Source organism: Arthrobacter sp. 210 2 (genome assembly GCF_059093025.1).
Genome location: NZ_JBNHIE010000006.1, coordinates 1 through 57,671 on the forward strand (window position 1 = coordinate 1; position 57,671 = coordinate 57,671).

At 67.0% G+C, this 57,671-nt stretch carries 46 protein-coding genes, 1 tRNA gene and 1 pseudogene (1 of these 48 running past the window's edge); 25 read left to right on the top strand and 23 right to left on the bottom strand.

Translation table 11 applies throughout. The annotated features are described in order from the left end of the window. Positions 1-127: 127 nt before the first annotated feature. The 3 genes from rsmA to AC5RWA_RS12610 are packed head-to-tail and all read left to right on the top strand — an operon-like array spanning position 128 to position 3,836. The gene (gene rsmA / locus AC5RWA_RS12600) at positions 128-1,000 is read left to right on the top strand and encodes a 16S rRNA (adenine(1518)-N(6)/adenine(1519)-N(6))-dimethyltransferase RsmA (protein ID WP_275729413.1); all 873 of its coding nucleotides are present in this window, start codon (positions 128-130) and stop codon (positions 998-1,000) included. Beyond that, positions 997-1,959, top strand: a complete 963-nt coding sequence (locus tag AC5RWA_RS12605; RefSeq protein WP_494057887.1) for a 4-(cytidine 5'-diphospho)-2-C-methyl-D-erythritol kinase — start codon at positions 997-999, stop codon at positions 1,957-1,959. Before rsmA ends, AC5RWA_RS12605 begins: the two co-directional genes overlap by 4 nt. Positions 1,960-2,009: 50 nt before the next feature. Continuing rightward, on the top strand, positions 2,010-3,836 hold the full coding sequence (locus AC5RWA_RS12610) for an ABC-F family ATP-binding cassette domain-containing protein (protein ID WP_275729409.1): 1,827 nt from the start codon (positions 2,010-2,012) through the stop codon (positions 3,834-3,836). Between the two features lie 603 nt (positions 3,837-4,439). On the opposite strand, the gene AC5RWA_RS12615 is transcribed toward AC5RWA_RS12610, so the two are convergent. Then, positions 4,440-5,066, bottom strand: a complete 627-nt coding sequence (locus AC5RWA_RS12615; protein ID WP_494057888.1) for a TetR/AcrR family transcriptional regulator — start codon at positions 5,064-5,066, stop codon at positions 4,440-4,442. A gap of 134 nt (positions 5,067-5,200) precedes the next feature. Between AC5RWA_RS12615 and AC5RWA_RS12620 the strand changes: the two genes are divergently transcribed. The 9 genes and pseudogenes from AC5RWA_RS12620 to sufU all read left to right on the top strand — a co-directional run bounded on the left by AC5RWA_RS12620 (position 5,201) and on the right by sufU (position 17,185). Continuing rightward, positions 5,201-5,272 (top strand) — tRNA-Gln (locus tag AC5RWA_RS12620). A gap of 101 nt (positions 5,273-5,373) precedes the next feature. Further along, positions 5,374-6,849, top strand: a complete 1,476-nt coding sequence (gene glmU / locus AC5RWA_RS12625; protein ID WP_115524344.1) for a bifunctional UDP-N-acetylglucosamine diphosphorylase/glucosamine-1-phosphate N-acetyltransferase GlmU — start codon at positions 5,374-5,376, stop codon at positions 6,847-6,849. 2 nt (positions 6,850-6,851) lie between these two features. Next, positions 6,852-7,832 carry a ribose-phosphate diphosphokinase gene (locus AC5RWA_RS12630; protein WP_079595652.1) on the top strand — a complete coding sequence of 327 codons (981 nt, stop codon included), beginning with the start codon at positions 6,852-6,854 and terminating at the stop codon, positions 7,830-7,832. Positions 7,833-8,076: 244 nt separating this feature from the next. Further along, a complete protein-coding gene (locus AC5RWA_RS12635; RefSeq protein WP_079595651.1) occupies positions 8,077-8,685 on the top strand; it encodes a 50S ribosomal protein L25/general stress protein Ctc in 609 nt (202 codons plus the stop codon). A 112-nt stretch (positions 8,686-8,797) separates the two neighbouring features. Beyond that, entirely contained in the window at positions 8,798-9,388 is a 591-nt protein-coding gene (gene pth, locus AC5RWA_RS12640) for an aminoacyl-tRNA hydrolase (protein ID WP_115524342.1), read from the top strand. A gap of 122 nt (positions 9,389-9,510) precedes the next feature. Further along, positions 9,511-12,243 carry a helix-turn-helix transcriptional regulator gene (locus AC5RWA_RS12645; protein ID WP_494057889.1) on the top strand — a complete coding sequence of 911 codons (2,733 nt, stop codon included), beginning with the start codon at positions 9,511-9,513 and terminating at the stop codon, positions 12,241-12,243. Next, positions 12,236-14,890: pseudogene (locus AC5RWA_RS12650) on the top strand (helix-turn-helix transcriptional regulator); the annotation flags it as partial. The gene AC5RWA_RS12645 and the pseudogene AC5RWA_RS12650, both read left to right, overlap by 8 nt. A 495-nt stretch (positions 14,891-15,385) precedes the next feature. Then, positions 15,386-16,714 (top strand): SufS family cysteine desulfurase, encoded by a 1,329-nt coding sequence (locus AC5RWA_RS12655; protein WP_494057890.1) that lies wholly within the window; start codon positions 15,386-15,388, stop codon positions 16,712-16,714. Between the two features lie 21 nt (positions 16,715-16,735). Continuing rightward, the gene (gene sufU / locus AC5RWA_RS12660; protein ID WP_115524338.1) at positions 16,736-17,185 is read left to right on the top strand and encodes a Fe-S cluster assembly sulfur transfer protein SufU; all 450 of its coding nucleotides are present in this window, start codon (positions 16,736-16,738) and stop codon (positions 17,183-17,185) included. 73 nt (positions 17,186-17,258) lie between these two features. Here the strand turns inward: sufU and AC5RWA_RS12665 are convergent, their stop codons facing one another. From AC5RWA_RS12665 to AC5RWA_RS12675, 3 genes are read right to left on the bottom strand one after another with little or no spacing between them, the layout of a single operon-like run. Beyond that, positions 17,259-17,480: an SCO4848 family membrane protein gene (locus AC5RWA_RS12665; RefSeq protein WP_079595645.1), complete on the bottom strand. Its 222-nt coding sequence runs from the start codon at positions 17,478-17,480 to the stop codon at positions 17,259-17,261. A 4-nt stretch (positions 17,481-17,484) separates the two neighbouring features. After that, a complete protein-coding gene (locus AC5RWA_RS12670; protein ID WP_079595644.1) occupies positions 17,485-17,982 on the bottom strand; it encodes a DUF2505 domain-containing protein in 498 nt (165 codons plus the stop codon). 44 nt (positions 17,983-18,026) lie between these two features. Then, positions 18,027-19,535, bottom strand: coding sequence for an SDR family oxidoreductase (locus AC5RWA_RS12675; RefSeq protein ID WP_494057891.1), 1,509 nt, complete (start codon positions 19,533-19,535; stop codon positions 18,027-18,029). Positions 19,536-19,762: 227 nt separating this feature from the next. Here AC5RWA_RS12675 and mfd point away from each other — a divergent pair, with 227 nt between their 5' ends. Then, complete coding sequence (mfd, locus tag AC5RWA_RS12680) at positions 19,763-23,440, top strand: transcription-repair coupling factor (RefSeq protein WP_494057892.1); 3,678 nt, start codon at positions 19,763-19,765, stop codon at positions 23,438-23,440. A gap of 3 nt (positions 23,441-23,443) precedes the next feature. Next, positions 23,444-24,259: a metal-dependent hydrolase gene (locus AC5RWA_RS12685; protein ID WP_494057893.1), complete on the top strand. Its 816-nt coding sequence runs from the start codon at positions 23,444-23,446 to the stop codon at positions 24,257-24,259. Between the two features lie 115 nt (positions 24,260-24,374). Here AC5RWA_RS12685 and AC5RWA_RS12690 read toward each other — a convergent pair whose 3' ends face one another. The 6 genes from AC5RWA_RS12690 to nirB all read right to left on the bottom strand — a co-directional run bounded on the left by AC5RWA_RS12690 (position 24,375) and on the right by nirB (position 31,424). Further along, on the bottom strand, positions 24,375-24,638 hold the full coding sequence (locus AC5RWA_RS12690; protein WP_079595640.1) for a hypothetical protein: 264 nt from the start codon (positions 24,636-24,638) through the stop codon (positions 24,375-24,377). Positions 24,639-24,691: 53 nt separating this feature from the next. Beyond that, a complete protein-coding gene (gene deoC, locus AC5RWA_RS12695) occupies positions 24,692-25,408 on the bottom strand; it encodes a deoxyribose-phosphate aldolase (protein WP_275730336.1) in 717 nt (238 codons plus the stop codon). 111 nt (positions 25,409-25,519) lie between these two features. After that, a complete protein-coding gene (locus tag AC5RWA_RS12700) occupies positions 25,520-26,380 on the bottom strand; it encodes an FAD-dependent oxidoreductase (RefSeq protein ID WP_494057894.1) in 861 nt (286 codons plus the stop codon). Positions 26,381-26,593: 213 nt separating this feature from the next. Further along, the gene (locus tag AC5RWA_RS12705; protein ID WP_079595637.1) at positions 26,594-27,742 is read right to left on the bottom strand and encodes a uroporphyrinogen-III synthase; all 1,149 of its coding nucleotides are present in this window, start codon (positions 27,740-27,742) and stop codon (positions 26,594-26,596) included. Positions 27,743-27,756: 14 nt separating this feature from the next. After that, positions 27,757-28,791: a uroporphyrinogen-III C-methyltransferase gene (gene cobA / locus AC5RWA_RS12710; protein WP_494057895.1), complete on the bottom strand. Its 1,035-nt coding sequence runs from the start codon at positions 28,789-28,791 to the stop codon at positions 27,757-27,759. A 2-nt stretch (positions 28,792-28,793) separates the two neighbouring features. Then, positions 28,794-31,424, bottom strand: a complete 2,631-nt coding sequence (gene nirB / locus AC5RWA_RS12715) for a nitrite reductase large subunit NirB (protein ID WP_494057896.1) — start codon at positions 31,422-31,424, stop codon at positions 28,794-28,796. A 270-nt stretch (positions 31,425-31,694) separates the two neighbouring features. On the opposite strand from nirB, the gene nirD reads away from it, so the two are divergent. Beyond that, positions 31,695-32,066: a nitrite reductase small subunit NirD gene (gene nirD / locus AC5RWA_RS12720; RefSeq protein ID WP_115524331.1), complete on the top strand. Its 372-nt coding sequence runs from the start codon at positions 31,695-31,697 to the stop codon at positions 32,064-32,066. 60 nt (positions 32,067-32,126) lie between these two features. Here the strand turns inward: nirD and AC5RWA_RS12725 are convergent, their stop codons facing one another. Next, entirely contained in the window at positions 32,127-33,881 is a 1,755-nt protein-coding gene (locus AC5RWA_RS12725) for a phospho-sugar mutase (RefSeq protein WP_181884752.1), read from the bottom strand. A 100-nt stretch (positions 33,882-33,981) separates the two neighbouring features. Continuing rightward, positions 33,982-34,800, bottom strand: coding sequence for a purine-nucleoside phosphorylase (locus AC5RWA_RS12730; protein ID WP_494057897.1), 819 nt, complete (start codon positions 34,798-34,800; stop codon positions 33,982-33,984). Positions 34,801-34,903: 103 nt separating this feature from the next. Here AC5RWA_RS12730 and AC5RWA_RS12735 point away from each other — a divergent pair, with 103 nt between their 5' ends. The 8 genes from AC5RWA_RS12735 to AC5RWA_RS12770 all read left to right on the top strand — a co-directional run bounded on the left by AC5RWA_RS12735 (position 34,904) and on the right by AC5RWA_RS12770 (position 40,484). Then, positions 34,904-36,319 (top strand): NAD(P)H-quinone dehydrogenase, encoded by a 1,416-nt coding sequence (locus AC5RWA_RS12735; protein ID WP_115524328.1) that lies wholly within the window; start codon positions 34,904-34,906, stop codon positions 36,317-36,319. A gap of 38 nt (positions 36,320-36,357) precedes the next feature. Further along, positions 36,358-37,116 carry a prolipoprotein diacylglyceryl transferase gene (locus AC5RWA_RS12740; protein WP_494057898.1) on the top strand — a complete coding sequence of 253 codons (759 nt, stop codon included), beginning with the start codon at positions 36,358-36,360 and terminating at the stop codon, positions 37,114-37,116. Beyond that, positions 37,113-37,448 carry a hypothetical protein gene (locus AC5RWA_RS12745; RefSeq protein WP_115524326.1) on the top strand — a complete coding sequence of 112 codons (336 nt, stop codon included), beginning with the start codon at positions 37,113-37,115 and terminating at the stop codon, positions 37,446-37,448. Before AC5RWA_RS12740 ends, AC5RWA_RS12745 begins: the two co-directional genes overlap by 4 nt. Before the next feature lie 123 nt (positions 37,449-37,571). Further along, positions 37,572-37,928, top strand: a complete 357-nt coding sequence (locus tag AC5RWA_RS12750) for a hypothetical protein (protein ID WP_494057899.1) — start codon at positions 37,572-37,574, stop codon at positions 37,926-37,928. 1 nt (position 37,929) lies between these two features. Then, entirely contained in the window at positions 37,930-39,534 is a 1,605-nt protein-coding gene (locus tag AC5RWA_RS12755) for a radical SAM protein (RefSeq protein WP_494057900.1), read from the top strand. Between the two features lie 9 nt (positions 39,535-39,543). Beyond that, on the top strand, positions 39,544-39,915 hold the full coding sequence (locus AC5RWA_RS12760) for a hypothetical protein (RefSeq protein ID WP_494057901.1): 372 nt from the start codon (positions 39,544-39,546) through the stop codon (positions 39,913-39,915). A gap of 116 nt (positions 39,916-40,031) precedes the next feature. Further along, a complete protein-coding gene (locus AC5RWA_RS12765; RefSeq protein ID WP_115524322.1) occupies positions 40,032-40,289 on the top strand; it encodes a hypothetical protein in 258 nt (85 codons plus the stop codon). A gap of 15 nt (positions 40,290-40,304) precedes the next feature. Then, positions 40,305-40,484 (top strand): PspC domain-containing protein, encoded by a 180-nt coding sequence (locus AC5RWA_RS12770; RefSeq protein ID WP_115524321.1) that lies wholly within the window; start codon positions 40,305-40,307, stop codon positions 40,482-40,484. A gap of 160 nt (positions 40,485-40,644) precedes the next feature. On the opposite strand, the gene AC5RWA_RS12775 is transcribed toward AC5RWA_RS12770, so the two are convergent. The 3 genes from AC5RWA_RS12775 to AC5RWA_RS12785 are packed head-to-tail and all read right to left on the bottom strand — an operon-like array spanning position 40,645 to position 45,906. Next, a complete protein-coding gene (locus AC5RWA_RS12775) occupies positions 40,645-42,204 on the bottom strand; it encodes an FAD-dependent oxidoreductase (RefSeq protein WP_494057902.1) in 1,560 nt (519 codons plus the stop codon). Continuing rightward, positions 42,201-44,429, bottom strand: a complete 2,229-nt coding sequence (locus AC5RWA_RS12780) for a molybdopterin oxidoreductase family protein (protein ID WP_494057903.1) — start codon at positions 44,427-44,429, stop codon at positions 42,201-42,203. Before AC5RWA_RS12780 ends, AC5RWA_RS12775 begins: the two co-directional genes overlap by 4 nt. Before the next feature lies 1 nt (position 44,430). Further along, on the bottom strand, positions 44,431-45,906 hold the full coding sequence (locus AC5RWA_RS12785) for an MFS transporter (protein ID WP_494057904.1): 1,476 nt from the start codon (positions 45,904-45,906) through the stop codon (positions 44,431-44,433). Between the two features lie 276 nt (positions 45,907-46,182). Between AC5RWA_RS12785 and AC5RWA_RS12790 the strand changes: the two genes are divergently transcribed. After that, a complete protein-coding gene (locus AC5RWA_RS12790) occupies positions 46,183-47,595 on the top strand; it encodes an MFS transporter (protein WP_079595625.1) in 1,413 nt (470 codons plus the stop codon). Positions 47,596-47,731: 136 nt separating this feature from the next. Here AC5RWA_RS12790 and AC5RWA_RS12795 read toward each other — a convergent pair whose 3' ends face one another. The 6 genes from AC5RWA_RS12795 to AC5RWA_RS12820 form a co-directional block, all read right to left on the bottom strand. Then, positions 47,732-48,463, bottom strand: coding sequence for a glutamine amidotransferase (locus AC5RWA_RS12795; protein ID WP_115524318.1), 732 nt, complete (start codon positions 48,461-48,463; stop codon positions 47,732-47,734). A gap of 83 nt (positions 48,464-48,546) precedes the next feature. Further along, the gene (locus AC5RWA_RS12800; RefSeq protein WP_476246980.1) at positions 48,547-48,987 is read right to left on the bottom strand and encodes a YybH family protein; all 441 of its coding nucleotides are present in this window, start codon (positions 48,985-48,987) and stop codon (positions 48,547-48,549) included. Between the two features lie 18 nt (positions 48,988-49,005). After that, on the bottom strand, positions 49,006-50,817 hold the full coding sequence (locus tag AC5RWA_RS12805; RefSeq protein ID WP_494057905.1) for an acetyl/propionyl/methylcrotonyl-CoA carboxylase subunit alpha: 1,812 nt from the start codon (positions 50,815-50,817) through the stop codon (positions 49,006-49,008). A 130-nt stretch (positions 50,818-50,947) separates the two neighbouring features. Next, on the bottom strand, positions 50,948-51,595 hold the full coding sequence (locus AC5RWA_RS12810; RefSeq protein WP_494057906.1) for a Maf family protein: 648 nt from the start codon (positions 51,593-51,595) through the stop codon (positions 50,948-50,950). Positions 51,596-51,623: 28 nt separating this feature from the next. Beyond that, positions 51,624-54,146, bottom strand: coding sequence for an MMPL family transporter (locus AC5RWA_RS12815; protein ID WP_494057907.1), 2,523 nt, complete (start codon positions 54,144-54,146; stop codon positions 51,624-51,626). Between the two features lie 17 nt (positions 54,147-54,163). Continuing rightward, positions 54,164-54,880: a TetR/AcrR family transcriptional regulator gene (locus AC5RWA_RS12820; RefSeq protein WP_494057908.1), complete on the bottom strand. Its 717-nt coding sequence runs from the start codon at positions 54,878-54,880 to the stop codon at positions 54,164-54,166. A 164-nt stretch (positions 54,881-55,044) separates the two neighbouring features. Here AC5RWA_RS12820 and AC5RWA_RS12825 point away from each other — a divergent pair, with 164 nt between their 5' ends. Next, positions 55,045-55,602: a hypothetical protein gene (locus AC5RWA_RS12825; protein ID WP_494057909.1), complete on the top strand. Its 558-nt coding sequence runs from the start codon at positions 55,045-55,047 to the stop codon at positions 55,600-55,602. A gap of 87 nt (positions 55,603-55,689) precedes the next feature. Here AC5RWA_RS12825 and AC5RWA_RS12830 read toward each other — a convergent pair whose 3' ends face one another. Both AC5RWA_RS12830 and AC5RWA_RS12835 read right to left on the bottom strand, forming a co-directional pair. Further along, complete coding sequence (locus tag AC5RWA_RS12830; RefSeq protein ID WP_115524312.1) at positions 55,690-57,126, bottom strand: dicarboxylate/amino acid:cation symporter; 1,437 nt, start codon at positions 57,124-57,126, stop codon at positions 55,690-55,692. 270 nt (positions 57,127-57,396) lie between these two features. Then, positions 57,397-57,671 carry the 3' portion of a DUF885 domain-containing protein gene (locus AC5RWA_RS12835; protein ID WP_494057910.1) on the bottom strand. Its footprint extends 1,411 nt past the window's final position, so 275 of the gene's 1,686 nt are visible here — the last part of the coding sequence; its start codon lies off the right edge, out of view — the gene reads right to left on this strand; its stop codon occupies positions 57,397-57,399.

The window sequence follows — 57,671 nt, forward strand, 5'->3', positions numbered from 1 at the left end:
GTGGGCGCCACGATGGTCACCCTGTTGACGGCACCGGACTTTCCGGGCCCGGCCGCTGCCGTTAAGCAGGCCGACCGCGGGCATAGACCGGACCGGACGGAACCGGCGCGCGGGATAGGATACCTAGGTGACTGAACCCATCCCCGCCGCGCCCGCACCCTTGTTTGGTGCCTCCGACATACGACGGCTGGCGGAGGAAATCGGCATCAGGCCAACCAAGACCCTGGGCCAGAATTTCGTGATCGATGGCAACACGATCCGCAGGATCGTGGCTGCCGCGGGCGTGGGGCCGGAGGAAACAGTACTCGAAGTCGGGCCAGGCCTCGGCTCCCTGACCTTGGGGCTCCTGGACGCGGCAGCCTCCGTGGTCGCCGTCGAAATCGATCCGGTACTGGCTGCGAAGCTTCCGGAGACGGTGAAGGAATGGCGGCCTGCCGCTGCGGGTTCCTTCCACCTGGTCCATGCCGACGCCATGAAGGTCACCGAACTCCCGGTCCAGCCCACTGCGCTGGTGGCCAACCTGCCCTATAACGTGGCCGTGCCCGTGGTGCTGCACCTGCTGCAGCATTTCCCCAGCCTGCAGCACGGCCTGGTCATGGTACAGGACGAGGTGGCGGACCGGCTGGCTGCCGGACCCGGATCGAAAACGTATGGCGTCCCGTCGGTCAAGGCCGCGTGGTACAGCCAGATGCGCAAGGCCGGCGTGATCGGCATGAACGTTTTCTGGCCAGCGCCCAAGATCCACTCCGGCCTGGTTGCCTTCACCCGCCGCGAACCGCCGGCCACTACAGCCAGCCGCGAGCAGGTCTTCGCCGTGGTGGACGCCGCTTTCGCCCAGCGGCGCAAAACCCTGCGCGCCGCCCTTGCCGGCTGGGCCGGGGGAGCGCCGGAGGCCGAACGCTGCCTGGTGGCAGCCGGCGTCGACCCCACGGCCCGGGGCGAGGTCATCGACATCGCCGCGTTCGCCAGGATCGCCGAAGCCAAGGAGGCCGGGGCGTGAAACCCGTGGCAGGGCGGTTCACTGCGAGGACGGTCCGGGTGAAAGCTCCGGGCAAGGTCAACGTGTCCCTTGATGTCGGCCCGCTCCGTCCTGACGGCTACCACTCGGTAGCCAGCGTTTACCTCGCCGTTTCCCTCTATGAGGAAGTGGCCGCCACCAGTACCGAAACGCCCGGAATCACAGTCAGCCTCAGTGCGGACAGCACGCTTGACCTGGACGCCGTGGACATCCCCCTGGACGGCAACAACCTGGCCTACAAAGCGGCCGCCATCATGGCGGACGTCTCTGAACACTCCACCGGGGTTCACCTGGAAATCACCAAACGCGTGCCCGTGGCCGGCGGCATGGGCGGCGGGTCGGCGGACGCGGCAGCCACCCTCCTGGCCTGCGACGCGCTGTGGAACAGCGGCCTGTCGCGGGAGGAACTGGCCCACCTGGCCGCAGAACTCGGCGCGGACGTCCCCTTTTCCCTGCTGGGCGGCACCGCAGTTGGGCTGGGGCTGGGTGACAAGCTGTCCCCGGCGCTGGCGAAGGCGCAGACCCACTGGGTCCTGGTGACGGCGGATTATGGCCTGTCCACCCCGGAGGTGTACCGAACCCTGGACCGGCTGCGCGACGCTGAAGGCGTCAATGCCACCGAGCCCACCGGCGTCGACCCCCAGATCCTGACCGCACTGCGGAGCGGCGATGCCGAAGCCCTGAGCCGCGTCCTGGTGAACGATCTCCAGCGCGCCTCCATAGAACTGGCACCGTCACTCCGCGATACGCTTGGCATTGGCGAATCCCACGGAGCCATCGCGGGCATCGTGTCCGGTTCCGGTCCCACGGTTGCCCTGCTCGCGGATGACTCCCTAACCGCGGACGGCCTGGCAGAAGATCTGCGGCGCTACGGCTTGTCGGCCATCGCCGTGCACGGCCCCGTTCCAGGGGCACGCATCATCTCCGACACCCTGATCTGACAACGTTCAACCCACGTTCATCCCACCCGAGCAGCAGAAAGCAGTACCCTTTGGCACACCTTCTTGGCGGCGAGAACCTCACGGTTTCCTACGCAACCCGCACCGTCCTGGACGGCGTCACCCTGGGACTCGAGGAGGGTGACAGGATCGGCATGGTGGGCCGCAACGGCGACGGCAAATCCACCCTCATGCGGCTGCTCGCGCTGCGCTCCACCCCCGACGCCGGCAGGGTCACCAAACGCGGCGACGTCAACGTCGGCTACCTGGACCAGAGCGACGTGCTCGACGGTGACCTCACGGTGGGTGCCGCCATCGTGGGGGACCAGGCGGACTACGAGTGGGCCCGGAACCCCCGGATCCGCGAAATCATGGGCGGCCTGGTTTCCGACGTGGACTGGCACGCCAACGTCCATGCCCTCTCCGGCGGCCAGAAGCGGCGCGTGGCACTCGCCAAGCTGCTGATCGAGGACCACGACGTCATCATGCTGGACGAGCCCACCAACCACCTCGACGTCGAGGGCGTTGCCTGGCTGGCCCGGCACCTGAAGACACGCTGGCGGGCCAACCAGGGCGCGTTCCTGGTGGTCACCCACGACCGCTGGTTCCTGGATGAAGTCTGCACTAAAACCTGGGAAGTCCACGACGGAATCGTTGACCCCTTCGAAGGCGGTTACGCGGCCTACGTGCTGGCCCGCGCCGAGCGGGACCGGATGGCCTCCGTGGTGGAGAGCAAGCGACAGCAGCTGGTCAAGAAGGAGCTCGCCTGGCTGCGCCGCGGCGCACCGGCACGGACATCAAAGCCGAAGTTCCGGATCGAAGCAGCCAACGCCCTTATCGAGGACGTCCCGGCACCCCGGGATTCCATGGCGCTGAACAAGATGGCCACGGCCCGCCTGGGCAAGGACGTCCTGGACCTGGAGCACGTCTCACTCAACTTCCAGGGCGCCGACGACGGCCGGAAGCTTTTTGACAACATCACCCTCCGCCTCGCCCCGGGTGAGCGCCTGGGATTGGTAGGCGTCAACGGCGCCGGCAAGACCACCCTCCTGAAGCTCCTCAACGGCCAGATCACCCCCGACGCCGGCAAGCTGAAGCGCGGCAAGACCGTGGTCACGGCCGTGCTCACGCAGGAGGTCAAGGAGCTCGACGACGTCTCCGACCTTCGCGTCATCGAAGTCATCGAGCGGGAGAAACGTTCCTTTAACGTCGGCGGCCGGGAATTCACCGCCGGGCAGTTGGTGGAGCAGCTCGGGTTCACCAACCAGAAGCAGTGGACACCGGTGAAGGACCTCTCCGGCGGTGAGCGCCGGCGCCTGCAGCTCCTGCGATTGCTCGTGGGGGAGCCGAACGTGCTGATGCTCGACGAGCCCACCAACGATCTGGACACCGACACCCTTGCCGCTGTGGAAGACGTCCTGGACGGCTGGCCGGGGACGCTGGTGGTGGTCAGCCACGACCGCTACCTCCTGGAGCGCGTCACCGACCACCAGATGGCCCTGCTTGGAGACGGCAAGCTCCGCGGCCTGCCCGGCGGTGTGGACCAGTACCTGGAACTCCGCGAAGCTGCGCTTGCGGGATCCACCGTCACCGGCGGCGGAAACCCCGTCACCAGCGGCGGTTCGGCGGCAGCGCCGGCCCAGTCCGGCCCTTCCGAAGCCGAAAAGCGCGACGCCCGCAAAGCCAAGAACCGGATCGAACGCCAGCTGGGCAAACTGGACCAGGCAGAGAAAAAGCTTCACGACCTGATGCTGAAAAGCACCGAGGCCTCCGACTTCGACGCCCTGGCCGAGCAAAACCGGCAACTCAAAGACCTGGCCGGCGAACGCGACGCCCTCGAACTCGAATGGCTCGAAGCTGTAGAGGTCCTCGGGGAGTAGCCCCTGCGGTTCTCCTCGCTTGGGTTCCGGAACCGGCCCTTCGACGTCGCTTAGCGCGTAGGTCCCTTCCCAACACTCGCAAGCTCGTGTCGGGTCCCTCGGGACGACGCTTACGACGCGTAGAGGCCATTCCGGTCGCTGAGCGACCTCCACGCCCTGACGCGCCGCGATGCGCGACTTTCCGAAGGACCGCCTCCGGAAGCTAGCGTCCCCTCCCAGCGTGCTCACGTCCTGAACGAAGGAACGGGAGGGCCGTGCGGGGACCTCCCGGCCGGACCGCCTCCGGCGACGGCAACGCACCTCACCTCAGGGGAGCAGCGGGCCCTGCTGAACGGAACCTTCGGCAGGCGGGTGGGGGACTGTCGAACCCTAGAGGTCTGCACGCGGCATGCCGGGGACTCTCGAAGGAGAGATAGGCATTAGCGGGGCAGAGGACCTTCGTGTAGTCGCGCATCGCGGCGCATCGTGGCGTGGAGGTCGCCCAGCGACCGGAGCGTCACCTATGCGTCGTGTCTAAGCGACGGCGAAGGGCCACTGCGCCGCGAAGGTGACCAAAGCGGGGACTCGCAAAGGTGACCAAAGGCCCGGAAAGGCGAGGGAGACTTAGCTCTCGGACTTCAGCTCAGGGTCTTTCTTGAGGCCGGTCAGGCCGTTCCAGGCGAGGTTGACCAGGTGGGCGGAGACGGTGTGTTTGTCGGGCTGGCGGCTGTCCTGCCACCACTGGCCTGTCATGGCCACCATGCCCACGAGCATCTGCGCGTACATGGCGCCGTCCTCGCCGCTGAACCCCCGGCGGGAGAACTCGTCGGAGAGGATGTGCTCCACGCGGGCGGTGACGTGGGAGAGCAGGGTGGAAAAAGCGCCTTCGGGTTGGGACGGCGGGGCGTCCCGCATCAGGATCCGGAAACCTTCGGTGCGGTCTTCGATGTAGGTCAGAAGTGCCAGCGCGGCGCGTTCCACCAGGACGCGCGGCTTCGCCTCCTCGGTGAGGGCCGCATTGATGGCGTCCAGCAGGATATGGAACTCGAAGTCCACCACCTGGGTGTACAGCCCTTCCTTGGAACCGAAATGTTCGTAAATGACCGGCTTGGAGACTCCCGCGCAGGCGGCGATTTCCTCGATGGTGGTGCCGTCCAGTCCGCGGACGGCGAAGAGGCCGCGCCCGACGTCGATCAGCTGGCTCCGGCGCTGAAGTCCGGTCATCCGCGTCCGCGGCGGGTTGTTGCTCACATTTCCATCATGCCTTACCCGTCTGCGGCGGGATTCCGGGGCGTCCGGGAGGACCCGGCGGCCCCGTGTCGCGCGGTGCCCCGAACCCGTGGCAAAATAGGGGATTGTGCCCGGGCCTTGCGCCTTGGGCATGGTCCGCTCTGGTGTAACGGCAGCACCCCGGCCTTTGGAGCCGTGGAGTATAGGTTCGAATCCTATGGGCGGAACTGCTGTGCGAGGAGTTCAGTAGGATGACACTCGGTGCCGCGCCGGCAGACTGGCCGGACACCGCAAGCGCCAGCGTAACCCAAGCAAGGAGAGCCCGTACGTGATCCCCGAGAAGGCCCCGTCCGCCGTAATCGTCCTGGCGGCAGGCGCCGGCACCCGGATGAAGTCACGTACCCCCAAGATCCTCCATGAGATCGGTGGCCGGTCGATGGTGGGGCACGCGCTCCTGGCAGCCCGCAGCATCAACCCCCGGCAGCTCGCCATTGTCGTCCGCCACGAACGGGACCTGGTGGCCCGCCATGTCGCTGACCTCGATCCTGCTGCCGTCATTGTGGACCAGGACGATATCCCCGGCACGGGCCGCGCGGTTGAAGCCGCGCTGCAGGCCCTGGATGCGGAACAGTTGCTGACGGGCACCGTCGTGGTGACCTACGGCGACGTGCCCCTGCTCTCCGGCCAATTGCTGGCTGAGCTCGTTGCCACCCACGAGCAGGAAGCCAACGCCGTCACGGTCCTGACGGCTGTCCTGGACGACGCCTCCGGCTACGGCCGCATCCTGCGCGGCGACGACGGCACAATAACCGGCATCCGCGAGCACAAGGACGCCACGGAAGCCGAACGGCTGATCCGCGAGGTCAACTCCGGCATTTACGCATTCGATGCCGGCGTACTCCGCAACGCCCTGGGCAAGGTCACCACGGACAACGCGCAGGGCGAGAAGTACCTCACGGACGTGCTGGGACTGGCGAGGGAGGCAGGCGGGCGCGTTGCCGCCGTCGTCACCGCTGACCGCTGGCAGGTGGAGGGCGCCAATGACCGCGTCCAGCTGGCGGCCCTCGGAGCGGAGCTGAACCGCCGCACCGTGGAAGCCTGGATGCGCGCCGGTGTCACCGTCGTGGACCCGGCCACCACCTGGATCGATTCCTCCGTGACGCTTGACGAGGACGTCCGTCTCCTGCCCAACACCCAGCTTCACGGGGCCACCCGCGTGGCGAGGGACGCCGTCGTCGGCCCCGACACCACGCTGACGGACGTCACCGTAGGCGAAGGCGCGAAGGTGGTCCGCACGCACGGTTCCGGGTCGGTGATCGGCGCCGGCGCCTCCGTCGGACCCTTCACGTACCTGCGGCCCGGCACCGTCCTGGGCGAAAGCGGCAAGATCGGCGCGTTCTACGAAACCAAGAACGTGACCATCGGCCGCGGCTCCAAACTGTCCCACCTCGGCTATGCCGGCGACGCCGAAATCGGCGAGGACACGAACATCGGCTGCGGCAACATCACGGCCAATTACGACGGCCAGAACAAGCACCGCACGGTCATTGGTTCCGGCGTCCGCACCGGTTCCAACACCGTCTTTGTTGCCCCGGTCACCGTGGGGGACGGCGCCTACAGCGGCGCCGGCGCGGTGATCCGCAAGGACGTGCCTGCGGGCGCCCTGGCGCTGAGCATCGCAGCGCAGCGCAACACCGAAGGGTGGGTCCCCGCCAACAGGCCGGGAACGCGCTCCGCCGAACTGGCCCAGGCAGCCACCACAGATTCCTCAAGTACCCCGGCATCTACAGAAGAGGGCAAGTAATAATGAGCGAAATTACGGCGCACGGCGAGAAGAAGCTGGTGCTCGCCACCGGGCGGGCCCATCCGGAGCTGGCCCGGGAGATCGCCAAGGAGCTCGGTACTGACCTGCTGCCGGTGGACGCCTACGACTTCGCCAACGGTGAAATCTACGTCCGCGCCGGCGAGAGCGTCCGCGGCACCGACGCCTTCGTCATCCAGGCGCACCCGGCCCCGCTGAACAACCACCTCATGGAACAGCTGATCATGATCGATTCGCTGAAGCGGGCCTCCGCCAAGAGGATCACCGTGGTCTCCCCGTTCTACCCCTACGCACGCCAGGACAAAAAGGGCCGGGGCCGCGAGCCCATTTCCGCCCGCCTGGTGGCCGACCTCTACAAGACCGCCGGCGCCGACCGCATCATGAGCGTGGACCTGCACACCTCCCAGATCCAGGGCTTCTTCGACGGGCCCGTGGACCACCTCATGGCCATCCCGCTGCTCGCGGACTACATCCGAACCCGGGTGGACGCAGAGAACATTACGGTTGTGTCCCCGGACACCGGCCGCGTCCGCGTGGCCGAGCAGTGGGCTGAGCGCCTGGGCGGCGCCCCCCTGGCCTTCGTGCACAAGAGCCGCGACCTGACTGTCCCCAACCAGGCGGTCTCCAAGACCGTTGTGGGCCAGATCGAGGGACGCACCTGTGTCCTGATCGACGACATGATCGACACCGGGGGAACCATCTCCGGCGCCGTCCAGGTACTGAAGAACGCGGGTGCCAAGGATGTCATCATCGCCGCCACCCACGCCGTCTTCTCCGACCCCGCAGCCCAGCGGCTCGCCGACTCGGGTGCCCGCGAAGTGGTGGTCACCAACACCCTTCCGCTCACCGCGTCCCAGCGGTTCCCGCAGCTGACCGTCCTGTCCATCGCCCCGCTGATTGCCCGCGCCGTCCGTGAAGTGTTCGACGACGGTTCCGTCACCAGCCTGTTTGACGGCAACGCCTAGGCAGTGCCGGCGCCGGGGCCGTTTTCAGTAAACGGGCCCGGCGCTGGTAAGCTTTACAGCGATACCTTGGCGAGGGAGAGCGGCCGGGCAACCGGCTTGCAGGTCTCCGTTATCGACTGGGTCTGATCTGCCCTTCATGTGAAGGGCTGCCTTCTTGAAAGGGCCGCCTTCGGCCGCCCGGCGTTGAAGGTCGCAACAGACCTCCGCCCTTGCTGAACACCGTTTAGTTTTCAAGGAGATTTCCATGTCTGAGCAGAAGCTCGCAGCAGAACTGCGCACCGAATTCGGCAAGGGCTACGCCCGCCGCGCACGGATGGCCAACCTGATCCCCGCCGTTATCTACGGCCACGGCGCAGAGCCCATCCACGTTACCCTCCCGGCCAAGGCCACCACCCTGGCTGTCCGCACCGCCAACGCCCTGCTGTCCCTGGACATCAACGGCGAAGGCCACCTGGCCCTGGTCAAGGACGTACAGCGCGACCCGATCAAGCAGATCATCGAGCACATCGACCTCCTGACCGTCCGCCAGGGCGAGAAGGTCACCGTCGACGTTCCGGTCCACGTCACCGGCGAAACCGCCCCCGGCACCGTCCACAACCTGGAACTGACCGTCGTGTCCCTCGAGGCCGAGGCAACCCACCTGCCCGAGACCGTCGAGGTCAGCATCGAAGGCCGTGCCGCCGGCGAGCACATCCACGCTTCCGACCTGGTTCTGCCGAAGGGTTCCGCACTGCTGACCGACGCCGAGGCGCTCGTGGTCAACATCTCCGAGGCCACCGCCACGGAAGAAGAGACCGAAGCCGCTGAAGGCGCCGAGGCTCCCGCAGCAGCCGGGGAAGCCGCAGCAGAGTAATCAGCCGCTACTTCCTGACAGTGGCCGGATCCCGCAGGGGTCCGGCCACTGTTGCGTCTGCCGCCCTCCGGCCGCGGAAACATCCCTCACAACGCCACCTTAGGATTGACCCATGACTGATACCTGGCTAATCGTCGGCCTCGGCAACCCCGGCGCCCAGTACCAAGGCAACAGGCACAATGTTGGCCAGATGGTGCTCGACGAACTGGCGGGCAGGATCGGCGCCGGGTTCAAGACCCACAAGGCACGTGCCCAGGTTGTGGAGGGGCGGCTCGGTATCGGTGGCCCCCGCGTGGTGCTGGCAAAGCCCATGACCTACATGAATGTTTCCGGCGGTCCCGTCTCGGCGCTGGCCAACTTCTACGGCATCACGCCGGACCACGTGGTTGCCGTGCACGATGAGATCGACATCCCCTTCAACACGGTGAAACTCAAGATCGGCGGCGGGGAAGGCGGCCACAACGGGCTGCGGGACATCTCCAAAGCACTCGCCACCAAGGACTACCTCCGCGTCCGCGTGGGGGTGGGACGTCCACCCGGCAGGATGGACACCGCCGACTACGTCCTGCGTGACTTTGGCAGCGCGGAGCTCAAAGAATTGCCGTTCCTGCTGGACGAAGCGGCCGACGCCGTCGAGTTGCTGCTGCGCGACGGGCTCACGTCAGCCCAGCAAAAATTCCATCCGGCCAAATCCGATCGATAGCAATATAGAAACTTAAAGTCGTTTTGACCTGTCTCCTGGTCCGTGCCACAGGGTACTCTTCTTCGTATGCGGGGGAGCAATGGGGCTACATCCCGCTATCGCGGGATGTAGGGGAAAAGTTCATGTCAATCGAGCCACTCAGCTGGGGACGTGGGTCAACACCTCAGGACGTTGGGCTGCGCACACCAGGCTCCGGTGCACCGGGGCAGCAATGGTCCGCGCCCGCCCGCAGTGCCAACCTGGAAACCGTCCGCACTGCGCTGACCACTGAAAACTCATTGGGCGTCGTCATCACCGGGGGCCGCGGGGTAGGCAAATCCTCCCTCGCCCGTGCCGCCGTGGCCGATCTGGGGCCGGAGGTGTGGTCCCTGCAGCTCCGCAGCGGGCCTACCGGATCCACCACGCCCTACGGCTGCCTCTCCTTCCTGCTGGCCAGGCTTCCGCAGGCCTACATGGGGTCGCCCACGGCCATCCTGCGCGGCATCACGTCGCTGATCCGCAGCGACGCCGCAGGCAGGCCATGCGTGATCACCCTTGACACCTCAGGCAGCATCGACGACATGAGCGCCGGAGTGCTGTTGAACGTACTCCTGACCGGCACCGCCAAAATCATTGCCGTCGCACCGAACATCAGCGACCTTCCGGCCGACTTCCACTGGCTGCTCACGGACCGGCGCCTGACAGAAGTACGCCTCAACAACCTCAACGAGCTCCAGACCCGCCAGGTCCTGCTGTCCCTGCTGGGCCACCGGGTGTCTGCCTCCCTGGTCAACACCTACCACCGGATGGTGGGCGGCAATCCGCTGCTGCTCAAGGCACTGGTCACCGAACAGCAACTGTCCGGAAACCTGGTGCTGTCCGACTCCGTCTGGACCCTGCGCGACAAGGTGGTGCTCGACGGCGCCGCCAGCCTCGATGACATCGTGCGGTCCCGCTGGTCGCGGGAAACCCCGGAAACCCGGGAAGTCATTGAAATGCTGTCCTGCGCCCGCCGGGTTGAGCTGTCCCGCCTTACAGCCGTATATGGTGCAGATGTCGTGGCGGACATGGAAGACGGCGGACTGCTGGAGGTCGACGACTCGGACCACCGGTGGGTGTCCCTGCGCGAAAAGTACATCGGCGACGTCGTGCGCACCTGGCTGAGCATCGCGCGCCGCAGGGAACTGCGCAGCGTGCTGCTGGCAGGTGAGGAACCTGATCCGGCCCGCATGACGCTCGAAGAACTGATGGCGTTTGCCGCCTGGACCCATGAGTGTGAGGCCCCGCTGAGCCCCGCCCTGGCCCTCGCGGCTGCCGAAGCGGCGGTCCAGCTGTTCGATCCGCGGTTCGCCCTGACCTACGCCGAGATGCTGCACAGGACGGACCGCGAATGGCTGCCCGCGCAGCGGCAGAAGGCCGCCGCGTACCTGCAGCTGGACATGCCCGTCCAGGCACTCGCAGCACTGGACGGCATCTCCCGGCCGGAACTCGAGGCCCTGGACGTCGAGGAATACGCGCACGTTGTAGCCGCCAAAGCACGGGTAATGATGCGGCTGCCGGAGCGGGCCGGCAAGGTACCGGAACTTCTTCAGGAAGCCCGGAACAGGCTGGCACCGGCCGGGAACAACGCGTCATGGCCCGAGCCCGCCGCCGTGGCAGCCAACCTTGTCTCGTTGAGCGACTTCGAATACCGCGCCTTCGTGGGTGACTACGCGGCCTTGATTCCGGACCTTGAGGCAGCCGCGGACCCTGCCGTGAACCCTGACGCGGACTACCGGATGCACTCGGCCATCCTCCTGATGACTGCACTAGCCCTGACCGGCCGGGAAATGGATGCCCTGGGCCTCATGCGGCAGCTCGGCGGCCAGATCAGCGACGCCTCCCACGTGGTGGGCGTGCGTGAGCGGTACACCAGGGAGGCCTACCTGGTGCTGCTGATGGCCGGGCAGTGGCGGCGGTGCATCGACCTGCTGGGACCACAAAGCGACGAGGAACAGTACCGCCTTCCCTACGGCAGTGCCGCCACGGAATTGGCTGCCGGGATCGCCTACGTCTATGCCGGCCGGGGCGCTGCCGCGCTCGATCCGCTGATGTCCGCTGCCGCCCAGCTGGAACTGCAACCCGTGCAGGCTGCACTCCGCTTCGCCTACGCGGCAACAGCCCTGGCGCACGCGCAAACCGGCAACGCCGGCCAGGCCCGCAAATACCTCAGCAAACTGCAGCGGGTTCCCGGCACATCAGGTTTCGCCACCGAAAGCCTCATCAGTTTCTGCGCCCTCGTCGCGGGGCGCTGGCTGGGCGACTCCGACGCCGTCACCCGCCTGAAGCAGTCTGCCCGCCAGAACATGGAGGCCGGGCGCTACACGCTCGCCGGCGTCGAACTGCTTGCGGCCACGGTGAACGGGAGCGACAACGACTTCCGGCTTCTGGAGGACATTGCGTCCCACCGCCAGGGACCACTGGCGGAGGTTTCCCGGCTCATTGCCGTGGGCAGCCGGACCAGGGACGCGAAGACGCTCCTTGCCGGCGGCGAGCTGGCTGCCACGCTGGAACTGGACGCGGTGGAGGCCAGGTGCATGGCCCTGGCCGTGGACTTCGCACGCCAGGACGGGGATTCCATCTCCGCCCGGACCGCGCAGGCCCGCCTTGACATCCTGGCCGCCACTGTCGCCAACCTGCCCATCGTGCCCAGCAGCGGCAGCCCGCTGCTGACCAGCAGGGAGCGCCAGATTGCCCGGCTTGCGGGGCGTGGTGCATCAAACCGTGACATTGCCCTGGAAATGGGCGTGTCAGTCCGGACTGTGGAAGGCCACCTGTACCAGGTCTTCACCAAGCTGGGCGTAACTTCCAGGGGTGATCTGACTGGACTCGTCTAATGGACACAAGCCGGCACCGGCGCACCGGCTCCTCACCGGCCGCCGCGAGCCGCTGGACCGGATCTGCAACATTGTCCGGAACCGCACCAGCCAGGCAGTTTTCGTCATGGCCGGTCCCGGCATCGGCAAATCATCCCTGACGGAGGCCATCGCGGAGCGCCTTGCCGGCGACATGCACATCCTGCAGATCCATGCCAGTTCCGCCCTCACCGCCGTGCCGTTCGGGGTCCTGACCCCGTACACCGCTGACCTGACAGCCGAGGAATCAGTCTCGCCCGTGGCGGTCCTGCGTTCCATGTGGACATATTTCGAGAAGCTCAAGACGGGTACCGGCAGCCAGGTCCTGCTGGTGGTGGATGACGCCCACCATCTGGATGACGCCTCCGCCGGTGTTGTGGCAGACCTGATCTCCGCTGGCTGGGCGACCGTCGTGGCGGCCGCGCGTCCGCGGCCTGGATTGCCGCAGGCCCTGGACCAGCTGTGGTACGACGGCCTGGCCGAGCGCGTGGACCTGCGGCCCCTGAACCGGGAACAGATCGAGGAAGTCCTGGCCCATGTCCTGGACGGAACAGTTCCCGCAGCCACCGGTGACTCGCTCTGGAGTGCATCAGGCGGCAACCCCCGCATCCTGGACGCGCTGCTGCATGATGCTGCCGAAGCCGGGATCCTGTCCAAGCGCAACGGGATCTGGATCCTGCTGGGCTCCCTGCCGGCTGACGGCGCCAGGTTGACGGCAGTGGTTGCAAAGGACCACCTCCGGCGGCGGCCCGAAGAACAGGAAGCATTGAAGCTGATTGCGCTGGCCGGACCGGTTGGGCGAAAGGTCATCGAGGACATCTGCGGCGCCCCTGTGGTCCGGTCCCTGCTGGACCAGCAGATGGTGGTTGAAACGTCCGGGGTGCCGGCTGAGCTCTCCATGTGGAACGCCTTGTTCGCCAATGCGATACGGAACACGATTTCGGTGTCGCGCAGCCTTCAACTGCAGGAAAAAACCCGCGCACACCAGGACGGCATCGTGCTCCGCGGCGAAGGCCGGCTGCGTTCCGTAGAATGGGCGTTGGAGTGCGGGCTGCGGGTACCAGACGCCGACCTGCTCGAGGCCGCCCGCGAGGCGTTGGCGCGGTTCCGCAACGACAGCGCCGCCTCCATCGCCGCCAGGGTGCAGGACCCCGCGATGGCACCCATGGCACGGGCGCTTCACGCCCGTGCACTGTACAACGACGGCGCCTACGCGGACGCTGCCGCGCTGCTTGACGGCTGCTGGCTTCAGCTTGCGGACGATCCCCAGGGCCCGGCAGTCCTCCTGCTCCGGGTCTCGGCGCATCAGGCGGCCGGGCACCAACTGGCAGCCGTGGCCGAGGACGTCCGGGAGCACACCGGCCGGTCAGCCGATGGGCCGCGGACCTGGCAGGAGGAGATCCTCCACCTCCTGCAGTCAGGCGCCGAGGTGGACTACCGGGCGCTCGCGGCCGAGGTGGAAACCATCAGGACCCGAAGCTCCTCGGAAGCGGACGTTGAGCCTATCGGCGCTGTGGGCGAGGCGTTGCTGGCCCACGCCCTTACGGCTGCGGGACGGCCCGCAGAAGGACTGGATGCTGCGCTGCTGGCAGCTTCCGAGCTGCCGCCGCTGGAAGACAGCCTGTTTTTCTTTCCCGAGTTCGTGCTGGGCAGGCTCGTCATCAGCTACCTGGCCATGGGGGAGTGGGAATCAGCGGAGCGGGAACTCGACAGCTATGCCGCCGGCCATGCCACCGGTGCCGCAACCTTTGACGGCAGCCTGCAGGTGCTCCGTGGCTATTCGCTGCTGAAGCAGGGCCGGATGGAGCGCGCCTACCAGCTGCTGCTCCCGGCGGTGGAAGCGCTGAGGCTCAACGACCCCCTTCAGCTGTTCCGCTTTGGTTCTTCGCTGGGCTTCTATGTTGCGGCACGGCTGGGAGACTCCGCGCAGGCAAGGCGCCTGGAGCAGGACTACAAGGACGCCGTCGCAGGCGGGCCCGCGCATGACCTCCTTGCCGGAGCGTACGCAGCCGCGGCTGCCGAGTACTTGTCCCGCGACGGCAAGGGCATCGCCTCGCTGCACACGATGATGACAGCTGCCGAAGCATCGGGAAGGGCCGGCCACCTGCTCGAACTCCTGGCCGTGTGCTGGGATCTGGGGGACCCGTCGGTGATTCCCATGGTGCAGGACGCCGCGCGCGACGTGCAGGGACGCTGGGCAGCGGCCATGCTGACGCTTGCCACCAGCTGGGAAGCTGCCGACGGGGACGCCCTGATGGAAACGGCGGCGTCGCTGGAAGCGTCAGGCTTCGTCAACCTTGCCCGCGAGGCCTACGCCCGCGCCAGCTCAGTACTGGAGCATGCCGGGGAACGCCGCCGCTCCAGGCAGGCTGTGGCGCAGCGCGAGCGGTGCGACCATGAACTGGGCGAACGGTTCAGGGAAGGCCGCTTCATCGCCGCGGCTCCCGCCGTCCACCTCACCCGGCGTGAACAGGACATCGTGGAACTCGCGGTGCAGGGCCTCACCGACCGCGAGATAGCGCAAAAGCTGATGGTCTCCGTCCGCACCGTGGAGGGGCACCTGTACAGGACCTACGTGAAGCTGGGTGTACGCAGCAGGGACGAACTGGAGTCCGCTCTGCCCAAGTAGGCCGGGACATCCCGCAACGCCCGGCATCCGGCACGCTGCATCAGCCGGCCCTTCACCTGCGGCTTTGTCGCCTTCAGGCTGCTCCGCTGTGCCATGCCCGCGTCCGCTCCCGACCGGGAATGAACCGGTGCCTGCAGCGTCCCAGGGCTCCTAGGTAGTACCCCGGCGCGGAAATCGAGTACACCCTACTCGTGTACAGGAGGGTGGCGCAGGATTTACTTAAGGAGGCAAAGCAAACGGCAGGCAGGACGCCGCAGAGGTTGCCAGCAGCACATCGAGGCCTCTTTCAAACTTCCGGTCCCCAGGGACCGGGCCAAGACGGGGCCGGCGGCGTCAGAGTCTTCTGAGACCGAGACTCTCCCCCCAGCCGTCGCCGGCCCTCCACTCCGCGGGCTGAAGCCCGGAGCGACTGTGGCGGCTGCCCCTCCGGGCGGCCGCCACAGTCGTGCTGTGGGACAATTGAATGTCATCCGTTGGCATCCCAAGGAGATTGTTTTGGCCCTCGTATCAACGCCAGCCTCACTGGAGCAAGCCCTCCCGGCCACACTGGATAACGCCGAAGTTCTCCGCATCCGTAATGATTTCCCGGTCCTGGACCAGCTCGTCAACGGACGGCCACTGGTTTATCTGGACTCCGGGGCAACCTCACAGAACCCCCTCAGCGTCATTGAAGCCGAGCAGGAATTCTATGAGCAGCGGAATGCGGCCGTGCACCGTGGCGCCCACCACCTTGCCGTGGAGGCCACCGAAGCCTTCGAGGACGCCCGGCAGACAGTGGCCGACTTCATTGGCGCCGACTACTCGGAGACCATCTGGACGTCCAACGCCACCGAAGGCCTGAACCTCATCTCCTACACCCTGTCCACAGCGGGACTGTGGGCTGCCCAGGGCCGGGGTGACGCCGGGCTGGCGGACCTCGCCCTGAAGCCCGGCGACGAAATTGTGGTGACCGAGATGGAACACCACGCCAACCTCATTCCCTGGCAGGAGCTGGCGTTCCGCACCGGCGCCACCCTCCGCTACATTCCCATCGATGACGCCGGTAGCCTCCGGATGGACCAGGCCGGGGACATCATCGGCAGCCGTACCAAGGTTCTTGCCTTCACGCATGCGTCCAATGTCCTGGGCACCATCAACCCGGTCCGGGAACTCGTGGCCCTGGGCCGCGCCGTGGGCGCTTTGGTGGTTCTGGATGCATGCCAGTCGGCACCGCACATGGTGCTGGACGTGAAAAAACTCGATGTTGACTTCGCCGTTTTCTCCGGGCACAAGATGCTCGCCCCCACCGGGATCGGCGTGCTCTACGGCAAGCAGGAACTGCTGGATATCCTGCCGCCCTTCCTGACGGGCGGTTCCATGATCACCACCGTCACCATGGAGCGTGCCGAGTACCTGCCTGCCCCGCAGCGCTTCGAGGCCGGGACCCAGCGCATCTCACAGGCCGTAGCCCTGGCCGCGGCAGCAAACTACCTGACGGAAACCGGGCTGGACCGGATCCACCGGTGGGAAAGCGAACTCGGGGGACGGATGGTGACCGGTCTCGAATCGATCCCCGGCATCCGCGTGCTGGGTCCGGCCGCCGGCGGGGAACGGATTGGGCTTGCCGCGTTCGACGTCGAGGGCGTCCATGCCCACGACGTGGGGCAGTTCCTGGACTCCAAAGGGATCGCCGTGCGTGTTGGCCACCACTGCGCGCAGCCGCTGCACCGCAGACTGGGGCTGACCGCCACCACCCGCGCCAGCGCCTACCTCTACAACACCACATATGACGTGGACCAGTTCCTGGATGCCGTGGCCGGCGTACGGGCCTATTTCCGCGCCTAGCCGGAAGATCGAGGGTAACCCATGAGTTTGGACCAGCTGTACCAGCAGATCATTCTCGACCACTCCAAAGCGCGGCACGGCAGCGGCCTCGCCGGAACCGCGGCTCCCGTGGGCGCGTCCACAGGGCAATCCCACCAGCTCAACCCCGTGTGCGGGGATGAGGTGACCCTTCGCCTAGCGGTGGAGGACGGAAAGGTGGCCCAGGTTTCCTGGGACGGGGCGGGCTGCTCCATCTCCATGGCATCGGCCTCGGTGCTCACGGAGCTTGCGGAGGGCATGACCGTGGCGGAACTGCATGAGGTCATTGACAGCTTCCGCGAAGTCCTGCGGTCCCGCGGCAAGATCCACGCCGATCCGGACCTGCTGGGGGACGCCGCGGCGTTTGAAGGCGTTGCCCGGTACGCCGCACGCGTGAAGTGCGCCATGATTTCCTGGGTTGCCGCGGAGGATGCGCTGAACCAGGCTGCCTGATACGCCGGCGCGGATACAAAAAGACCCTCCTCCCCGTGAACTTCGGGAGGAGGGTCTTCCGGTTTAACGCAACTTACCCGAACAGCCCCATGATGCCGATGACGGCCGTGGCGGCTCCCAGCACCATCGAGATGCTGACCAGCACCACGTGGACCGTCAGGAACTTCGTGGCCTTGCCGGCGGCATCGCGCGCACGCGGGTCCTTCATGACCCGGCGCAGGAACTGCGGCCAGACCACCAGGGACCAGACGCCGGCCACGATCAGGACCAGGGCAGCGAAAACGGGCAGCTCCACGGAACTAGTGGCTTTCCAGCCAGGCCTGCGCCTGCTTGGCCTGCAGGTTCAGGGCCTTGGCCACCATAGGCTCGGCAGCGTCTGCGATCTTGCCGCCCAGGAAAGGCACGGAGGACTTGACCTCGCCTTCGAGCTCGACGCGGGTTCCGCTGGCCTCAGCCACCAGCCGCTGCACGGCGGTGACGTCCACGGGTGCGCCCGCGATTTTGAGGGAGATGTTGCTCTGCCGGGAGCCGTCCGCGGCGGGAGCGGCCCAGCTTTCCACCTGGGTCACCTTCAGGTGCTCGCCCACGAACTTGCGGGCGAACTCGGGAAGGCGGGTGGTGGGAAGGGTCCGCACCGACGTGGCGCTGAACGCACCGGCCACGTCGCCGTCAACGGTGAAGGATTCCAGGTTGCCGCCCACCAGCTGGCTGACGTGGCGCTGGAAATCCTCGTTCACCAGGACAGCTGCAACGCTGTCGACGGAGTGCGGAAGGGTGGTGGTAGCGCTCAGGGCCATGGGTCCTCCTGGGACGTTGGGGAACGGATTTAACTCAAAACATCCTACGGTGTCCCGGCCGGGCGCTCCGCATCGACCAGCTTTTGCGCGGCCCCGGTGATGTTCCGTGCCATGGCCGGGAAGATGAGGCTGTGGAACGGCAGGACGGCCAGCCAGTACAGCCGGCCACTCAAGCCCTTGGGGAAGAAGATGGCCCGTTGCCGGTAGCGGCTGCCGGTTCCGTCGGGTTCCACGGACAGCTCCAGCCAGGCCCGCCCGGGCGCCCGCATCTCGGCACGCAGCCGCAGCAGCCGGCCGCGGTCGATCCGTTCCACCCGCCACCAGTCCACCACTTCGCCGGTGGCCAGTATGTGGGGATGCCGGCGTCCGCGGAGCAGTCCGGCACCTCCGGTCAGTTTATCCAGCCACCCGCGCACCTGCCAGGCAAGGGGCAGCGAGTACCAGCCGTTCCGGCCGCCGATGCCTTCGATAATCGTCCACACATGGGCCGGGTCAACGTCGCCGTGGAACGTCCGTTCGTCGATGTACACCTTGTGTCCGGCCCAGTCAGGGTCGCTCGGCAGCGGGTCCGATGCCACGCCGGCGTTGGCCCAGGTGGTGACCACCTGGCCGTCCCGTTCCTTGCCCAGTGCCAGGGCGACGGCGGTCCGGTAGGGGGTCAGGCCGCCGTCGGGCTGTGGCACGTACTGGTCGATGTCATGTTCGTTGGACACGGCGTCATGTTGCAGGGATTGGACCAGCGGTACCGCCATGGAGAGCGGGATGGGCGTGGTCAGTGCCACCCACATGCCTGCCAGCTTCGGCGCCGGGACGGGCAGCGCCAGCACCACCCGGTAGGGCAGGCCCGCTTCCGCGGCGTACTCCTTCATCATCCCCGCGTAGGTGAGCACCTGCCGGCAGCCGACGTCGAACGTCCGGTTGATCGGCCCGTCCAGCGACGCCGCGGCCACCAGGTAGTACAGGACGTCGCGCACGGCGATGGCCTCGATCCGGTTCCGCACCCAGCTGGGTGCGGGCATCAGGGGCAGCGTTTCGGAAAGGTGGCGGATCATTTCGAAGGACGCCGAGCCGGAGCCGATCACCACGCCTGCCTGGAAGACGACGGCGTCCACCGGGCTGTCCAGGAACACCTGGCCCACGGCCTCGCGGGAACGCATGTGGGTGGAGAGCTCCACGCCCTTGGGGTGCAGACCCCCCAGGTAGACGATCCGGTCAACGCCGGCGTCCGCGGCTGCCTGGGCGGCGGTCCGGGCCATAGCCTGCTCCTTGGCCTCGAACCCGGCCCCGGCGGCCATGGAGTGCACCAGGTAATAAAAGACGTCGACGCCGGCCAGCGCCGCCCGCAGCGCGTCGCCGTCGTCCAGGCTGCTTTCCACAACCTCCACGTCGTCCCGCCACGGCACCCCGGCGATCTTGTCAGGGGAACGCACCAGCACCTTGACGCTGTGGCCTGCCTCCAGGAGCTTGGGCACCAGCCGGCCGCCGATGTAGCCGGTGGCGCCGGTGACCAGGACGGTTTTCGGTGACGCCTGCAGTTTTTTGCTTTCGGTCATGCCTGTCTCCTTTTCGTCCCCAGCAGTTCGGAGCCGAAGCCACTGTGGACGGGGCTCCGGTTGCCTGGCCGGTGTGGCCAGCCTAGCCGCCACATCCGGTGAAGGCTTTCCGGATCCGGCCACAGCCATGTCGCCGGTGCGCGGTAGGCTGGGGGTACCCGGGATTCGCAGCGAATTTCGGGTTTTCGCGTTGCCTGCGATCCATGAACACCACAGGAGCTTCTGCCATGAGCCTTCCCGGCCCGTCCACCGCTGGCCAATCCACCCCCGGCCCGTCACTGGACGGCCTGCGCCGCGTACTCGCCACGGACCAGACCTTCGCCCGCGTCCGGGCCGAGGCCGCCCGGGGATTTTCCGTCCGGGGCCAGGACTACCAGATCAGTGCACCTGCCGGGCTGCGGGCCGTACTGCTCGCCGAAATGGCGGACGGGCTGACGGCCGCCACGGCAGAACAGCCCGGTGACGCAGAGCCCGGCGTGGTGCTGGCCGTCACCGCCACGGGCCGCGAAGCCGAGGACCTGGCCGCCGCACTACGCGCCTACCTGCCGGCTGACGCGGTGGCGGAGTTCCCCAGCTGGGAGACCCTCCCGCACGAGCGCCTCTCGCCGCGCTCGGACACCGTGGGACGCCGGTTGTCCGTCCTGCGCCGCCTGGCGCACCCTGAAAGTTCGACGGCGGGGCGGCTCCGGGTGGTGGTGGCTCCCGTCAGGGCAGTGGTCCAGCCCGTCGTGGCCGGGCTGGGCGACCTGGTGCCGGTCACGCTGAAGGTGGGACAGGACGTCTCCTTCACGGACGTGGTGCGCCGCCTCGCTGATGCTGCGTACGCGCGGGTGGACATGGTGACGCACCGGGGCGAGTTCGCTGTCCGTGGCGGCATCATTGACGTCTTCCCGCCCACCGAGGACCACCCCATCAGGGTGGAATTCTTCGGCGACGAGGTGGACCAGATGCGCTGGTTCGCCGTGGCAGACCAGCGCTCGCTGTCCGCCCCCGGCATCCACCACCCCACCGAACTGCATGCCCCGCCCTGCCGCGAAATCCTCATCACGCCGTCCGTGATGTCCCGGGCCGCTACGCTCAAGTCCCAGCTTCCGGCCGCGGCCGACATGCTGGAAAAGATCGCCGGCGGCATCGCCGTGGAAGGCATGGAGTCCCTCGCCCCGGTGCTGGTCGACTCCATGGTCCCGTTCGTGGACCAGCTGCCCGCGGAATCCATTGCCGTGGTCATCGAACCCGAAAAGGTCAGGACCCGGGCCCACGACCTTGCCGCCACCAACGAGGAGTTCCTGGAGGCGGCCTGGTCCACGGCATCCGACGGCGGGACGGCGCCCCTGGACCTGAGCTCCCAGGCCACCGCGGCCCTCCACTCGGCCAGCTTCCGGTCCCTGGCAGAGACCCGCACAACCTCACTGGAGCACGGCGTGTCCTGGTGGTCCATCACCTCGCTCGCCCAGGACGAGGAGCTCCTCCCCGAGATTGACGTCCTGAACCTGCACGCCCGCGAGCCGCGCGGCTACCAGGGCGACGTGGCGGAAATGATGGACTTCATCGGATCCCACGTGCGCGACCAGTGGCGGATCGTGGTGGCCACCGAGGGCCCCGGCCCCGCCCAGCGCCTGGCCGAGCTCTTCCACGACGCTGACATCCCCTGCGCCCGCGTGGACAGCCTGGACCACGAACCCCAGGCGGGCATCATCGAAGTGACCACTGCCGCCGTCGGCCGCGGTTTTGTCCTGGACGGCCTGAAGCTGGGCCTGCTCACCGAAGCCGACCTCCTGGGCCGCACGTCCGCCGGATCCACCAAGGACATGCGCCGCATGCCGTCCAAGCGGCGCAACGCCGTGGACCCGCTCCAGCTGGTGGCGGGGGACCACGTGGTCCACGAGCAGCACGGCATCGGCCGGTTCGTGGAGCTCATCCAGCGCAAGGTGGCCGGTGGAGGCGACGGCGTCCGCGAGTACCTTGTCCTGGAGTACGCGCCGTCAAAGCGCGGCGCACCGGGAGACCGGCTGTTCGTTCCCACCGACCAGCTGGACCAGGTGACCCGCTACGTGGGCGGCGACACCCCTGTCCTGAGCAAGATGGGCGGAGCGGACTGGGCCAGCACCAAGTCCAAAGCCCGGAAAGCCGTCAAGGAAATCGCCGGTGAGCTCATCCGGCTGTACTCCGCCCGGATGGCCTCGCGCGGGCACGCCTTCGGCCCTGACACGCCGTGGCAGCGTGAACTGGAGGAAGCCTTCCCGTACGTGGAAACGCCAGACCAGCTGACAACCATCAACGAGGTCAAGGCGGACATGGAGCGGGAAATCCCGATGGACCGCCTGGTGTCCGGTGACGTGGGCTACGGCAAGACCGAGATCGCGGTGCGCGCTGCCTTCAAGGCCGTGCAGGACGGCAAACAGGTGGCCGTGCTGGTGCCCACCACCCTGCTGGCCCAGCAGCACTACGAGACCTTCACGGAGCGCTTCTCCGGCTTCCCCCTGCGTGTGAAGCCGCTGTCCCGCTTCCAGGCCGCCAAGGAGGCCAAGGAGACGGCCGAAGGCGTCAAGAACGGTTCCGTGGACGTGGTGATCGGTACCCACCGGCTGCTGTCCAAGGACTTCGAGTTCAAGGACCTGGGCCTGGTGATCGTGGACGAGGAACAGCGTTTTGGCGTCGAACACAAGGAAGCGCTCAAGAAGATGCGCACCAACGTGGACGTGCTGGCGATGAGCGCCACGCCGATTCCCCGCACCCTGGAGATGTCCCTCACCGGCATCCGGGAGACCTCCACGCTGGCTACACCGCCGGAGGAACGCCATCCCGTGCTGACCTACGTTGGCCCGTACACGGACAAGCAGACCTCGGCCGCCATCCGCCGCGAGCTCATGCGCGAGGGGCAGGTGTTCCTGGTCCACAACCGGGTGTCCACCATTGAACGGACCGCGGCGAAGATCCGTGAGCTGGTTCCGGAAGCCCGGGTGGAGGTGGCCCACGGCAAGATGTCCGAAAGCCGGCTGGAACAGATCATCGTGGACTTCTGGGAGCGGCGCTTCGACGTCCTGGTGTGCACCACCATCATCGAGACGGGCCTGGACATCTCCAACGCCAACACCCTGATTGTGGACGGCGCGGACAAGTACGGCCTGTCCCAGCTGCACCAGCTCCGCGGCCGGGTGGGCCGCGGCCGTGAACGCGCTTATGCCTATTTCCTGTACCCCTCCGAGAAGCCGCTCGGCGAGGTGGCGCTGGAGCGGCTCAAGGCCGTGGCGGCCCACAACGAGCTGGGTGCGGGCATGCAGCTGGCCATGAAGGACCTGGAAATCCGCGGGGCAGGCAACCTGCTGGGCGGCGAACAGTCCGGGCACATCCAGGGAGTGGGTTTCGACCTCTACATCCGGCTGGTGGGCGAGGCAGTGGCCGACTTCCGCGGCGAAGCCGAGGAAAAGGCCGCCGAGATGAAGATCGAGCTGCCGGTCAATGCGCACCTCCCGCACGACTATGTGCCGGGGGAGCGGCTGCGCCTTGAGGCCTACCGGAAGCTGGCCTCCGCCCTCACCAACGAGGCCATTGACGAGGTCCTGGCCGAGCTGGTGGACCGCTACGGCGAGCCGCCGCTGCCCGCGCAGAACCTGGTGGCGGTGGCGCGGTTCCGGGTGGGTGCCCGCGAAGCCGGCCTGTCCGACGTCGCACTGCAGGGCAACTTCATCAAGTTCTCACCGGCGCAACTGCCGGAATCGAAGATCATGCGGCTGACCCGGATGTATCCGGGCTCTCAGTCCAAGCCGGCACTCGACGCCGTGTTGATTCCCAAGCCAAAAACGGCGCGGATCGGTGGCCGGGACCTGCAGGACGCGGAAATCCTGGAATGGGCCAACGGAGTGATCCGCAACATCTTTTCCGACCAGCCGCTGACAGTGGCCTGACGGATGATGGGAGGACACCACGCCGCGTCGGGAGCCGCGGCGTGGGTAGCTGTTGCGTCCACCGGCCCCTACACCCTGGGCTGGTACCCGCTGGATGCCACCGGCATCCTGATCGGCGGCATGGCGACGGCGGGGACAGCACTGGTGTGCGACTGGGACCACCGGCACAGTACGGTGGCCAACTCGCTGCCGCCGCTGTCCAACGTGATTGCCGTGGGTATCGAGAACGCCAGCGGCGGGCACCGGCAGGGCACTCATTCAATCTTGGGCGCAGGCGTCTTTGTGCTCCTTGCCGCCCTGGCGTCCCGGTTCCAGATGGAGACCCCCTGGGGCCTGCTGTCCGTGGGCGCCGGGTTGCTCTGCATGTTCCTGATCAACATCGCGGCCAAGGCCCTGAAGCTCTTCCCCAAGAGCGGGTTCGTCACCAACTGGATCTTCGCGCTGGCCATGGCCGGTTTGGTCACCGTGTACGCACCGGAGCAGTGGACGTGGCTGCCCATGTCCATGCTCATCGGCGTGGTAGTGCACATCGTGGGCGACCTGATCACCACCGGGGGAGTGCCGCTGCTGTGGCCGCTTGTCATCCGGCCGCCAAAGCTGCTGCGTAAGGTCCCGCTGCTGCGGAACGTGTGGCGGCCCAACGGCGCACTGTCCCTGCCATTGCTGGGCAGGGCCGGGTCCAAACGTGAATGGCTGGTGCTGATCCCGGTGAGCGCTTATGCCATGGTGGGGCTCAGCGTGGCCGGCTGGTCCATCGCGCAGAACCAGTGGACCAGGGTGGCCGCGGCAGCCGGTGCCTGGATGAAACTCTGGCTATGAACGCAGAAACCCCCGGGAGTCGTCCCGGGGGTTTCGTTGGCTTATGTCCCAACCAGGTAGCAGTATGTGTCGTTTTGACCGCTCATAACGACATTTGGCGCTACTTACCTGGAAATCAGTGCTCGCCGGCGGAGTCCGAGCGGCCCAGGATGGTCTGCGGGATCCAGAAGGCCAGGGCGAAGAGCCCCAGGCAGACGGCCATCGGCCATGGGTTGCCAAGCGTCAGGAAGGACAGGGAGTACACAGCTCCGAGGAACAGGGCCATGATGATAACGAAGAGAACGATGCTGCCGGAGAGCTTGTTCTCATTCTGGGGAGTGCGGACAGTGCCCTGGTTCGATGGTGAGCCCTGGTTGGACGCCGTAATCTTGCTGGACATTCGTTCCTCCTCGGCCCCGCGGGGCTCAATCTGTGGCTGCCCCCGGCCGGCCGTCAGTAGGCGGATGAACCCTGTTCACCCTTGACGATGGCAATGCCGGAGCTGGCGCCAATACGTGTTGCACCTGCAGCAATCATAGCCTGCGCGTCAGCGAGGGAACGCACGCCGCCGGAGGCCTTGACCCCCAGATCCGGCCCCACCGTCCTGCGCATGAGGGCGATGTCTTCCACCGTGGCACCTCCGCCGTTGAAGCCGGTTGAGGTCTTCACGAAATCGGCGCCGGCCGCTACGGCCGCCTGGCACGCCAGGACCTTCTGGTCGTCCGTCAGCAGGGCAGTTTCGATGATTACTTTCAGGATGGCTCCGCTGGCATGGACTGCCTCGGCCACCGAGCTGATGTCCTCCGTCAGTGCTCCCTTGTCACCGGCCCGTGCGGCGGCGATGTTGATGACCATGTCCACCTCGTCAGCGCCGTCCAGGACGGCGCCGCGCGCCTCAAACGTCTTGACATCCGTGGGTGTGGCACCCAGCGGGAAGCCCACCACCGAGCAGGTGAGGACGCCGGAGCCTTTGAGGGCGGTCTTGACCGTTTTGACCCAGATGGGGTTGACGCACACGGACTTGAAGCTGTACTCGGCGGCTTCTGCGCAGACCTTCAGGACGTCGGACTCTGAGGCCTCGGGCTTCAGCAGGGTGTGGTCGATGTAGGAAGCGATGGTCCCGGCAACAGCGGCGGCTGGTTGAACGGAAGGGGTGGCTTCGTTGCTCATGATGGTCCTCTCCAGGGGCCTTGTGGGCCCCGGCGCGTCCTTGACTCGTTTCGGGAACCATCTTGTCACAGCCGGGCCCCCACCCAGGGCGCCCGGAACCGGCGCCGGAAGTCAGGCGGCTGCCTGCAGGACAGGCCCGGCCGCGGAGGCCGTCAGGAGCTGTGATGCGCAGGCACCCGCGGCGGAAGCCGCGGCCACCAGCAGGCCCAGCCGGACGCCGTCGAACGCTGCCGCATCCCCGATCGCCCAGATTCCGGGGATGGACGTCCGGAAGTCCTGGCTGATGACGATCCCGCCCGTAGGTGCCGTCAGAAGGCCGGCGGTGGCGGCCAGGTCGTCCCGGGAGACCCGCTCCTCGGCCAGGACCACCAGGTCACCGCTCATGCTGCTTCCGTCCTCGAAAATCACGGCGGAGGCTGCCAGCCCGGAGACAGACTTCCCGGGAACGACGGCCGCCGGGCGGGCCGTGGTGCGGATGGGACGGACGCCCCTGGCGCGCAGGACTGCCTCGGCCTGGCCGGCGGCCGCGCCGTTGCCCACCAGGATTCCCAGCGGGCGCCTGCCCAGTTCCCGGGTCACCTGGCCAACGGCCTCGGCGATACGCGCGGCGTCATCGATGGTGGAGTAGTTCAGGCACTGGCCCGCGCCCTCCACCGGGTTGGCCACGGGAGCGGATCCGGTAGCGATGACCAGGTGGTCGTAGGCGAACTCCATGCCGTCCGCCGTAGCGACGGTCCGGTTCACGGCATCGATGTGGCTGGCCGGCTGGCCGAACCGTACCGACACCTTGGGGAGCAGCGCCAGGTCCAGCAGTTCGTCCGGGGTGTCATCCCGGTTGCTCAACACGGTGATGGTGCCCGGGAACCGGGCCAGGTCCAGCTGCCTTACCAGTGCCTGGGCTGCGGGACCTGCCCCGGCGATGACGATGCGGGTAGCTGCTGAGGTGGACGTGGAGGGTGCCGGAGCGGACATGTGCTGGCCCTTTCGCTGGCGGCCGGGAATGGCCGGAACTTCGTGATGCAACCCAGCGTAGGCGTGTGCTTTTACCGTTGTGTTTCCCCGTCATTGCCGGTCCGGGAGGGGTGCGTTCGCCAGTTTTTACCGGCCGGTAACAGAACCCGTGACGCACCTCTCATCCCGCCCGAAACGGACACAAACGGCTTCGCACCGCGCACTAAACAGGCGCTAGACGCGGATCCGGTAGCCCCGCTTCACCACGGTTTCCACCAGGCGCCCGTCCGGCAGCGAGGACCGCAGCCGGCTCACGGTCATGTCCAGCGCGTGGACGGAGCCGCGCAGTTCCAGCAGGTCGGACAGCGATTCACGGGAGAGGACAGCGCCGCCGGCACCGAGCAGCGCCCGGAGGAGCAGCAGGGGAGCGGGCGCCAGTTCAACGGGTTGGCCGTCGATGCGCAGGCTCCGTCCGCGGAGCTCGATGTTGCCGGACCGGGTTTCCAGCCGCCGGACATGGTTCAGGGCCAGGTGCTCGCACACCAGCCGGATCAGTGCGCCCATGCGGAAACGTTCGGGAATCAGCGGTGTCACGCCGGCGTCAAGCAGGGGCTGCGCCGTGACCGGGCCAACCACAGCCGTGGTGACGTTGGTTTTAAGGCTTTCGATCAGCTGCTTGTACACGCCCATCTCGTGCGCGGTGCTCCACATCGCGTCGACGGCGGGCGCGCTGGTGAAGGTCAGGACGTCCAGGTTGCCGGTGCAGGCGGCGTCGATGAGCCGGGGGAGCTTGTCCTCGCCGTCGGGCTTAACCCAGCGGTAGGGCGTGACGGTCAGGACGGTGGCACCGGACATGCGCAGGCGCTCCAGTTGGCGTACGTCCGTATAGCCGTGCAGCTGCACGGCTACGGTTTTGCCGCGGACGCCCTCGGCAAGCAGCATGTCCACCAGCGTGGCGGTGGTTTCGTCGCTGCTGATTCCGACGTCGGCAAGGCCGGCGGCGCGGACGGCACCGCGGGCTTTGGGTCCCCGGACAAACATCCGGCACGCGCCCAGAGTGTCCAGCAGTTCGTCGCCGATGCCGAAGGAGTCAGCGGCCTCGCACCAGCGGCGCATGCCGTAGGCGGTGGTGGCGATGCAGAGGTCGGGTTTGGCCGCAATGATGGCCCGGGTGTCCTCGATGAGGCGCATGTCCTCCTGCACGGGGGCGATTTTCAGCGCCGGGGCGTGCAGCACTTCGGCGCCGCGGCGTTCCAGGGCCTCTATCAGGTCGCGGGAGCGCCGGTGGGAGGTCACGCCGATGCGGAAACCCTCGAGCGGGGATTCAGCGGCGTCCGGTGCTTCTTCGAGCTGGGACGCTTCGGCCGGTGCAAGTGCAGTCATGGGGGTCAATCCTTTCATGAACCCAGCAGCGAGGCCGCCAGCCTGTCCAGGTCGGCGGCGGCCTCAGCATGCCCGCGGTTGGCTTCTGCCACGCGAACCACCTCGCCAATGACCAGCACGGCGGGGTTGCTGCACCCGGCAGCCGCGGAGGTAATGGTGCCGAGGTTCGCGATGGTGGTGCGCTGTCCGGGCCGGTAGCCGCGTTCCACCACGGCCATGGGCATGTCCGGGCGCATCCCGGCCTTGCGCAGGCCGGCTGCCAGCTGGTGGAGGGTGCCGATGCCCATCAGGACAACGATTGTTCCGCCCAGGCCGGCCAGGTGCCGGTGTTCCTTCTCCGTCAGCGGAGCGTGCCCGGAAACAACCGTGAACATGTGGCTGACCTCGCGGTGCGTGACGGGGATGCCTGCCGCCGCGGGGACGGAGATGGCACTGGTGACGCCGGAAACGACGTGGACCTTGACGCCGGCGGCCACGCACGCGGCCACTTCCTCGCCGCCGCGGCCAAAGACGTAGGGGTCCCCGCCCTTGAGGCGGACCACGTTGTTGCCGGCCAGGGCGCTTTCCACCATGAGCTTTTCGATGTCGGTTTGGCTCACCTTGTGGTGGCCGGGCTTCTTGCCCACATCAACCAGTTCTGCGGAGGTGAGGGACGGCAGCTCCTGGTACGGGGCCAGGCGGTCGTAGAAGACGACGTCGGCGTCACGCAGTGCCTTGATGGCGGCGACCGTCAGCAGTTCGGTGGTGCCGGGTCCGCCACCCACCAGGGTGACGTGGCCCGCGGCGCCGGCCGCCGGTTCGGCTGCTACCGGGATGCCGGTTTCGCGGCACCGCTCCAGCAGGGCGTCCCAGCCGGGCTGGCCGTCGTCGACCGCTGCGACCAGGAAGGGACGCTCAGGCAGTGGCCCGTCATGCCCGGCGCCCTGCGGGGTGCTCAGGCGGTAGACGACGGCGCCCGCGGCTTCGTAGCGGCGTACTGCCTGGCGCGCGGCGTGGTCTGAGCCGGTCACCAGGACCTCGCGGCCGGTGAGATCGATGCTGAGCTGCATGGCTATACCTCGTTCTCGTTGCTGGACCGCACGGGGATGGAGGCGCCGATGAGGACCTTGCCCTTTTCCTCGGGCGTGGCGGGGCGCATCTGGCCGCGCTCGTCGGGGACGAAGGTGATGGAGTCGTCCTTCTGGTCCGGAGCGTTGACGAAGGAACGGAACCGGCGGAGGCGCTCGGGGTCCTTGAGGGTGTCGGCCCACTCGTCGATGTAGGTGTCCACGTGCTTTGCCATGGCTGCTTCAAGGTCCGCGGCGATGCCCAGGGTGTCCTTGACCACCACGTCCTCGACGTGCTTGATGCCGCCGTCGAGCTCTTCCTGCCAGCGGGCCGTGCGCTGCAGCCGGTCTGCCGTGCGGATGTAGTACATGAAGTAGCGGTCGATGTACTTGATGAGCGTCTCGTCGTCGAGGTCCTTGGCCAGCAGCTGGGCGTGGGCCGGGGTGGCACCGCCGTTGCCGCCGACGTACAGGTTCCAGCCGTCGGCGGTGGCGATCACGCCCACGTCCTTGCCGCGGGCTTCGGCGCATTCCCGGGCGCAGCCGGAGACGCCCATCTTGAGCTTGTGCGGGCTGCGAAGGCCGCGGTAGCGGAGCTCCAGCTGGATGGCCATTGCCACCGAATCCTGGACCCCGAACCGGCACCAGGTGGAGCCGACGCAGGACTTCACCGTACGCAGGCTCTTGCCGTACGCCTGGCCGGACTCGAAGCCGGCGTCCACCAGCTCCTTCCAGATTTCGGGCAGCTGTTCCAGCCGGGCGCCGAACATGTCGATGCGCTGGCCGCCCGTGATCTTCGTGTACAGGTTGTACTTCTCGGCCACGGCGGCGATGACGCCGAGCTTCTTGGGGGTGATCTCGCCGCCGGCGATGCGGGGGACCACCGAGTAGGTGCCGTCCTTCTGCATGTTGGCCAGCGCGCGGTCGTTGGTGTCCTGCAGGGTGCCGCGGCCGGCATCCAAAACGTAGGCGCTGTTCTGGCTGGCCAGGATGTTGGCGATGGTCGGTTTGCAGATGTCGCAGCCCGCGCCGGTGCCGTACTTGGCCATGATTTCTTCGAAGGAGCTCAGTTCCAGGACACGGATGGCGTCGAACAGTTCCTGGCGGGAAAGTTCGATGTGCTCGCACAGGGCCTTGGAGACCTCGACGCCGGACTTGGTCAGTTCGGTCTCGAGCAGCTTCTTGAGCATGGGGACGCAGGAACCGCACTGGGTACCGGCGCGGGTGCAGCCCTTCAGCTCGCCCAGCTCCTGGACGGGGGCGTTGCCGTCGCAGGCGCCGCAGCCGTTGATGGCGTCTCGGATGCTTCCGGCGGTGACGTTGTTGCAGGAGCAGAGCGTTGCGTCGTCCGGCAGTTCGGTTTCCGGGGCGTCCCCGCCGCCGGCCGCACTGAGGAACGCGCCCGGCTCGGCGGGAAGTTCGCGGCCCAGCAGCGGACGCAGGCTCATGTACGGTGAAGCGTCGCCTACGAAAATGCCGCCCAGCAGGGTCTTGGCGTCGTCGGTGGTGACGATCTTCTGGTACACGCCGCGGGCGGGGTCGGCGTAGACGATTTCGAGGGCGTGCTCGGTCTTCGCGAACGCGTCACCGAAGCTGGCGACGTCCACGCCGGAGAGCTTGAGCTTGGTGGCGGTGTCGAAGCCGGGGAAGGTGGCGTCGCCGCCGTGCAGGCGGTCGGCCACGATCTCGGCCATGGTGTTGGCCGGGGCAACCAGGCCCAGGCACATGCCGCCGAAGTTGGCCACTTCACCGATGGCCCAGATGCCGGGTACTTCGGTGGCGCAGTAATCGTTGATGACCACACCGCCGCGCTGGCCCAGCGAGAAGATCTGCTCCTCGCCTTCTGCGGCGCGGAAGAGTTCATCGCGCGGCCGGACGCCGATGGCGACGATCACGAGGTCGGCGTCGATAACGCGGCCGTCGGCCATCAGGACGCCGGTGACCTGTCCGTCGTCGTCGGACAATACTTCCGACGGGAAGACGCCGCCGTGGACTTCGAAGCCCTTTGCCTTGATGAGCCGGCCCATTGCCTGGCCTGCGCCTTCGTCGAGCTGGGTGGCCATCAGCCACTGCGAACCGTCGATGACGATCGGGTTGGCGCCCAGCTGCTCAGTGCCGGCTGCGGACTCGAGCCCCAGGAGGCCGCCACCGATGGTGACTGCGTTGACCTTGCGGCCCAACTTTTCCGTGAGCTGGGTAATGGCCTCGTTGATGGCCCAGACGTCTTCGAGCGTGCGGTACACGTGCGTGAGCTCGTTGCCGGGAATCGGCAGGCGCGCCGCGTTGGAGCCGGTGGCCACCACCAGTTCGTCGTATTCGACCACCGTGCCGGCAGCGGTTTCCACCGTCTTGGCTTCGGCATTGATCTTGACCACGCGCTCGCCGGTCTTCAGCTCCAGGGAAGGGTGGTCCCACATCGACGCGTCGCCCAGCGTGAGGTCAACGTCCTTTTCGGTGAGGGCCTTGGACAGCGCCACACGGTCGTAGGGGAGGTGCGTTTCCTCAGTGAGGACCGTGACATGCCAGCCGTCGAGGCCGCGGGCATGCATTGCGTCCGCAAAACGGTGGGCCGCAGGGCCGCCGCCGGCGACGACGATGCGGCGCGGAGTCTCGGTGCGTGAAGTCTGTTCGGTCACTGTGGGCCTTTCGCATGGGCCGCAGCGTTTCCTGCAGCCTTCTGGTGACGAGTGTCCATCCAGACTAGGGAGACGCAGTTTCGCTTCAGTTTCCCAATTGTTTCGCGAACTTAACTTCTGCATCACGAACGCATTTCCGGCCGGGTTAGGTGTCTTTTACGAGACGGACACATTCACTGCATGCCGACGAAACACCCGCGCCCTAGCGTGGAACGTGGCCGCAAAGGTGGCTGAACGCAGGGACAACCAGCACAGGGAGAGGAGCCGGACATGACGGCAACACTGGAACTTGGGGCACTCGAAGCCGGAACTGAGACCACCGCCGGATGGCACCGCGTGTGCCGGGTTGAGGACCTGGAACCCGCCTGGGGTGAAGCCGCCCTCGTCGCCGGACGCCAGCTGGCGCTCTTCCGCACCGGGCACAGTGAAGTTTTCGCGGTGGCCCATGAGGATCCGGCCACCGGCGCGCACGTCATGGCCCGCGGAATCCTCGGCTCGAAGGGGACCCGGCCCACCATCGCATCGCCCCTGCACAAAGAGGTTTACGACCTGGAAACCGGAGAATGCTTCAGCACCCCCGGCCTGACCATCGCAACCTTCAGCACCCGCATTGCCGACGGATTCATCGAGGTGGAGCTGTAACCGGCAGCTTCGACACCTCAAAGCAGGAAAAGGGCGCCCGGTGGGGCGCCCTTTCGGGTTTTAAAGCCCCAGAGCCTCGCTGACATCGCGCAGCACCTCGTCCAGCGCAGCACGCACCGCCTGCCGGGCTGCCGGCAGTTCCGCTGCGGCACCCACCTGGTGAATGACCTCCAGGTAGCACTTGAGCTTCGGCTCGGTGCCGCTGGGCCGGATGATCACCCTGGTGAGGTCGCGGGTGACGTACAGAAGCCCGTCGGTAGGCGGCAGCTGGTCCGTGCCCTCCGCCAGGTCGGTGAAAACCTCCACCGTGGATGACCCGAAGGATTCCGGCGGGGAAACCCGCAGCCGGTTCATCATGGCGTCCAGGAGCCCCAGGTTGGCAACCCGGATGCTGAGCTGGTCGCTGGCATGCAGGCCGTGCTGCAGGTACAGCTCGTCCAGGGTGTCAAAGACGGTCTTCCCGTCGGCTTTCGCGGCGGCGGCAAGTTCGGCGATCAGCACGGCGGCAGAGATGCCGTCCTTGTCCTTCACCTGGTCCGGCGCCACGCAGTAGCCCAGCGCCTCTTCATAGCCGTAGACCAGTCCCGGCACCCGCGAGATCCACTTGAAGCCGGTGAGTGTCTCTTCGTGGGCGAAGCCGGCAGCTGCCGCAATGCGGGCCAGCAGGCGCGAGGATACGATCGAATTCGCGAAGACGCCCTTCGACCCCTCCGCCTCGCCCGCATCCGTGGCGCCGGCGGCGAACCTGGCCGCCACGTGCGCTCCCAGCAGGGCTCCCACTTCGTCGCCGCGGAGCATCCGCCATGCGCCCGTGTCCGGGTCCTTGGCGGCAACGGCCGCGCGGTCGGCGTCGGGGTCATTGGCGATCACGATGTCGGCGTCCAGCCGCGCTGCCGTTTCCAGGGCAAGGTCCAGGGCGCCGGGCTCTTCGGGGTTGGGGAAACTGACGGTGGGAAAATCCGGATCAGGCTCGGCCTGTTCGGCCACCAGGGTGACGTCCCGGAAACCTGCCGCGTTCAATACGGCCAGTGCGGTTTCGCCGCCGACGCCATGCATGGGGGTCAGGACAATACGGAGGTCCCGCGCCGGAAAATGGTCCCGCCGGGCAAGCTCCGCCGTGGCGCGCTGGTAGTCAGAGGCAATGGACCCGTCCAGGACGGTCCAGCCCTCCGGCGCCAGCACAATCGAGTCCAGGGAGCCCACGGCGTTGATTCGTGCCGCAATATCGGCATCGTACGGCGTGACAATTTGGGCGCCGTTACCACTGGCGGCCACGGCGTGGCGGCCAAGGTAGACCTTGTAACCATTGTCCTGCGGGGGGTTATGGCTGGCAGTAACCATCACGCCGCCGTCGCACTGCAATGCCCGGACGGCGTACGCCAGCAGGGGCGTGGGCAGCGCTGCCGGCATGAGGAAGGTCTCGATCCCGGCGGCGGTGAAGATCGCGGCAGTTTCCACCGCGAAAACGTCCGAGTTGTACCGGGCGTCATAGCCGACCACGGCGCGTGGCCGCGTTCCGGGCGAGGCTTTGCCGACTGCGTCAACAAGGAAGGCCGCCAATCCGGCGGCAGCGCGCCGCACCACCACGCGGTTCATCCGGTTGGGCCCGGGGCCCAAGGGAGCGCGCAGTCCCGCGGTGCCGAACTGGAGGGTGCCCTGGAAGCTGTCTTCCAGTTCCTGCCGTGCCGCAGCGTCCCCGTCTTCGACCGACCTGACGAGCTCAAGGAGGGAAGCCGCCGTTGCGGGATCCGGATCTTGGGAAGCCCATTCGCGGGCTTCATCGAGCAGGCGTAAATCGGCACCGGAAGACGTCATGGGCATAAACCTATCGTCATTGCTCCCTCACTTCATGCCACGCGGGGTCAGAGGCGGCCCGAAGCAGGCGCCGAAATGGGCCTGAAGTGACTCCGCATTTTCAGAGTTTGACGATGATGTCGGCGAGCAGTTTTGAGATTCTGGGGCCGGCAGCCTGCCCTGATTCGATGACTTCCTGGTGGCTCAGCGGCTGGGGGCTAATGCCGGCCGCGAGGTTGGTGACCAGCGAGATGCCGAACACCTCCATCCCGGCGTGCCGCCCGGCGATGGCCTCCAGTGCTGTGGACATACCCACCAGGTCGGCGCCGATGCGCTTGGCGTACTGCACCTCCGCGGGCGTCTCGTAATGCGGACCCGTGAACTGGGCATACACCCCCTCATCAAGGCTGGGATCAACCTCACGGGCGAGCCCGCGGATCCGGGAAGAGTAAAGATCTGTCAGGTCAACGAACGTGGCGCCTTCCAGGGGCGAGGCCGCGGTGAGGTTTATGTGATCTTTGATGAGTACCGGCGTGCCCGGGGCCCAGTCCTCGTTGAGTCCGCCGCAGCCGTTGGTGAGGACCAGGGTGCTGCACCCCGCCGCTGCGGCGGCCCGGATGCCGTGCACCACGGCGCGCACTCCCTTGCCTTCGTAGTAGTGGGTACGTGCGCCCAGGACCAGGGCGCGCTTGCCGTCGCGGGTCAGCACGGAGCGGATAGTGCCCACGTGCCCTTCCACTGCGGGGGCGTGGAAGCCGGGCACCTCCTCGGCGGAGAGGGTGGCCGTGGTTTCGCCGATGAGGTCTGCTGCTGCGCCCCAGCCGGAACCAAGCACCAGGGCGACGTCGTGGCTGTCCACTCCTGTTTCTTCGGCAATGTAGTCTGCCGCGGCGCGTGCGGCGGCGAAGGGATCCGTGTTCAGGAAGTCTGTTGTACTCACTGGTACAAGTTATCCTGCCGCCCCTGGTGCGCCCAGTACACGCCGTTCCGCCGGCGCCGGAAATTCTTGGTACTGCGGCGGGGATAAGCGAGAATGATTCATTGTGACTACGCATCCAGATTTCAGTTCGCCCCGGATCGCAATCCTGGGAGGTGGTCCGGGAGGGTACGAAGCCGCCATGGTGGCCGCCTCGCTGGGGGCGCAGGTCACCATCATCGAACGCGCCGGGCTGGGCGGATCCGCCGTGCTCACCGACGTGGTGCCGTCCAAGACCCTGATCGCCACGGCGGACCTGATGACCCGCGTCGCCGAGGCGGGCGAGCTGGGCGTGAAGTTCGACGTCGACGGCGGCGACTTTGTGCCGGTGATGCGGGCGGACCTGAAACACATCAACGACCGCCTGCTCAACCTGGCCCGCAGCCAGTCCAAGGACATCCACGACGGCCTGGAGAGCCAGGGCGTGCGCATCCTTGCCGGGTCCGGCCGCCTGCTGGACAACCACACCATCGAGGTCCTCACGGTGGACGGCACGGAGATCGTGGAGGCGGACACCATTCTGCTGGCCGTTGGCGCGCACCCGCGTGAGCTGCCCACCGCACGGCCGGACGGCGAACGCATCCTCAACTGGACACAGATCTACAACCTGGATGAGCTGCCCGAGGACCTGATTGTGGTGGGCTCCGGTGTGACCGGCGCCGAATTTGCTTCCGCGTACAACGGCCTCGGCTCGAAAGTGACGCTGATTTCCAGCCGTGACCGGGTGCTTCCCGGTTCGGACGTTGACGCGGCGGTCGTGCTGGAGGAAGTATTCGAACGCCGCGGCGTCCGGGTCCTGTCCCGCTCGCGTGCGGAGGCCGTGGAACGGACCGACGACGGCGTAGTGGTCACCCTGGGCGACGGCACCAAGGTGACCGGCAGCCACTGCCTGCTCTGCCTGGGATCCATTCCCAACACCGCCGGCATTGGCCTGGAGGAAGCCGGAGTGGCGCTCAGCGAGAGCGGCCACATCAAGGTGGACGGCGTCTCCCGCACGTCGGCGCCGAACATCTACGCCGCGGGCGACTGCACCGGCGTCCTGCCGCTGGCCTCCGTGGCCGCCATGCAGGGCAGGATCGCCGTCGCGCACTTCATGGGCGACGTGGTAACACCCCTCAAGCTGCACCAGGTGGCTTCGAACATCTTCACCTCCCCGGAGATCGCCAACGTGGGCGTCTCGGAAGCTGACATCGATTCCGGCAAGTACCAGGGTGACGTCGTGAAGCTTTCAATGCGCAGCAACGCCCGGGCAAAGATGCGCAACGCCCGGGACGGCTTCGTGAAAATCTTTGCCCGCAAGGGCTCCGGCACCGTTATCGGCGGCGTTGTGGTGGGCCCCAACGCGTCGGAGCTGATCTTCCCCATCTCCATCGCGGTCAAGCAGAAGCTGCATGTGGATGACGTCGCCAGCACGTTCACCGTGTACCCGTCGCTGACCGGGTCCATCTCCGAAGCGGCGCGGCGCCTGCACGTGCACCTGTAGCTGCGGGAGGCCTGCAGGGGCACTGCTACACTCTGCTCATGATCGGGCTTCCCTTCGCGGGAGACGGGCTGGTGCACGGCGGCCTGTTGGGGCTGGGAATCCTCGCAGCCCTTCTGTTCTACGCCTATGAGAAGCGCCGGCGTGGCCTGTCCGACCCACGGTTGTGGCCCATTGCCGGTTTCGCTCTCGCCTTCGGGGCCATCGGCTCACGGGTCTTCACCTGGGACTTTTCCCGGCAGGTCTCCTTGGCGGACTGGTGGGGCAACGGCGACCGCAGCATTCTCGCGGGCCTTGTGGGCGCGTGGCTCGGCGTCCACCTGGGCAAGCGCCTGACAGGTTACCGCGAGCCCACCGGTGATTTGCTTGCGCCCGCGGTCGCCCTGGCCCTGGTGATAGGGCGGGTGGGCTGTCTCCTCACGGAACTGCCCGGCACCCCCACCGGGGGAGCGTGGGGAATATCGCTCACGCCCGGGCAGGCTGCAATGCTGGGCGGGATCCCGGGGGTGGGCCTCCACCCGTCCTTTGCCTACGAAATCGTGTTTCATGCGGCCGGATTCGCGCTCATGTGGCGGTATCGCGACCGCCTGCCCCGCCCCGGCGACCTCTTCATCTGCTACGTGACGTCCTACGCCTTGTTCCGGTTCGGCGTCGAATTTGTCCGGGGCAATGAGGTGCTCTGGCTGGGGATGAGCCGTCCCCAATGGTTCCTCCTGGTAATTCTTCCCCTGTTGCTTTGGCGGATGCTGCGGGTCTTCAAGAAACCCCTCCTCCCGAAACTGGAAGGAACAGCGGCATGAGCAAGGACAATTGGCGCCAAGACGACGAAGAACCCCCTGAACCAGCGCTCGGACCCATGGGGTACGGAATCCTGTTCGGAACTACTGCCCTTTATGCCACCTATGTCGGGATACCGATTGCTTTCGGTGGACCTCAAAACATGCGTTTCCTGACCGGGCCGTCCGCCTTCATTCCCGTCGGCGTCTACCTGGCGATTGCCGTGGTCCTGGCGGTCCGGCCCCGCACGTCCCGGTGGGGTGCGGGTCTGCTCATTGGCCTGGGAATCTTCACCCTGCTCGGCGGCGGAGTCTGCGTCGGAAGCCTTGCCGCGCAGATGAGGGGTGACTTCTGAGATGAATCCCTCACCGTTCTCTTCCCGGCAGGCACTGCCCGGCCTGATTCTCCCCCTGCTGCTCCGGCGGATGCTGCGGGTACTCGGGAAACCTCTCCGCCCGAAGTTGGAGGAACGAGCAGTATGAGCGAGGACAACCCCGACGTTCCCAGGAACCCGCCTCCACCACAGCAAGAAAAGGAGGAGCCTCCTGAAGCAAGACGAGGCTCTATGCTGCTGGGAATTGTGTTGGGGACTCCTGCCCTTTATGCCCTCTACTTCGGGGGAACAAGTGGTATCGCGCCGGATGCAAGGGACACGAGCTTACTCACTGGGCCCTCGACGTTCATACCAATCGCGGTCTATCTGATGGTAGCGATTGTGCTGGCGGCCATGCCGCGTACGTCCCAGTGGGGTGCGGGGCTGCTGATTGGCCTGGGGTTCTTCACCCTGTTCGGCGGCGGGATCTGCGTCGGATACCTCGCGCAGATGAGAGCCTGAAATGAATCAGTCACCGTTCTCCTCCCAGCGGGCGTTGCCCGGGCCCGGCCAGCCGCTGCGCGGGGACCGCATTCACCGGTACGTGACAGCCTTCTGTCCCCAATGCCACGAGACAAACCCCCCGCTCGCGCAGGTCCGGCGCCTTTCCGGCGCGCTGCTGATCCGCGATGACCGGGTCTGGCTCGAACGCGGCTGCCCGGACCACGGGCTGGTCCGCACGTTGTACGACGAGTCTCCGGAAATCCTGCGCTACCTGGAGAAGTGGCAGGCGCCTACCAAGCAACACATCCCGGACCAGGCCGGCAATTACCGCCAGGTGCCGGAGGCCTACGCCTACGGGCTGCCCGCCATGCAGACGCAGCACACATGCATTCTCCTGCAGGACATCATTGAGCACTGCAACCTGCGCTGCCCCACTTGCTTCACCGCCTCCGGCCCCCAGCTGCAGGGAGTCGCGCCCCTCAGCGAAGTGCTGGCTAACATCGACACCCGGCTTGCCCGCGAAAACGGACGGCTGGACGTGCTGATGCTCTCCGGCGGTGAGCCCACGCTTTATCCCCATCTGGCCGAACTTCTGGAAGAGCTCGTTGCCCGGCCCATCGTCCGGATCATGGTGAACAGCAACGGCATGCTTATGGCCACCGATGATGACCTCCTCGCACTGCTGGCCAGGCACCGGGACCGCGTGGAGGTGTACCTCCAATACGACGGCCCGTCCAAAGAAGCATCCATCCACCACCGCGGGGGAGACCTGACCCGCTTCAAGGACATGGCCATCGCACGCCTGTCCGGGGCAGGTATCTTCACCACCCTGACGATGACGGCGGCACTCGGCGTCAACGACGGCGAGGTCGGCGCCGTCGTCATGAGGGCATTGGAAACCCCGTTCGTGGGTGGCGTTGCGCTTCAGCCAGTGTTCGGTTCAGGGCGCGGCCACGGCATCGATCCCACGGACAGGCTCACGCACACAGGGGTGCTGGAACGGCTCGCGGAGCAAACCGGAGGCGTGGTCTCATGGCACGACCTGACAGCCCTGCCGTGCTCGCATCCGCATTGCGCGTCCGTGGGCTACATGCTGAAGGACGATGCAGGCGTCTGGCGTTCGCTGACAGCGCTCATTGGGCACGACCAGCTCCTCGCCTGGCTGGAACTCAATCCTGACAGCATTGCCAACCGCATCGCCGACAGTGCAATCCCGCTCGAGCTGCGCAACCTCATGAAGTCCTCCCTGCTGGACCTGCTCAGTGAACAGTCCTCTTTGTCACATCCACGGACCATGGAGCTCTGGAAGAACATCTGCACCCAGTGCGACCTCGGAATCGGCACCCTCACCACCCTGGCTGCCGGCAAGCTTCCCGGGCAGCAACAGCGGTTGCGCCGGCTCCTGGGCGAACGGATTACGCGCATCATGGTCAAGCCCTTCATGGACATCTCCACCATGATCGAGGAACGGCTCACGCAATGCTGTGTCCACGTTGGCACAAAGAGCGACGCCGGCGATCACCAGTGCGCTCCCTTCTGTGCCGTCCAGGCGTGGCCGGCTTTGTCACGGCAGCGCATGAGCACAGCAACGGGCCGCGAACTTCTCCCCGTCCGCCAGGTTTAAGGAGGAATGATGAGCTCCGCATCGGATGCCAGGCGCATTGCAGCCGGATCACCGCCGTCGGAACTCGTGGTTCCCGCGCGTGCCGGGAACCAGCCCGGTGGCGGGTCCGGTCCGGAGGGCCAGGCAGCGGCACCGTTCGATCCTCTGCGCCTGTGCATCTTCGCCACTATCGCCTTACTGGGTTGGCTGGCGGGCCCGGTGGCCCTGAGCGCCTTCGCAGCTGTCGGAGTCATCGGCTACTGGAAGGCCCGCCGGCAAGGACTCAAGAAATCGAAGTGCTTCCTGCGTGACACGAGGCTTGTGCTGGCCTATCTGGGGATCCTGCTCGCGCTCGGATTCTATGGGATATACGGGCTGGCGAAGGGAGTGTTCAGCCTTTGAGTGAACTCTGGACCCTCCCGGTGCCATCTGCATAGACTCCTCGAAGGAACGGCCGGTATTCATCAGCGGATTTCCGGACCCGTCCCGGCACCAGCCATCGACGCAAGGAGCAGCTCGTGGAACTGAATGACGTCAAGTGGAACGAACAGGCACGCGACAAGATTCTGCTGGACGCCGACCGGGCGTTGCAGGAAGCGGTCCGGGAAGCAGCATCATCCCTGTCCGGCAAGGACAAGGACGAGGTGTACAAGTTCCTGTTCGAGAAGTTGAAGGACCAGTTCGTGGACTTCCAGCCCGGGCCGGACCTCACGAAGTACGCCGAGGCTGTGGCCGGCGGCGAGCTCGCCGCCGATGAAGCACGGGCTGAAGGGTAGGGCGGTCCCGTGTCAATGGCACTTGAACGGCCCCGCCGCGGAAAGATGATCGGCGGGGTCTGCGCGGCCCTTTCTGCCCGGTTCGGCCTCCCGAAATTCCTGGTCAGGCTGGGCTTCGTGATCTTCGGCCTGGTGGGGATCGGCGAGCTGGTCTACATCGCGCTGTGGATCATCATTCCAAAGGCTCCGGTGTAAGAGCTCCGGTTTCGACAGGCTCAACCACCGGGGGCCTGGTTAACTAGGCGGCCGAGACCGCCTGGGGCCACGGCCGCCGGGTTCCCTGACCGTGGAGCCGCTCCGGCGAGGGCCCCGGGCCGAGCTTGCGAGGGCAGGGAGCCGGTGCGGCCTTGCGAGGTTAGGGGGCGGCTGGGGAGAAGTGTTTTTCGATGAGCCCCTTGATGTCTTCGTGGCAGCCGCCGCAGCCGGTGCCGGCACGGGTTGCCTTGGATACCTCGGAAACGGTGGAGCAGCCGTCCTCGACCGCTCCCTGGATCGCCGCCCCGCTGACGCCTGCGCACCGGCAAACGGTGCTCTGCGGGTCGGCAGCCCCGGCACCGGGCAGCCCGTCCGGCCCATCGAGGCGCAGGAGCAGTGACCGGTCCGCGGGCAGCTCGGCGGAACGCTCGAAGAGCCCCACCAGCTCGGCCGCCGTGCGCGGCATTCCCACCGACACCAGGCCTTCCAGCACGCCGCCGCGGGTGGTCATCTTCACGTAGCGGCCGTGCTCCGGATCCGCCCACTGGGCGATCTGCAGGCGTGGCCGCCCGTTCACTGCACCCGCCGTCAGGACTTCCTCGTCCCACGGCTCGGCGCTGTTGTCCCCGGCCACTGCCATGTTCATGCCGCGTGCCTTGAGGACAATCACGCCGGGCTGCTCAGCAGGCAGTTCCGGCAGCAGGTCAGCGTCCTCCACGGCGCCTGCAGCGAGGAGGCCCAGGTACTCACCCAGCCATTCAGCCTGGCGCCAGCCCGGACCCACCAGGCCGGATGGGCCTTTGGCGTTGCGGCAGGCTGCACACTCCGGATCCGGGCAGCGCACCTCCGCGCAGTCGCCGATGGCAAATATGTGCGGCTCGTGATGCGCCCGGAGCCGGTGGTCCACCAGGATCCCGGCGGATGTGGACAGTCCGCAGCCTTCGGCGAGTTCGGTGCGGGAACGAACCCCGCACGAGATGACCAGGAGGTCCCCGTCAATCGCCGAACCGTCGTCAAGCAGCAGAGCGGAAAAGCCGCCGTCGGGGGCGTTGTGCTCAACCCCGGTGGACCGCGCGTTGCCGGCCATCCGGACGCCGCAGCGGCGCAGGCCGGCCGCCAGGACGGCCCCGCCGCCGCGGTCGATGTTGCGGCCCAGGGGGTGCGGCCCATTGTGGACCACGGTGACGGTGGCGCCTTCCTCGGCTGCGGCCAGCGCTGTTTCCAGGCCCAGGACGCCGCCGCCCAGGACCACCACGCGCTTGCCGCCGTCCACGGCCTGCCGCAGCACATCCGCGTCGCGGAGGTCCCGCAGCGCCGTCACACCCGCCGGAAGGACAGGGGAGGAGGGATCGGGGTTGATGCCGGTGAGGTTGGGGATCACCGGACGGGAACCGGTGGCGAACACCAGCCGGTCGTAATGGGCGGTGGAGCCGTCGGACAGGAGGACCTGCTGCCGGGCGCGGTCCACGCGGCGGACGCGGACGCCCAGGCGGACGTCAACACCGTCGGCGGCCAGTGCGTCTGCGTCGGACAGTGCCAGCGCGTCGGCGGTGGTGCGTCCCACCCCGAGATCGGCCACGAGGACGCGGTTGTACGCGGCTTCGGCTTCTTCTCCGACCACCGTCAGGCGGGCGTGTCCGGCGCGCACGGCCGGCAGCAGCTCGTCCACCAGCCGGGCCGCCACCGGGCCGAATCCCACAATGACAATTTGCTCGCTCATGAGGCCTCCGTCGTTTGAAGCACGTTGCTGGAAAGGGGAGCGGCCACCGGCCGGACCCAAACCTTGTTGAACTTGAACTCGGGCATCCCGGAAACGGGGTCCGTGGCGGCCTCCGTCAGGCGGTTGGCGCTTTCGAGTTCGGGGAAGTGGAAGGGCAGGAAGACCGTCTCGGGGCGGATGGCCGTGCTCAGCTCAGCCCGGCACACCACCTCGCCGCGTTCGTTGGCCAAGGACACCAGGGAGCCGGCGGTGATGCCCATCGCTTCCGCTGCCGCCGGGTGGATCTGCATCTGCGCTTCCGGCTGTGATGCCAGGAGTTCGGTCACCCGGCGGGTCTGGGCGCCGGACTGGTAGTGCTCCAGGAGGCGGCCGGTGATGAGGGTCATGGTTTTCGCGGCCGGGTCCGGATTGGCAGCGGGGGTACGACGGCGGCGGGGCGTCACCGGGGTCAACACGGCTTTGCCGTCGGGGTGCGCAAAGCGGTCCTGGAACAGCCTCGGCGTTCCGGTGCTGCCCGCGGGGTAGGGCCAGTAGGCGGCCTCTCCCCGGTCGAGCATGGCGTAGTCGATTCCGGAGTAGTCGGCGAGCCCGCCGGCGGAGGCCAGCCGGAGTTCCTCGAAGACGGTTTCCGGGTCTTCACTGTAGCTGGAGGGAGCATTGAGGGCCTCCGCCAGGCGTGCCATGATCCACAGCTCGCTGCGGGCTCCGGCCGGCGGTGTCAGGGCGCGGCGGCGGCGCAGGACGCGGCCTTCGAGGTTGGTCAGCGTGCCCTCCTCCTCGGCCCACTGGAGGACGGGAAGGATAAGGTCGGCCTCGGCGGCTGTCTCGGACATAAAGAAGTCGCAGACCATCAGGAAGTCCAGGCTGCGCAGGCCGTCGATTACGGCGTTGGCGTCGGGGGAGGCCACCGCGATGTTGGAGGCGTGGACAAAAAGGCAGCGGACGCCGTCGGGCTTTCCCAGGGACTTCAGGAGCTGTACGGCCGGCAGCCCGGGCCCGGGGATGAGTTCTTCCGGAACGCCCCACACTCCGGCCACATGGGCGCGGGCGGCGGGATCGGTGATCTTGCGGTAGCCGGGCAGCTGGTCCGCCTTCTGGCCGTGCTCGCGGCCGCCCTGGCCGTTGCCCTGGCCGGTGAGCGTACCGTAGCCGCTGCGGGCAGAGCCCGGCAGGCCCAGCAGGAGGCTGAGGTTGATGGCGGCGGTGGCGGTGTCGGTGCCGTCGATGTGCTGTTCCACGCCCCGGCCGGTAAGGATATAGCTGCCGCCCTGGCGGGCTCCGGCTGCCAGCCGGCGGGCGGTTTCCCGGATGAGTTCGGCCGGGACGCCGGTGAGGGACTGTACGCGTTCAGGCCAGAAGGAGTTGACGCTGCGGACTACGGCGCTGTAGCCCGAGGTGCGCTCCTCGATAAAGGCAGTGTCCACCAGGTTCTCGTGGATGACCACGTGGGAGATGCCCAGCAACAGGGTGAGGTCGGTGCCCGGCAGGGGCTGGAGGTGGATGCCGCCGCCGTCGGACGTAAAGGCCGCGGTGGCGGAACGGCGCGGATCCACCACGATCAGGCCGCCGGCGTCGCGCGTTCCCTTGAGGTGCTGCACGAAGGGCGGCATGGTCTCGGCCACATTGGAACCGAGCATCATGATGGTGGAGGCCGTGTCCAGGGCCTCCAGCGGGAAGGGGAGGCCCCGGTCCACGCCGAAGGCCCGCATCCCGGCGGCGGCGGCTGAGGACATGCAGAAACGGCCGTTGTAGTCGATGCGGGACGTGCCGAGGGCCAGCCGGGCAAATTTGCCGAGCATGTAGGCCTTCTCGTTGGTGAGGCCGCCGCCGCCAAAAACGCCGACGGCGTCCGCACCGTAGCGTGCGCGGGCATCCTTCACGGCGGACACGGCGAGGTCCAAAGCCTGCTCCCAGCTGATGGGGCGGTGGACGCCGTCCGGGCCCTTCAGCAGTGGCTCGGTGATCCTGCCCGGGTGGTTGAGCAGCGTTGCGGAGGTCCAGCCCTTGCGGCACAGCCCGCCGCGGTTGGTGGGGAAGTCGCGTCCCTGGACCTCGAGGAGGGCGGCAGGGGCAGCGGGAGCCGCGGCGGGGGACGCCGGGGCAGGCAGTGCAGTCACGGGGACTGGCCCCGGCTGGGTAGCCGGGGCCAGTTCCGCTGGAGACGTGAGCGTCATGGCGCACTGCAGGGCGCAGTAAGGGCAGTGCGTGTCGGCGCTTTTGGTCATGTTAGACGTGTCCCATCGCATTTCGGTTGGCGTTGCGGATGTAGCAGAACCAGCAGACAGCCAGCATCAGGACGTATGCCCCAACGAAACCGTAGAAGGCCGGTGTGTAGGAGCCGCTGGCCGTGTTGGAGGCGTTCAGGACCTGCGGGATGACGAATCCGCCGTAGGCACCGATCGCGGAGATCAGGCCGAGGGCCGAGGACGCCAGCCGCTGGGTTGCCACCGAGCTTGCACCCTTGCGGGCGGCGCGGCTGGAGGTGGCGAAGATGACCGGGATCATGCGGTAGGTTGCTCCGTTTCCGAAGCCGCTGGCGGTGAACAGCATCAGGAACAGGACCAGGAAGAGCCAGAAGTTCTTCAGCGGCAGGGTCCAGATCATGGTCAGCGTGATCACGGCCATGGAGGCGAAGGCTGCCACCGTCATCCGCGCGCCGCCCATGCGGTCTGCCATGCGTCCGCCGTAGGGGCGGGCCAGCGAGCCGACCAGGGGGCCGAGGAAGGCGAGTGAGAGGGCCACGGTTCCGACGCCGATGGAGGAGAACTCGGGGAAGTAGTCCTTCATGAGCTTGGGGAACACACCGGCGAAGCCGATGAAGGAGCCGAACGTGCCGATGTAGAGCAGCGCCATGATCCACAGGTGCGGTTCCTTGATGGCGGCCACCGAACCGGCGATGTCGCCCTTGGCGCTGGTGAGGTTGTCCATGAACTTGTAGGCGCCGAACGCCGCGATCAGGATCAGCGGAACCCACATCCAGCCGGCCAGGGGCAGGTTGACGGTCCCGGCGGCCAGCAGGGTGATGGCAATGGGCACGGCGAGCTGCGCGACGGCGGCACCCATGTTTCCGCCGGCGGCGTTCAGGCCCAGGGCCCAGCCCTTTTCACGGGCGGGGTAGAAGAACGTGATGTTTGCCATGGAGCTGGCGAAGTTGCCGCCGCCGAAGCCCGCCAGGGCTGCCACGAGGAGCATGACGCCGAACGGCGTTTCCGGGTTGGAGACGCAGAGTGCCAGGCCGACGGAGGGGATCAGGAGCAGCAGGGCGGAGACGATGGTCCAGTTGCGGCCGCCGAAGCGGGGGACCATGAAGGTGTAAGGGATGCGGAGCGTCGCGCCCACTAGGCTGGGCATCGAGATGAGCCAGAAGATTTCCGACGTGGTGAAGGTGAACCCGGCCGCGGGGAGCTGGACCACCACGATGGACCAGAGCTGCCAGACGACGAAGCCGAGGAATTCGGCGAAGATGGACCAGTTCAGGTTGCGGCGGGCGATGGTGCGGCCGGCGGATTCCCACTGTTCCTTGTTCTCGGCATCCCAGTTGGCGATCCAGCGGCCGGGGCGGAATTCAAGGACGGGGGCGTCTGTGGTGCGGGTAGAGCCGGGCTGTGCGCTGGCGGATGCGGCAACGGTTTCCGGGGCCTGTGCATCGTCAAGGTCCAGGGAATTGCCGGTGCCGGCATCAGCGGTGCGGTCAACAGTCACGGGTTACCTCCTTCGGGGGGATGTTGTTCCTCCACGGTAGGTAGGGCGCGTTTCACGGACCGACGCCGTGTGTTAACGGGCTGTGACATTTGCCTATCGGCGCCTTTTGGCAGCCGTTAGGCAGGAGTAGGGTGGCAAAAATGAGACACACGGCACAGGTCCGCATGCTGGACCTTTCGTCCATTGACTGGACCGCGGGAACTAATATTGAACTCTAACTATTTCGAGCCGGGGGCAATGCCAGCCTCCGGCCGGTTCTAGCGAAAGCGTTTACCTATGTCATCCACCGATACGTCCACGGTGCCCGGTTCGCCCCAGCCGGTGAACTCGCGCGGCCGCGTGATCGTTGCCAGCCTGATCGGCACCACGGTCGAGTTTTACGACTTCTACGTCTATGCCACTGCCGCGGTGCTCGTGTTCCCGCAGCTGTTCTTCCCCAACCAGAACGAGACAACCCAGCTGCTGAGCTCCTTCGCAGTGTTCGGCGTTGCCTTCATCGCCCGCCCGCTCGGCTCCATCGTCTTCGGGCACTTCGGCGACAAGTTCGGCCGCAAAGGCACCCTGGTGGCCTCGCTGCTGACAATGGGTATCGCCACCTTCCTGATCGGCTGCCTGCCCACCGCGCTGGTGCCGGGCTGGGAATTCTGGGCTCCGGCCCTGCTGGTGGTCATGCGGTTCGCCCAGGGCCTGGCACTGGGTGGCGAATGGAGCGGTGCCGCCCTGCTGGCCACCGAGAACGCGCCCGCCAACAAGCGGGCCATCTACGGAACCTTCCCGCAGCTGGGCGCGCCGATCGGCTTCATCATCGCGAACGTCATCTTCCTTGTCTTCAGCTACGCCCTGTCGCCGGCCGACTTCCAGGCCTGGGGCTGGCGCGTGCCCTTCCTGCTCAGTGCCGTTATGGTGATCATCGGCCTCTACGTCCGCCTCAAACTCATCGAGACGCCCGCCTTCACCAAGGTCCTCGAGTCCAACGAGGTGGCCAAGCTGCCGCTGGGCCGCGTCTTCAAAACGAGCTGGCGCCAGCTGATCCTGGGCACGTTCATCATGCTCGCCACGTACGTGCTCTTCTACCTGATGACCACGTTCACCCTGACCTACGGCACCCGGCCGGCCAGCCTCGAGGCTGCCAGGGCCGCCGCCGAGAAGGCCGGAAAGCCGATGACGGAGGCCGCTGCGGCTGCCTTCGTTCCCGGCCTGGGCTACACCCGCAACGACTTCCTCTGGATGCTGATCGCCGGCGTCGTGTTCTTCGGTATCTTTACGCTGGTCTCCGGACCGCTGGCCGAAAAGTACGGCCGGCGCAAGATGCTGCTCGCTGTTACCGGCGGCATCTTCATCTTCGGCCTGCTGTTCGTCCCGCTGTTCAGCGGCGGCTTCGTGGGGACCATGGCCCTGCTGGTCATCGGCTTCTCCCTGATGGGACTCACCTTCGGGCCCATGGGTGCGCTGCTGCCCGAGTTGTTCCCCACGAACGTCCGGTACACCGGGTCCGCTGTCAGCTACAACTTCTCCAGCATCCTGGGTGCTGCGGTTGCGCCGTTCATCGCCGTGGCGCTGTGGGAAATGGCTGACGGCAGCCCCGTCCTGGTGGGCATCTACCTCACCGCCATGGCCGTGCTGACCCTCATTGCCCTGTTCGTCAGCAAGGAAACCCGCGACCTGGACTACGAAAACAACGTGGCCTGACGCATTCCGCGCGTTCCAGCCCACTTGGTGGCTGAAGTGCCCGGCACGATCCCCGTATCCGCGGGGATCGTGCCGGGCATTTTCCTGTCCGGGAGGCAGTAAGCGGGCAGGAAGGTACGACGGCGGGGCGGCGCAGCTAGACCGCGTAGCGCGCCACGAAATTCCGCAGCACGTTCATGGGCTCGGTGACGGTGAACTGCCGGGCATTGTCCATCAGCTCCTCCGCCGACTCCGGAGGGAAGTAGCCGGCGTGCCGGTAGATGTCGATGCGGGTTACCAGCCCGTCAACGTCCAGCTCAGGATGGAACTGGGTGGCATACAGGTTGTTCCGGATCCGGAACATCTGGACCGGGCAGGCCGCGGACCGGGCCAGCAGCACTGCCTGCGGCGGCAGGGTGGTGCAGGCCTCCTTGTGCCCGGTGAAGGCCGTGAAGGTGCGGGGCATCCCTTTCAGCACCGGGTCCGCGAGGCCTGCCTCGGTCAGCTCGATCTCCACGCCGCCCAACGGTTCGCCGTAGGTCCGGTCGATGACGGCGCCCTGGTGGGTACCCAGGGTTCCCACCCCGTAGCAGGCTCCCAGGAACGGAAAGTCCTGTGCCACCAGCCGGTCCAGGAGCCCCGACAGTTCGCGTTCCACCCGGTGTTGCACCCGGCTCTTCTGCTCCGGAGGGTCGCTGGACGTGAAGGGGCTGCCGCCGACAATCACACCGGAGTAATCGGACAGCTCAATGTCAGGCAGCGGGCCCGCCTCCAGCCGGACCCTGTGCAGTTCCCGCGGCTCCAGCCCGCCGTACCGGAGGTAGGCGGCGTACTCGTCTTCGGCTGCGGCATCCTCGGCACGCGAGGCCAGGAGCAGGAAAGGCAACATCTGCTAAGTGTGCCCCGCCCGCCGGATCCTGTCAGCAGCCGAGTGGGCTGCCAGGGCAGTCCGGCAGCTGCCGGCGGTTTGCGTCAGGAAGCGGCGGGCTGGGTCAGCGACCGGCGGGACTGGGGCCGGGCAGCCGGATCCGCGTGCCGGTGCACCAGCTTCCAGTAGCCTTCCTCGCGCCGGAAGATGCTGGTCACCCGGAGCGCAAACTCCTCGGCGACGGCGGCGCCGTCCAGGCGGGCGCGGAAGTGTTCGGTTTCCACGAGGTAGGCCGTATCCCGTGCCGTGTAGGACGTGATGGTGTCGAAGCCGAGCATCTCACCGTCCTGGAACTGCCGGGCTGCCTGGTCCAGCCGGGCCTCCACCTGCGCCCAGCCCCGTGCGATGCCGCCGAACGGGTTCGCCAGGGTGACGTCGTCGAGCTGTGAATACAGTTCCTTGATGGGCGCGGGGTTGCCGCGGGTGATTTCGGGAACCGCCAGGTGGTAGCGGTCCACTTCTTCCTGAAAGCTGGGTGCAAGCATGGGAGCCTCCGGGCCTGTCTAGTCTTCGATGCTGGCGATGACGGCACCGGCGGACACGGTCTCACCGGCAGTTGCCGTGAGGCCGGTGATGGTGCCGGAACGGTGCGCCGTCAGCGGCTGTTCCATCTTCATGGCCTCCAGGACCACTACCAGGTCTCCCTCGGCCACGGTGTCTCCCTCAGCCACTGCCACCTTCACGATGGTGCCCTGCATGGGGGATGTGAGGGCGTTGCCGGTGGCGGCTGCTGTGCCGCCCGAGCGGATACGCTTCTTGGATTTGCCGGGCTTGGCGGCAGCGGGAGCACCGCTTCCAACCGATCCCAGCGAAGCGGGCAGCACCACTTCGAGGCGTTTGCCGCCAACTTCGACCACCACGCGCTGGCGGTCCTCGGCGGCATCCTCCGCGCCGGTGCCGGCGTCGGGGCTCCAGGGGGCCAGGTTGTTCACGAATTCGGTTTCGATCCAGCGGGTGTGGACCTTGAAGGGACCCTCGGCGGGGGCAAACGCCGGATCGGACACAACGGCAAGGTCGAACGGGATGACGGTGGGGATGCCTTCGACCACCATCTCGTCCAGTGCCCGGCGGGACCGCTCCAGCGCCTGTTTGCGGCTGGCGCCGGTCACGATGAGCTTGGACAGCATGGAGTCGAAGTTGCCGCTGATCACGTCACCCTGCTCGATGCCGGAATCGATGCGGATGCCGGGGCCGGTGGGGTTCTTGAGGACGCGGATGGTGCCCGGTGCGGGCATGAAGTTCCGGCCCGGGTCCTCGCCGGTGATGCGGAATTCGAAGGAGTGGCCGCGCACCTCGGGGTCGCCGTAGCCGAGTTCCTCGCCGCGCGCCAGCCGGAACTGCTCGCGGACCAGGTCGATGCCGGTGACTTCCTCGGAGACGCAGTGCTCCACCTGGAGGCGGGTGTTCACTTCGAGGAAGGAGATGGTGCCGTCCTGGCCCACCAGGAATTCGCAGGTGCCGGCGCCCAGGTAGCCGGCCTCCTTCAGGATGGCCTTGGAGGATTCGTAGAGCCGGCGGTTCTGGTCCTCGGTGAGGAACGGGGCGGGGGCTTCCTCCACCAGTTTTTGGTTGCGGCGCTGCAGCGAGCAGTCACGCGTTGAGACCACCACCACGTTGCCGTAGGCATCGGCCAGGCACTGCGTTTCCACATGGCGCGGTGCGTCCAGGAAGCGCTCGATGAAGCACTCGCCGCGGCCGAAGGCGGCAGTGGCTTCACGGACGGCCGATTCGTAAAGTTCGGGGATTTCTTCCCGCGTGCGGGCCACCTTGATGCCGCGGCCGCCGCCGCCGAACGCTGCCTTGATGGCGACGGGCAGCCCGTGCCTGTCCACGAAGGCCAGGATTTCGTCGGCCGTCTCCACGGGGTCCGCAGTGCCGGGAACCAGGGGAGCGCCCACTTTTTCGGCGATGTGGCGCGCCTGGACCTTGTCGCCCAGGGCCGAGATGGCTTCGGGGGACGGTCCGATCCAGGTGATGCCGGCCTCGATTACCCGGGCGGCGAACTGGGCATTTTCTGCCAGGAAGCCGTAGCCGGGGTGGATGGCGTCCGCACCTGAATGGCGGGCGGCGTCGATGATCTTGTCCATCACCAGGTACGACTCGGCGGCGGTGTTGCCGCCCAGGGCGTAAGCCTCGTCAGCAAGGCGGACGTGCAGGGCGTCGCGGTCCGGGTCGGCGTAGACAGCCACGGAGGCGATGCCTTCATCGCGTGCCGCCCGGATGATGCGGACGGCGATTTCTCCGCGGTTGGCGATCAGCACCTTTGTGAGGGTCGACTGCGTGGGACCTGCGGACTGCTCAAAATTTGCTGACAAGGCGTCTCCTTCTTTCCTTCAGGGAGCCTAGCGCGGTTTTGAGGGTTCCGCCGATATTACTTGCGGAATCCGCGTGTAAAGCGCCAATGCTTTGTAGGGAAGCTACAAGACGAGCCGAAAAGGGGACGTTTTACTGCGCGGCCCACAGGTCCGTGATGCGCACGTTCGCGGAGGCGAGGAGGCCGCGGAGGGTGGAGACGGAAAGTCCGACGACGGCGTGCGGGTCGCCGTCGACCTTCCGGATGAAGGCCCCGCCCAGGCCGTCGATGGTGAAGGATCCGGCGCAGTGCAGCGGTTCGCCGGTGGCGATGTAGGCGTCGATCTCCGCCGGTTCCATCTCCAGGAAGGAGACCTCGGCGGAGGCGACCGTTCCCAGCGTGGCACCGGAGCCCGGCTCCCCGCCGTCGTCGTCGGGATCCGTGTCCCGGCAGTCCACCAGCCAGTGCCCCGTGTGCAGGACCCCGGCGTTGCCGCTCATCCGGAGCATGCGCTCGCGGGCGACGGCGGCCGTGTACGGCTTGCCGTGCGCCTCGCCGTCGAACTCGAAGACGGAGTCGCAGCCCAGCACCAGCGCCCCCTCGGCCTCCGGCAGCGCGGCCACCGCCTCAGCCTTCGCCCGGGCCAGCAGCAGCGCGGTGTCGTGCGGATCGGTGACGCCGTAGCGTGCCTGCACGGCGTCCTCGTCCACGTCCGACACCAGGACCGAATGCCTGATGCCGGCCTCGGCCAGGAGCTTGGTGCGGGCGGGGGACTGGGAAGCGAGAATCAGGCGGAGCACGCTTCCAGCCTAATTGACGGGCGCCGGCCTAGTGGACCAGTGCCCCGGACGCGGGAGCGGACTCGGGGCGGCTGAGCTTGGCGCCCTCAACATCCACGTCCGGCAGGATCCGGTCCAGCCAGCGCGGCAGCCACCAGGACTTTTCGCCCAGCAGGTACATCACGGCCGGGACGATGGTCATGCGCACCACGAAGGCATCGAGCAGCACGCCGAACGCCATCGCGAAGCCCAGCGGCCGGACCATGGTCAGGTGGCTGAAGATGAAGCCGGCGAACACGCTCACCATGATGATCGCGGCGGCCGTCACCACGGCGGCGGCGTGGCGGAAGCCCACCCGGACGGCCTCCTTGGCGGACGAGCCGTGCATGTAGGCCTCCCGCATGCCCGAGGCGATGAACACCTGGTAGTCCATGGCCAGGCCGAACAGCACGCCGATCAGGATGATGGGCAGGAAGCTCAGCACAGCGCCGGGGTTGGCGACGTCGAAGACGTTCCCCAGCCAGCCCCACTGGTACACGGCCACCACGGCACCGAACGCGGCGGCGAGGGAGAGCAGGAACCCGCCAGTGGCGAGCAGCGGCACCACGATGGAGCGGAACACGAGCAGCAGAAGGATCAGGGAAAGGCCGACGACGATCGCCAGGTACGGCGGCAGGGCGTCACCAAGTTTCGTGGAGACGTCCACGTTGCCGGCCGTCTGCCCCGTCAGGCCCATGGCAACACCGTATTCAGACTGGATCTCATCGTTGAGCCCGCGCAGTTCCGAGACCACCTGGACGGTGCTGGCGCTGGCCGGGCCTTCCTTGGGGATGACCTGGAAAACGGCGGTCCGGCGGTCCTCGCTGAGCGCGACGGGAACGGCCGCCACCACGTTGTCCACCGCACGGAGCTTGTCGGCGACGTCGTACTGCAGGGCCTGCGCCTGGGCCTCGTCAAGGTTGGCGGGGAATTCGCCCACGGCAACGATGGGCCCGGTGACACCTTCGCCAAAGCTGCGGGCTGTCAGGTCATAGGCCTGATAGGCCTCGGACTCCACGGGTTCCGATCCGCCGTCGGGCAATGCGAGCTGCAGTTGGGTGGCCGGCAGGGCCAGGGTGCCCAGCAGCACAATGCCCGCGATCAGCGCCATCACGGGGTGCCGCGTGACCAGGCCGCCCCAGCCGTGCGTGCTGCGCTCGCGGTCCGTGGCCTCGTCTGCTGCCTCGTGGCCGGGCTCGGCGTTATGCGCTTCGGCTTTCGCCCAGGCCCGCCGGGAGATGATGCGCCTGCCGATCAGGGACAGCATGGCCGGGGTCAGCGTGATGGCCACCAGGACCGCTACCGCCACGGTTCCGGCTGCTGCGAGGCCCATGACGGCAAGGAAGGGAAGGCCGGGGACCACCAGTGCCGCCAGGGCGATGATGACGGTGAGGCCGGCGAAGACCACGGCATTGCCTGAGGTGCCGGTGGCACGCGCTACCGACTCCTCCGGATCCATTCCTGCAAGGAGCTGGGTCCGGTGCCGGTTCACGATGAACAGGGAGTAGTCGATTCCCACGGCGAGGCCGAGCATCAGGGCCAGCATGGGGGAGATGGAGCTCATGTCGAAAACGCCGGAGAGGGCGAACGTGATTCCGACGCCCACACCCACGCCGACCACCGCCATCAGCAGCGGGAGCCCGGCGGCGATCAGGGTGCCCAGCATAATGATCAGGACCAGGGCCGCCACAGCGATGCCGATGATCTCGGCGGCACCGAAGAGCTCGGAAATGTCCTCGGTGATTTCCTTGCTGGCCAGCGCCGTGACACCCGCGGCGGACGTTTCGTGGGCGATGTCCTGGACCTGGTGCCGGACCTCCGGGCTGAGCCCGTTGATGGAGGTGTTGAACTGCACCTGCGCGACTGCCGCGCGGCCGTCTTCGGAAACGAACCGGATGGCCGACGACGCCTCCGCCTGGCGCTTGCCCAGCTCAAGCCTGGCTTTGTTGGCCTCCAGTTCCCGGGCTCCGGCGTCGAGCCTTGCCTGGCCTTCCGCCAGCCCGGCTTTTTGCTGCCCCAACTGTGCCTCGATGACTGCAGCAGGGGCGCCGGCCGCAACCAGCTGCTGCTCGGCTGCGGCGAGCTGCGCCGCGCCGGCCTCCAGCTCTGTCCGGGAGGCGGCCAGCTGGGCCTCGCCGGCGGCGAGCTGCTGTCCGCCTTCGGTGATGGCCTGCGCTGCCTGGTCCACCTGGGCCTGGGTGGCGAACGGATCCACCGTGCCCCGGACGTCCGGCAGGGTCTCAAGCTTCTTGAGCGCATCGGTGACGGCGGTGCGGCTCTCCTCGGTGAAGCCGCCTTCGGGCGCCTCGAAGACGATCGTTGAGGTGCCGCCGGATGCCGAGGGCAGCTCCTCTTTCAGCTTGTCCGCGATCCGCTGCGTCTCCGTGCCCGGGATCTGGAAGTTGTTGGACAGGGTGCCGTGGAAGGCCGCGGCGGAGCCGCCCACGGCCACAAGCGCCGCGAGCCAGAGCGAGATGACCAGCCAGCGCCGGCGGTAGGAGAACTTGCCAAGGCGGTAAAGGAGCAGTGCCATGTGGGGAGCCGATCTGGTCAGGAGGAACGGGAGTCTGTTGGGGTGGCGGATCCAGTGGATACCGGGGAGCGTGGCGTGGATTTGAGCTGCGGGCCATTGAAGCCGGCACCCAGCAGCGCCATGGCGTCGATGAGCAGCTGCCGCAGGTCCGCGAGGGATGCCGGTGAGAGGTCTGGTCCGCGGCGGCTGAACCAGACTTCCATTGCGGCCTTGCCGCAGGAGATGACCGACCCGGCCAGGGCATGGATATACAGGTCATCCTGTTCGCCGCGGTTGCCGGCAACGCGCTCGCGGGCCACGGCAAAGACCTGCGCCCTGCAGTGGTCCCACGCTTCGAGTTCGGTGTGTGACATGAGCGGGCTCTGCTGGGTCAGGGTGAATAGTTCCGCCAGCGGCGCCACGGCCTTGGGGTCGGCGAGGGCCATCAGGGCCGCCTGCGCCGACTCAAGCATGGGTTCATCCGCCGGCCGGAGCCGCAGCTGCTGGATGGCAATGTCGAGGAAGCCGTGGACGATGGAGGCCAGTGCGGCATCGGTGCTGCTGAAGTAGTTGAAGAAGGTCCTGCGCGATATCCCTGCGGCCTCGGCGATGTCCTCAGCAGTGAAGTTCCCGGGGCCCTTTGCGCGCAGCAGCTCCAAAGCGGCGTCGGTAATGGCCTGGCGCGTGGCGGCTTTGTTCAGCTCCCGGCGGGAAGGGACCGCGGCAGCTTCGGCTGTTGGAGGGGACGTCGTCATGCTTTTACACTACGTGCAAGTTTGCACTCTGGGCAAGTTTGATTCACAGGAGAATGAAAGGTTCCCGACAGCCTGTCCAGAACCTGCTCCCGGAAGCTTGGAATGCCTCGAAGGAGGCGCACCAACAGCAGCCGTCACCGACGGCGGATCCAGGAGACAAGACAATGTCACGCTCAAAGAAAATGACCCTCGGCCTGTCAGCCACCGCGCTGGCCCTTGGTGCCGGAATCGGAGTCGCCGGCATGGCCTCCGCAACCACTACCCCCACTCCCGCCCCGAGTGCCAGTTCCAGCGCCTCGACGGACGGCACCACCACGCCCGGCGGGATGGGAAGGCACGGTGGCCGCGGCGGCGAGCGGGGTGCGGCCCAGGCGTCCGCGCTCGCGGCGAAGCTTGGGGTGGAGGAAGCAAAGGTTACCGAGGCGCTGCAGGCGTTCCGGGAGGCCAACAAGCCCACCACGGCGCCGGCTGACGGCGAAAAGCCGGATGCAGCCACCAGGGACGCCGCACTGGCGAAGTCTCTGGCCGCTGCGCTGGGTATTGAGGAATCCAAGGTCACCGCTGGGCTGGAGGAGCTTCGCAGTGAAAAGCAGGCAGAGAAGGCTGCCGCTTTGAAGACGCGCCTGGACCAGGCCGTCGCGGACGGGAAGCTGACCCAGGCCGAAGCTGATGCCGTCACCAAGGCGGTGGAGAACGGTGTGATCGGCGGAGCCGGACGCTGATTCTTCCGGGCCGGTAAAGCCGCAGGCACAAAAAAGTCCCCGGGAACCGTCAGGTTCCCGGGGACTTTCTGCAGCCAAGACTGGCGGCTAGGCCTTTACATCCTGCAGTTCGCGGGGTGCGGTGTCAGTGGACGTGCCGTCCGACGGTGCGCCGGCAGCGTCGCTGTCGTCCACGAACGGGGTGCCGTTGCGGGGTGCGTTGTACAGCGACTCGTCCAGGATGCCCTGGCGCTTGGCCACAATCGTGGGGACCAGCGCCTGGCCTGCGACATTGACCGCGGTGCGGCCCATGTCCAGGATCGGGTCGATGGCCAGCAGGAGTCCGACGCCGGCCAGCGGCAGTCCCAGCGTGGAGAGCGTCAGCGTGAGCATCACGACCGCGCCGGTGGTTCCCGCAGTGGCAGCGGAGCCAAGGACGGAAACCAGGGCGATCAGCAGGTACTGGCTGAAGTCGAGCTGGATGCCGAAGAACTGGGCCACGAAGATGGCGGAGATGGCCGGGTAGATGGCTGCGCAGCCGTCCATCTTGGTGGTGGCGCCCAGCGGCACGGCGAAGGAGGCGTAGGCGCGGGGGACGCCCAGGCTGCGTTCGGTGACGCGCTGCGTGAGCGGCAGCGTGCCAATGGAGGAACGGGAGACGAAGGCCAGCTGGACTGCGGGCCAGACTCCGGAGAAGTACTGCTTGACGGAGAGGCCGTGGGTCCGGACCAGGATGGGGTAGACCGCGAAGATCACCAGGGCGAGTCCAACGTAGATGGCGAAGGTGAACTTGCCCAGCGAGCCGATGGTGTCCCAGCCGTAGACGGCAACCGCGTTGCCGATGAGGCCAACAGTGCCCAGCGGAGCGATGCGGATGATCCACCAGAGCACCTTTTGGATGACGGCCAGGGCAGAGGCGTTGAGGGTCAGGAACGGCTCCGCGGCCTTGCCGACCTTAAGGGCGGCGACGCCCACGGCAATGGCGATCACCAGGATCTGCAGGACATTGAAGCTGACCGACGTGGTGACGGCACCGGACTCAGCCACTGTGGAGCTCGCACCCAGCCCCAGGAAGTTCTTGGGGAACAGTCCGATCAGGAAGGCCCACCAGTCGCCCACTTTGCTGGGCGCTTCGCCTTCGCCGGTGATGCCGGTGTTGGCGCCGGGCTGCAGGAGGACGCCCAGGCCGATGCCGATCAGCACGGCGATCAGGGAGGTGATGGCGAACCAGAGCAGGGTATTCCACGCCAGCTTAGCGGCGTTGGATACCTGGCGGAGGTTGGAGATGGAGCTGACGACGGCCGTGAAGATCAGGGGAACGACGGCGGTCTGCAGCAGGGACACGTAGCTGGAGCCGATGGTCTGCAGCGTTGCGCCGAGGCCGTTAGGGCTGGCCTTGGTACTGCCGGTGTACTTGGCCAGCAGGCCGAGTCCGAGGCCGACGATGAGGGCGGCGATGATCTGGAAGCCGAACGAGCCGGCCCACTTGGGCAGCTGGAAGCCGGTCTTTCCTGCGGGGGAGGGGGTGCTTGTCTGAGTGCTCACCCGAATACGTTAGGGCCGCCCTGCATATCACGACGAACGAACATTGAGAAATATTACGCGCCCCAAATTCTGATACCCACAGAAGATCCGCGCAAAATCAAGTGTTCCGACCGGGTTTGTTACTTATTCCTGCTAGGGATGTGGCATATCTCTCCTGCCAGCGAGGCAAAAGGCGCGGCGTGGGTGCCTTCCGGCAGCTTGCGTCAAAGCGACGAAGGAGCAGCAAGCAGAGGAAGGCAGCCTCGACGGGCCGAGGCGACCACGGACTGTTCAGGAGAGCAGGGCGCGCCTCAGGGTATCGAGTCCGACAGAGCCGATGTTCAATGCCTTGGTGTGGAACTCCTTGAGGTCGAAGCCAGGCCGGGCTTCGAGTTCGGCGCGGATCTGTTCCCACAGGCGCTGCCCTACTTTGTAGGAGGGTGCCTGGCCTGGCCAGCCAAGGTAACGGGTGAACTCGAAGTTGAGCTGTCCTTCGCTGATAGGGAGGTTTTCTTTCAGGAACCCGTAGCCCTTGTCCGGGGTCCAGGTTCCGGAACCCCAGCGTG

Coding starts and splice junctions, on each gene's coding strand:
- AC5RWA_RS12630 (WP_079595652.1), top strand. CDS start 6,852: ATGAGCGAAATTACGGCGCACGGCGAGAAGAAGCTGGTGCTCGCCACC.
- AC5RWA_RS12635 (WP_079595651.1), top strand. CDS start 8,077: ATGTCTGAGCAGAAGCTCGCAGCAGAACTGCGCACCGAATTCGGCAAG.
- pth (WP_115524342.1), top strand. CDS start 8,798: ATGACTGATACCTGGCTAATCGTCGGCCTCGGCAACCCCGGCGCCCAG.
- AC5RWA_RS12645 (WP_494057889.1), top strand. CDS start 9,511: ATGTCAATCGAGCCACTCAGCTGGGGACGTGGGTCAACACCTCAGGAC.
- sufU (WP_115524338.1), top strand. CDS start 16,736: ATGAGTTTGGACCAGCTGTACCAGCAGATCATTCTCGACCACTCCAAA.
- AC5RWA_RS12670 (WP_079595644.1), bottom strand. CDS start 17,982: ATGGCCCTGAGCGCTACCACCACCCTTCCGCACTCCGTCGACAGCGTT.
- AC5RWA_RS12675 (WP_494057891.1), bottom strand. CDS start 19,535: ATGACCGAAAGCAAAAAACTGCAGGCGTCACCGAAAACCGTCCTGGTC.
- mfd (WP_494057892.1), top strand. CDS start 19,763: ATGAGCCTTCCCGGCCCGTCCACCGCTGGCCAATCCACCCCCGGCCCG.
- AC5RWA_RS12685 (WP_494057893.1), top strand. CDS start 23,444: ATGATGGGAGGACACCACGCCGCGTCGGGAGCCGCGGCGTGGGTAGCT.
- AC5RWA_RS12690 (WP_079595640.1), bottom strand. CDS start 24,638: ATGTCCAGCAAGATTACGGCGTCCAACCAGGGCTCACCATCGAACCAG.
- deoC (WP_275730336.1), bottom strand. CDS start 25,408: ATGAGCAACGAAGCCACCCCTTCCGTTCAACCAGCCGCCGCTGTTGCC.
- AC5RWA_RS12700 (WP_494057894.1), bottom strand. CDS start 26,380: ATGTCCGCTCCGGCACCCTCCACGTCCACCTCAGCAGCTACCCGCATC.
- AC5RWA_RS12705 (WP_079595637.1), bottom strand. CDS start 27,742: ATGACTGCACTTGCACCGGCCGAAGCGTCCCAGCTCGAAGAAGCACCG.
- cobA (WP_494057895.1), bottom strand. CDS start 28,791: ATGCAGCTCAGCATCGATCTCACCGGCCGCGAGGTCCTGGTGACCGGC.
- nirD (WP_115524331.1), top strand. CDS start 31,695: ATGACGGCAACACTGGAACTTGGGGCACTCGAAGCCGGAACTGAGACC.
- AC5RWA_RS12725 (WP_181884752.1), bottom strand. CDS start 33,881: ATGACGTCTTCCGGTGCCGATTTACGCCTGCTCGATGAAGCCCGCGAA.
- AC5RWA_RS12740 (WP_494057898.1), top strand. CDS start 36,358: ATGATCGGGCTTCCCTTCGCGGGAGACGGGCTGGTGCACGGCGGCCTG.
- AC5RWA_RS12745 (WP_115524326.1), top strand. CDS start 37,113: ATGAGCAAGGACAATTGGCGCCAAGACGACGAAGAACCCCCTGAACCA.
- AC5RWA_RS12750 (WP_494057899.1), top strand. CDS start 37,572: ATGAGCGAGGACAACCCCGACGTTCCCAGGAACCCGCCTCCACCACAG.
- AC5RWA_RS12755 (WP_494057900.1), top strand. CDS start 37,930: ATGAATCAGTCACCGTTCTCCTCCCAGCGGGCGTTGCCCGGGCCCGGC.
- AC5RWA_RS12760 (WP_494057901.1), top strand. CDS start 39,544: ATGAGCTCCGCATCGGATGCCAGGCGCATTGCAGCCGGATCACCGCCG.
- AC5RWA_RS12770 (WP_115524321.1), top strand. CDS start 40,305: ATGGCACTTGAACGGCCCCGCCGCGGAAAGATGATCGGCGGGGTCTGC.
- AC5RWA_RS12775 (WP_494057902.1), bottom strand. CDS start 42,204: ATGAGCGAGCAAATTGTCATTGTGGGATTCGGCCCGGTGGCGGCCCGG.
- AC5RWA_RS12780 (WP_494057903.1), bottom strand. CDS start 44,429: ATGACCAAAAGCGCCGACACGCACTGCCCTTACTGCGCCCTGCAGTGC.
- AC5RWA_RS12790 (WP_079595625.1), top strand. CDS start 46,183: ATGTCATCCACCGATACGTCCACGGTGCCCGGTTCGCCCCAGCCGGTG.
- AC5RWA_RS12795 (WP_115524318.1), bottom strand. CDS start 48,463: ATGTTGCCTTTCCTGCTCCTGGCCTCGCGTGCCGAGGATGCCGCAGCC.
- AC5RWA_RS12800 (WP_476246980.1), bottom strand. CDS start 48,987: ATGCTTGCACCCAGCTTTCAGGAAGAAGTGGACCGCTACCACCTGGCG.
- AC5RWA_RS12815 (WP_494057907.1), bottom strand. CDS start 54,146: ATGGCACTGCTCCTTTACCGCCTTGGCAAGTTCTCCTACCGCCGGCGC.
- AC5RWA_RS12820 (WP_494057908.1), bottom strand. CDS start 54,880: ATGACGACGTCCCCTCCAACAGCCGAAGCTGCCGCGGTCCCTTCCCGC.
- AC5RWA_RS12825 (WP_494057909.1), top strand. CDS start 55,045: ATGTCACGCTCAAAGAAAATGACCCTCGGCCTGTCAGCCACCGCGCTG.